Annotated in this window: 56 protein-coding genes (2 of these 56 cut by a window edge); 37 read left to right on the top strand and 19 right to left on the bottom strand. The window is 54.7% G+C overall.

The genetic code is table 11. The annotated features are described in order from the left end of the window. From C2U53_RS27520 to C2U53_RS27505, 4 genes are all read left to right on the top strand, one after another. Positions 1–574, top strand: the 3' portion of a protein-coding gene (locus tag C2U53_RS27520) for a histidine ABC transporter permease HisQ (RefSeq protein WP_043000003.1). It extends 113 nt beyond the left edge of the window; 574 of the gene's 687 nt are visible here — the last part of the coding sequence; its start codon lies beyond the left edge, outside the window; it ends in the stop codon at positions 572–574. Then, on the top strand, positions 571–1278 hold the full coding sequence (hisM, locus tag C2U53_RS27515; RefSeq protein WP_043000004.1) for a histidine ABC transporter permease HisM: 708 nt from the start codon (positions 571–573) through the stop codon (positions 1276–1278). Before C2U53_RS27520 ends, hisM begins: the two co-directional genes overlap by 4 nt. Before the next feature lie 13 nt (positions 1279–1291). Continuing rightward, positions 1292–2065, top strand: a complete 774-nt coding sequence (gene hisP, locus C2U53_RS27510) for a histidine ABC transporter ATP-binding protein HisP (RefSeq protein WP_043001873.1) — start codon at positions 1292–1294, stop codon at positions 2063–2065. A 207-nt stretch (positions 2066–2272) separates the two neighbouring features. Continuing rightward, positions 2273–3172 (top strand): Rpn family recombination-promoting nuclease/putative transposase, encoded by a 900-nt coding sequence (locus tag C2U53_RS27505; protein WP_369815256.1) that lies wholly within the window; start codon positions 2273–2275, stop codon positions 3170–3172. A 29-nt stretch (positions 3173–3201) separates the two neighbouring features. Here C2U53_RS27505 and C2U53_RS27500 read toward each other — a convergent pair whose 3' ends face one another. From C2U53_RS27500 to yfcG, 4 genes are all read right to left on the bottom strand, one after another. Next, a complete protein-coding gene (locus C2U53_RS27500) occupies positions 3202–3705 on the bottom strand; it encodes a GNAT family N-acetyltransferase (protein ID WP_043000005.1) in 504 nt (167 codons plus the stop codon). Between the two features lie 69 nt (positions 3706–3774). After that, positions 3775–4668 carry a TIGR01777 family oxidoreductase gene (locus tag C2U53_RS27495; protein WP_104446756.1) on the bottom strand — a complete coding sequence of 298 codons (894 nt, stop codon included), beginning with the start codon at positions 4666–4668 and terminating at the stop codon, positions 3775–3777. A 20-nt stretch (positions 4669–4688) separates the two neighbouring features. Beyond that, on the bottom strand, positions 4689–5051 hold the full coding sequence (gene folX, locus C2U53_RS27490) for a dihydroneopterin triphosphate 2'-epimerase (protein WP_043000007.1): 363 nt from the start codon (positions 5049–5051) through the stop codon (positions 4689–4691). 66 nt (positions 5052–5117) lie between these two features. Beyond that, the gene (gene yfcG / locus C2U53_RS27485; RefSeq protein WP_043000008.1) at positions 5118–5753 is read right to left on the bottom strand and encodes a GSH-dependent disulfide bond oxidoreductase; all 636 of its coding nucleotides are present in this window, start codon (positions 5751–5753) and stop codon (positions 5118–5120) included. Between the two features lie 138 nt (positions 5754–5891). Between yfcG and yfcF the strand changes: the two genes are divergently transcribed. Genes yfcF through yfcD form a run of 3 tightly spaced genes read left to right on the top strand, consistent with a single transcriptional unit; the run spans position 5892 to position 7766 of the window. After that, a complete protein-coding gene (yfcF, locus tag C2U53_RS27480) occupies positions 5892–6536 on the top strand; it encodes a glutathione transferase (RefSeq protein WP_043000009.1) in 645 nt (214 codons plus the stop codon). 55 nt (positions 6537–6591) lie between these two features. Next, on the top strand, positions 6592–7143 hold the full coding sequence (gene yfcE, locus C2U53_RS27475) for a phosphodiesterase (protein ID WP_044326792.1): 552 nt from the start codon (positions 6592–6594) through the stop codon (positions 7141–7143). A 56-nt stretch (positions 7144–7199) separates the two neighbouring features. Continuing rightward, complete coding sequence (gene yfcD, locus C2U53_RS27470; RefSeq protein ID WP_042317782.1) at positions 7200–7766, top strand: NUDIX hydrolase YfcD; 567 nt, start codon at positions 7200–7202, stop codon at positions 7764–7766. Between the two features lie 53 nt (positions 7767–7819). On the opposite strand, the gene yfcC is transcribed toward yfcD, so the two are convergent. The 3 genes from yfcC to ackA all read right to left on the bottom strand — a co-directional run bounded on the left by yfcC (position 7820) and on the right by ackA (position 12944). Continuing rightward, positions 7820–9340, bottom strand: a complete 1521-nt coding sequence (gene yfcC, locus C2U53_RS27465; protein WP_043000011.1) for a putative basic amino acid antiporter YfcC — start codon at positions 9338–9340, stop codon at positions 7820–7822. Positions 9341–9525: 185 nt separating this feature from the next. After that, positions 9526–11667, bottom strand: coding sequence for a phosphate acetyltransferase (pta, locus tag C2U53_RS27460; protein ID WP_043000012.1), 2142 nt, complete (start codon positions 11665–11667; stop codon positions 9526–9528). 74 nt (positions 11668–11741) lie between these two features. Beyond that, positions 11742–12944, bottom strand: a complete 1203-nt coding sequence (gene ackA / locus C2U53_RS27455) for an acetate kinase (protein ID WP_042317795.1) — start codon at positions 12942–12944, stop codon at positions 11742–11744. A 338-nt stretch (positions 12945–13282) separates the two neighbouring features. Here ackA and yfbV point away from each other — a divergent pair, with 338 nt between their 5' ends. The 4 genes from yfbV to C2U53_RS27435 all read left to right on the top strand — a co-directional run bounded on the left by yfbV (position 13283) and on the right by C2U53_RS27435 (position 16895). After that, complete coding sequence (yfbV, locus tag C2U53_RS27450; protein WP_042317796.1) at positions 13283–13738, top strand: terminus macrodomain insulation protein YfbV; 456 nt, start codon at positions 13283–13285, stop codon at positions 13736–13738. 83 nt (positions 13739–13821) lie between these two features. Continuing rightward, positions 13822–14316: a YfbU family protein gene (locus tag C2U53_RS27445; protein ID WP_042290698.1), complete on the top strand. Its 495-nt coding sequence runs from the start codon at positions 13822–13824 to the stop codon at positions 14314–14316. Continuing rightward, complete coding sequence (locus C2U53_RS27440; RefSeq protein ID WP_044326791.1) at positions 14309–14986, top strand: sugar phosphatase; 678 nt, start codon at positions 14309–14311, stop codon at positions 14984–14986. Before C2U53_RS27445 ends, C2U53_RS27440 begins: the two co-directional genes overlap by 8 nt. Before the next feature lie 76 nt (positions 14987–15062). After that, positions 15063–16895 carry an SLC13 family permease gene (locus C2U53_RS27435; protein WP_043000014.1) on the top strand — a complete coding sequence of 611 codons (1833 nt, stop codon included), beginning with the start codon at positions 15063–15065 and terminating at the stop codon, positions 16893–16895. A gap of 47 nt (positions 16896–16942) precedes the next feature. Here the strand turns inward: C2U53_RS27435 and yfbR are convergent, their stop codons facing one another. Both yfbR and alaA read right to left on the bottom strand, forming a co-directional pair. Next, positions 16943–17542, bottom strand: a complete 600-nt coding sequence (gene yfbR, locus C2U53_RS27430; RefSeq protein WP_043000015.1) for a 5'-deoxynucleotidase — start codon at positions 17540–17542, stop codon at positions 16943–16945. A gap of 129 nt (positions 17543–17671) precedes the next feature. Next, on the bottom strand, positions 17672–18889 hold the full coding sequence (alaA, locus tag C2U53_RS27425; protein WP_104446755.1) for an alanine transaminase AlaA: 1218 nt from the start codon (positions 18887–18889) through the stop codon (positions 17672–17674). A 929-nt stretch (positions 18890–19818) separates the two neighbouring features. Here alaA and lrhA point away from each other — a divergent pair. From lrhA to nuoN, 14 genes are all read left to right on the top strand, one after another. Then, a complete protein-coding gene (gene lrhA / locus C2U53_RS27420; RefSeq protein WP_043000017.1) occupies positions 19819–20757 on the top strand; it encodes a transcriptional regulator LrhA in 939 nt (312 codons plus the stop codon). A 630-nt stretch (positions 20758–21387) separates the two neighbouring features. Beyond that, positions 21388–21831, top strand: coding sequence for an NADH-quinone oxidoreductase subunit NuoA (gene nuoA / locus C2U53_RS27415; RefSeq protein ID WP_042317806.1), 444 nt, complete (start codon positions 21388–21390; stop codon positions 21829–21831). Between the two features lie 15 nt (positions 21832–21846). Further along, on the top strand, positions 21847–22509 hold the full coding sequence (nuoB, locus tag C2U53_RS27410; protein WP_003028075.1) for an NADH-quinone oxidoreductase subunit NuoB: 663 nt from the start codon (positions 21847–21849) through the stop codon (positions 22507–22509). 89 nt (positions 22510–22598) lie between these two features. Further along, positions 22599–24401 (top strand): NADH-quinone oxidoreductase subunit C/D, encoded by a 1803-nt coding sequence (nuoC, locus tag C2U53_RS27405; protein WP_080343264.1) that lies wholly within the window; start codon positions 22599–22601, stop codon positions 24399–24401. Between the two features lie 2 nt (positions 24402–24403). After that, a complete protein-coding gene (nuoE, locus tag C2U53_RS27400) occupies positions 24404–24904 on the top strand; it encodes an NADH-quinone oxidoreductase subunit NuoE (RefSeq protein ID WP_042317807.1) in 501 nt (166 codons plus the stop codon). Continuing rightward, positions 24901–26238 carry an NADH-quinone oxidoreductase subunit NuoF gene (gene nuoF, locus C2U53_RS27395; protein WP_042317808.1) on the top strand — a complete coding sequence of 446 codons (1338 nt, stop codon included), beginning with the start codon at positions 24901–24903 and terminating at the stop codon, positions 26236–26238. Before nuoE ends, nuoF begins: the two co-directional genes overlap by 4 nt. Positions 26239–26321: 83 nt before the next feature. Then, positions 26322–29048, top strand: a complete 2727-nt coding sequence (gene nuoG, locus C2U53_RS27390; protein WP_044258732.1) for an NADH-quinone oxidoreductase subunit NuoG — start codon at positions 26322–26324, stop codon at positions 29046–29048. Continuing rightward, on the top strand, positions 29045–30022 hold the full coding sequence (gene nuoH / locus C2U53_RS27385) for an NADH-quinone oxidoreductase subunit NuoH (protein WP_043000018.1): 978 nt from the start codon (positions 29045–29047) through the stop codon (positions 30020–30022). The genes nuoG and nuoH overlap by 4 nt, the downstream gene beginning before the upstream one ends. 14 nt (positions 30023–30036) lie before the next feature. Beyond that, the gene (gene nuoI / locus C2U53_RS27380) at positions 30037–30579 is read left to right on the top strand and encodes an NADH-quinone oxidoreductase subunit NuoI (RefSeq protein ID WP_005129470.1); all 543 of its coding nucleotides are present in this window, start codon (positions 30037–30039) and stop codon (positions 30577–30579) included. Between the two features lie 11 nt (positions 30580–30590). Then, entirely contained in the window at positions 30591–31145 is a 555-nt protein-coding gene (gene nuoJ, locus C2U53_RS27375; RefSeq protein ID WP_043000019.1) for an NADH-quinone oxidoreductase subunit J, read from the top strand. Then, entirely contained in the window at positions 31142–31444 is a 303-nt protein-coding gene (gene nuoK, locus C2U53_RS27370) for an NADH-quinone oxidoreductase subunit NuoK (RefSeq protein ID WP_000612644.1), read from the top strand. The genes nuoJ and nuoK overlap by 4 nt, the downstream gene beginning before the upstream one ends. Then, entirely contained in the window at positions 31441–33282 is a 1842-nt protein-coding gene (gene nuoL / locus C2U53_RS27365; protein ID WP_043000020.1) for an NADH-quinone oxidoreductase subunit L, read from the top strand. The genes nuoK and nuoL overlap by 4 nt, the downstream gene beginning before the upstream one ends. Before the next feature lie 252 nt (positions 33283–33534). Further along, complete coding sequence (gene nuoM, locus C2U53_RS27360; protein ID WP_043000021.1) at positions 33535–35064, top strand: NADH-quinone oxidoreductase subunit M; 1530 nt, start codon at positions 33535–33537, stop codon at positions 35062–35064. Between the two features lie 6 nt (positions 35065–35070). Further along, on the top strand, positions 35071–36528 hold the full coding sequence (nuoN, locus tag C2U53_RS27355; RefSeq protein ID WP_043000022.1) for an NADH-quinone oxidoreductase subunit NuoN: 1458 nt from the start codon (positions 35071–35073) through the stop codon (positions 36526–36528). A gap of 57 nt (positions 36529–36585) precedes the next feature. Here the strand turns inward: nuoN and C2U53_RS27350 are convergent, their stop codons facing one another. Beyond that, positions 36586–37590, bottom strand: coding sequence for a chemotaxis protein (locus tag C2U53_RS27350; protein WP_044258510.1), 1005 nt, complete (start codon positions 37588–37590; stop codon positions 36586–36588). Positions 37591–37653: 63 nt separating this feature from the next. After that, positions 37654–38571 carry a ribonuclease BN gene (gene rbn, locus C2U53_RS27345; protein WP_044258512.1) on the bottom strand — a complete coding sequence of 306 codons (918 nt, stop codon included), beginning with the start codon at positions 38569–38571 and terminating at the stop codon, positions 37654–37656. A gap of 65 nt (positions 38572–38636) precedes the next feature. On the opposite strand from rbn, the gene C2U53_RS27340 reads away from it, so the two are divergent. From C2U53_RS27340 to pmrD, 9 genes are all read left to right on the top strand, one after another. Beyond that, positions 38637–39104 carry a GNAT family N-acetyltransferase gene (locus C2U53_RS27340; RefSeq protein WP_044266239.1) on the top strand — a complete coding sequence of 156 codons (468 nt, stop codon included), beginning with the start codon at positions 38637–38639 and terminating at the stop codon, positions 39102–39104. Between the two features lie 47 nt (positions 39105–39151). Beyond that, positions 39152–39457, top strand: coding sequence for a stress response protein ElaB (gene elaB / locus C2U53_RS27335; protein ID WP_043000026.1), 306 nt, complete (start codon positions 39152–39154; stop codon positions 39455–39457). Between the two features lie 97 nt (positions 39458–39554). Then, positions 39555–40853: an isochorismate synthase MenF gene (menF, locus tag C2U53_RS27330; protein ID WP_104446754.1), complete on the top strand. Its 1299-nt coding sequence runs from the start codon at positions 39555–39557 to the stop codon at positions 40851–40853. Between the two features lie 84 nt (positions 40854–40937). After that, positions 40938–42608 (top strand): 2-succinyl-5-enolpyruvyl-6-hydroxy-3-cyclohexene-1-carboxylic-acid synthase, encoded by a 1671-nt coding sequence (menD, locus tag C2U53_RS27325; RefSeq protein WP_104446753.1) that lies wholly within the window; start codon positions 40938–40940, stop codon positions 42606–42608. Further along, complete coding sequence (menH, locus tag C2U53_RS27320) at positions 42605–43363, top strand: 2-succinyl-6-hydroxy-2,4-cyclohexadiene-1-carboxylate synthase (RefSeq protein WP_104446752.1); 759 nt, start codon at positions 42605–42607, stop codon at positions 43361–43363. Before menD ends, menH begins: the two co-directional genes overlap by 4 nt. A gap of 14 nt (positions 43364–43377) precedes the next feature. After that, on the top strand, positions 43378–44235 hold the full coding sequence (gene menB, locus C2U53_RS27315; RefSeq protein WP_043000030.1) for a 1,4-dihydroxy-2-naphthoyl-CoA synthase: 858 nt from the start codon (positions 43378–43380) through the stop codon (positions 44233–44235). Then, complete coding sequence (menC, locus tag C2U53_RS27310) at positions 44235–45197, top strand: o-succinylbenzoate synthase (RefSeq protein WP_104446751.1); 963 nt, start codon at positions 44235–44237, stop codon at positions 45195–45197. The genes menB and menC overlap by 1 nt, the downstream gene beginning before the upstream one ends. Next, positions 45194–46564, top strand: coding sequence for an o-succinylbenzoate--CoA ligase (gene menE, locus C2U53_RS27305; RefSeq protein ID WP_099433991.1), 1371 nt, complete (start codon positions 45194–45196; stop codon positions 46562–46564). The genes menC and menE overlap by 4 nt, the downstream gene beginning before the upstream one ends. Positions 46565–46662: 98 nt before the next feature. After that, the gene (gene pmrD, locus C2U53_RS27300) at positions 46663–46926 is read left to right on the top strand and encodes a signal transduction protein PmrD (protein ID WP_044258528.1); all 264 of its coding nucleotides are present in this window, start codon (positions 46663–46665) and stop codon (positions 46924–46926) included. A gap of 3 nt (positions 46927–46929) precedes the next feature. Here pmrD and arnF read toward each other — a convergent pair whose 3' ends face one another. The 7 genes from arnF to arnB are packed head-to-tail and all read right to left on the bottom strand — an operon-like array spanning position 46930 to position 54303. Next, complete coding sequence (gene arnF / locus C2U53_RS27295) at positions 46930–47316, bottom strand: 4-amino-4-deoxy-L-arabinose-phosphoundecaprenol flippase subunit ArnF (protein WP_043000034.1); 387 nt, start codon at positions 47314–47316, stop codon at positions 46930–46932. Next, the gene (gene arnE, locus C2U53_RS27290; protein ID WP_044266227.1) at positions 47316–47651 is read right to left on the bottom strand and encodes a 4-amino-4-deoxy-L-arabinose-phosphoundecaprenol flippase subunit ArnE; all 336 of its coding nucleotides are present in this window, start codon (positions 47649–47651) and stop codon (positions 47316–47318) included. The genes arnF and arnE overlap by 1 nt, the downstream gene beginning before the upstream one ends. Beyond that, on the bottom strand, positions 47648–49303 hold the full coding sequence (gene arnT, locus C2U53_RS27285) for a lipid IV(A) 4-amino-4-deoxy-L-arabinosyltransferase (protein WP_104446750.1): 1656 nt from the start codon (positions 49301–49303) through the stop codon (positions 47648–47650). Before arnT ends, arnE begins: the two co-directional genes overlap by 4 nt. Then, a complete protein-coding gene (gene arnD / locus C2U53_RS27280; protein ID WP_104446749.1) occupies positions 49300–50202 on the bottom strand; it encodes a 4-deoxy-4-formamido-L-arabinose-phosphoundecaprenol deformylase in 903 nt (300 codons plus the stop codon). The genes arnT and arnD overlap by 4 nt, the downstream gene beginning before the upstream one ends. Further along, positions 50199–52181 (bottom strand): bifunctional UDP-4-amino-4-deoxy-L-arabinose formyltransferase/UDP-glucuronic acid oxidase ArnA, encoded by a 1983-nt coding sequence (arnA, locus tag C2U53_RS27275; RefSeq protein ID WP_104446748.1) that lies wholly within the window; start codon positions 52179–52181, stop codon positions 50199–50201. Before arnA ends, arnD begins: the two co-directional genes overlap by 4 nt. Beyond that, complete coding sequence (arnC, locus tag C2U53_RS27270) at positions 52181–53161, bottom strand: undecaprenyl-phosphate 4-deoxy-4-formamido-L-arabinose transferase (RefSeq protein ID WP_104446747.1); 981 nt, start codon at positions 53159–53161, stop codon at positions 52181–52183. Before arnC ends, arnA begins: the two co-directional genes overlap by 1 nt. Positions 53162–53163: 2 nt before the next feature. Then, on the bottom strand, positions 53164–54303 hold the full coding sequence (gene arnB, locus C2U53_RS27265) for a UDP-4-amino-4-deoxy-L-arabinose aminotransferase (RefSeq protein ID WP_172740603.1): 1140 nt from the start codon (positions 54301–54303) through the stop codon (positions 53164–53166). A gap of 280 nt (positions 54304–54583) precedes the next feature. On the opposite strand from arnB, the gene C2U53_RS27260 reads away from it, so the two are divergent. Next, entirely contained in the window at positions 54584–55189 is a 606-nt protein-coding gene (locus C2U53_RS27260; RefSeq protein WP_043000041.1) for a histidine phosphatase family protein, read from the top strand. 48 nt (positions 55190–55237) lie between these two features. On the opposite strand, the gene nudI is transcribed toward C2U53_RS27260, so the two are convergent. Beyond that, a complete protein-coding gene (gene nudI / locus C2U53_RS27255; protein ID WP_043000042.1) occupies positions 55238–55663 on the bottom strand; it encodes a nucleoside triphosphatase NudI in 426 nt (141 codons plus the stop codon). 311 nt (positions 55664–55974) lie between these two features. On the opposite strand from nudI, the gene C2U53_RS27250 reads away from it, so the two are divergent. Both C2U53_RS27250 and C2U53_RS27245 read left to right on the top strand, forming a co-directional pair. Further along, positions 55975–56517: a YfaZ family outer membrane protein gene (locus C2U53_RS27250; protein ID WP_043000043.1), complete on the top strand. Its 543-nt coding sequence runs from the start codon at positions 55975–55977 to the stop codon at positions 56515–56517. A gap of 114 nt (positions 56518–56631) precedes the next feature. After that, a protein-coding gene (locus C2U53_RS27245; RefSeq protein ID WP_104446745.1) for a nicotinamide mononucleotide deamidase-related protein YfaY crosses the window boundary here: on the top strand, positions 56632–56651 show its 5' portion. The gene runs 1177 nt beyond the window's last position; only the first 20 of its 1197 coding nucleotides appear in the window; its start codon is at positions 56632–56634; the stop codon falls past the right edge of the window.

Raw genomic sequence — 56651 nt, 5'->3', positions numbered from 1 at the left:
ACTCTCGCAAAACCGGGTGACGGGGCTTATTTTCGAAGCTTATACCACCCTCATTCGCGGGGTGCCAGATCTGGTGCTGATGCTGCTGATTTTTTATGGCCTGCAGATAGCACTCAACACGTTAACCGATGCGATAGGCATCAGTCAGATTGATATCGACCCGATGGTCGCTGGTATTATTACGCTTGGCTTTATCTATGGCGCGTATTTTACAGAAACCTTTCGTGGCGCTTTTATGGCGGTACCAATAGGTCATATTGAAGCCGCTACCGCTTTCGGTTTTACCTCTTCACAAATTTTCCGCCGTATTATGTTTCCGGCAATGATGCGCTATGCGCTGCCGGGGATTGGGAATAACTGGCAGGTGATCCTCAAAGCGACGGCGCTGGTCTCGCTGCTCGGTCTGGAAGATGTGGTCAAAGCCACGCAACTGGCCGGAAAGAGCACCTGGGAGCCATTCTATTTCGCCATCGTCTGCGGGCTTATCTATCTGGTATTTACTACGGTTTCCAATGGTGTGCTGCTGTTCCTTGAGCGCCGTTACTCCGTCGGTGTGAAGAGGGCTGACCTGTGATTGAGATAATTCAGGAGTACTGGAAATCCCTGTTGTGGACGGATGGCTACCGGTTTACGGGGGTGGCGATTACGCTGTGGCTGCTGATTTCCTCCGTGGTGATGGGCGGCATTCTGGCCGTTTTTCTGGCCATTGGTCGTGTTTCCAGCAACAAATTCATCCAGTTTCCCATCTGGCTGTTTACCTATATTTTTCGCGGGACGCCATTGTACGTTCAGCTACTGGTGTTCTATTCAGGGATGTACACGCTGGAGATAGTCAAAGGCACCGATTTTCTGAACGCTTTCTTCCGCAGCGGTCTGAACTGTACCGTTCTGGCGCTGACGCTGAACACGTGCGCCTATACCACAGAGATTTTCGCCGGGGCCATTCGCTCGGTTCCGCACGGTGAAATTGAAGCCGCGCGCGCGTATGGCTTCTCCTCATTCAAAATGTATCGTTGCATTATTCTGCCTTCGGCGTTGCGTATCGCGTTACCCGCGTACAGCAACGAGGTCATTTTAATGCTGCACTCCACGGCGCTGGCGTTCACGGCAACGGTTCCGGATCTGCTGAAAATCGCCCGTGATATTAACTCGGCGACCTATCAGCCCTTTACCGCTTTCGGTATTGCCGCCGTGCTGTACTTAATCATATCGTATGTCCTGATAAGCCTGTTCCGCCGTGCGGAAAGGCGCTGGTTGCAGCATGTTTCCTCTAAATAATTCGGGTAACACGATGTCTGAGAATAAATTAAACGTTATCGATTTGCACAAACGCTACGGCGAACACGAAGTGCTGAAAGGGGTTTCACTGCAGGCCAACGCCGGAGATGTGATCAGTATTATTGGCTCATCCGGCTCCGGGAAAAGTACATTTTTGCGCTGCATAAACTTCCTCGAAAAACCGAGCGAAGGGTCGATTGTGGTCAACGGCCAGAACATCAACCTGGTGCGTGACAAAGACGGTCAGCTTAAGGTGGCGGATAAAAATCAGCTTCGTTTACTGCGTACCCGCCTGACGATGGTGTTTCAGCACTTTAACCTGTGGAGCCACATGACGGTGCTGGAAAACGTCATGGAAGCGCCAATTCAGGTGTTGGGTCTGAGCAAACAGGAAGCCCGTGAACGGGCGACCAAATACCTGGCGAAAGTCGGCATTGATGAGCGTGCACAGGGGAAATACCCGGTGCATCTTTCCGGTGGTCAGCAGCAGCGAGTGTCGATTGCACGCGCCCTGGCGATGGAGCCGGAAGTGTTGCTCTTTGATGAACCAACCTCGGCGCTGGATCCTGAACTGGTCGGCGAGGTGCTGCGTATCATGCAGCAACTGGCCGAAGAGGGGAAAACGATGGTGGTGGTGACGCACGAAATGGGCTTTGCCCGCCATGTCTCCAGCCACGTGATTTTCTTGCATCAGGGGAAAATCGAAGAAGAAGGCAATCCAGAGCAACTCTTCGGTAACCCCCAAAGTCCACGCCTGCAACAGTTCCTGAAAGGATCGCTGAAGTAACGGGTTCAGGCGTATCGTTAAGGTAAGCCGGGAAAGGCAACAGCCTCCCGGCTTTTTTTGCGAGTGACTTTCCGTAAGCCCTGAAAATATTGCAGACCAGCGCATTTACCCTGGATTCATCACCGCAAAGCGCAACGTCTGTTGGTGTCGCAGACGATTAATGCGCGTAACGTCATGTCATCGACTCACAGGGATGATGGTATGGCCATGACAACAGCTAAGGTTACAGCGCATGATGCGGTGTTTAAAACGTTCATGTGCCACCCGGACACTGCCAGAGATTTCCTGGAATTCCATCTGCCTGCTTCATTGCGGCAACTTTGCGATCTGGACTCGCTGAAACTCGAGTCAGGTAGCTTTATTGAAGAGAATCTCCGTGCGTATTATTCCGATGTTCTTTGGTCGTTAAAGACGGCGGAAGGAGAGGGCTTTATCTATGTGGTGATTGAACATCAAAGTTCACCCGATGCTCATATGGCATTCCGACTGATGCGCTATGCCATGGGGGCAATGCAACGTCATCTCGATGCCGGACATAAAAAACTGCCATTGGTGATCCCGATGTTATTTTATCACGGCGCGGTGACGCCCTATCCCTTTTCCTTGTGTTGGCTGGATGAATTTGCCGATCCCTCTACGGCAAGACAACTCTATACCGCCGCCTTTCCTCTGGTTGATATTACGGTTGTGGCGGATGATGACATTATGCAGCATCGACGGATAGCGCTCCTGGAGTTAATGCAAAAGCATATCCGCAAGCGTGATTTAATGGGCTTGATGGAGCAATTAGTTGCCCTGTTGATTAAGGGTTACGCTAATGACAGCCAGTTGAAAACGCTGTTTAATTATATGATGCAAACCGGTGACGCCGCGCATTTTAGTGAGTTTCTTGCCGAGGTTGCCCAGCGTTCACCCCACCACAAGGAGAGACTAATGACTATCGCCGACAGATTGCGTCAGCAGGGGTTAGATCAGGGGATTCAACAGGGCAAACGCGATGAAGCCCAGCGGATTGCACGTATGATGCTGGCAGATGGGATTGATGCCCACACCGTCGCCAGGATAACCGGTCTTCCCGTTGACGAGCTTACCGCTACGCGCGCCTGAGACTTTCTTGCGTCGATGAACGGTTAACCTCACGCCATCTCCAGACGGTATCCCCAGTCGTCATAGTGGATACCGTTGATCTCAAACGCTTTCTCCAGCACCTGCGTACGCACAAATCCCAGTTTTTCCAGCAGGCGGACTGAACCCCGGTTCTCGGCAAGCACCCAGGCGTTGATGGCTTTCACGCCAGCTTCGCGGAAGGCATAGTCGCAGACGGCACGAACGGCCTCACTGGCGATACCGCGTCCCTGGACAGCGGGGATAACGCAATAACCGATGTCAGCTTCCTGCGGAAAATGATGGCTGATTTGTAAGCCAATGTCTCCCAGCGGTGTGGCATCGTGATGCTGGCGGATCACGAAGGTGTGTTTTGAGGTAAGACGACGCGCAAACAGCAAACGCGTTTCGCGTTCCGGGCAGAGGTTGCCCATAAAACGCATGATGTCCGGATTTTCACGAAGCGCGAGGAAAAAGGGCCAGTCTGTGGGTTGAAACGGGGAAAGCGTCAGTCGTTCGGTTGTGAGTCGTGCCATAAAATCGCCATTCCGGGAGCCAGTGAGACTACCTTACCACCGGAACGGCGAGAGTGAACAGGGAAGACGTTAGCGAACGACATCCGACAGCGCTTCTTCAAGGTCATACCAACGGAAGGGAAATCCGGCGGCTTCCAGTCGTTTGGGCAGGGCGCGTTGCCCGCCCAGCACCAGTACCGATGATTCGCCCATCAGCAGGCGAATCACGGTGGCTGGTACGCGAAGAATGGCTGGCCGTTGCAGGGCATGTCCCAGCGCATGAGCAAACTGCTCATTGCGTACCGGATAGGGCGAGACCATGTTGAACGGCCCACGCAGGTCGTTATCCAGCAGCCAGAGAATCGCATTGACCATATCATCAATGTGGATCCAGGCCAGATACTGGCGGCCGTTGCCAATGGGGCCACCGAGGCCCAGGCGAAACGGTGGAACCATTTTGCCGAGGATACCGCCCTTTGGTGCCAGCACCACGCCGGTACGCAGCAGGCAAACACGCGTTTTGTCGCTTTGCGCTTTGCAGGCAATTTGCTCCCAGCGTGCGCAAAGTTTATGGGTGAATTCGTTATGCGGCGGTTCTTCCTCAGTGACGACCACTTCGCCCAGATCGCCATAATAACCTGTGGCAGAACCTGAAATCAGGACTGACGGCGGGGTTTCACTGGCATTAATGAGGTCCGCCAGTTTCTGGGTGATGCGCCAGCGGCTCTGACACAAGCGATCTTTTTGCTCCGTCGTCCAGCGCTTGTCAGCAATGGGCTCACCGGCCAGGTTAATCACCGCGTCAAAACCGTCGAGATTTTGCTTATCTTCCAGCGTGTCCCACAGTGTCACCCGGTCATTGAGCTTTTCCCGGGCGGTATCGCGGCGGCGAGTCAGTACGGTCACCTGATGACCCAGTTCCTGCAGGCGCGGGACCAGGTGTCCTCCAATAAGGCCAGTCCCTCCAGTTACCAGTATCTTCATGCAGCCTCCCGTGATGGCGGTTAGCGCTGCCAGCTCAACGTCATGGAGACGGAATCGGCATAACGCAACGCGTGTAGTTTGTCGACTTCCACTTCAGCATAAGTGACCCAGTGGTGTTCGCGTGCGATATCGAGCACATCCTGGGTTAATTTTTCTAACAATGAGAAGCGATTGTTCTCAACGTGCAGGATGATATTTTTGGTGATCGTGCGGTAATTCAACGCATCATTGATATCTTCGCTGACGCGAGCCTTGTCCGCCGGATAGTGAATCGCAACGTTGATGACAATATCCTGTCGGTTATTGATCTCTTCCTCTTTGATGCCAATGAAAGTGCGTAAGCGAAGGTTTTTTATACGAATTATAGCGTCATGATGTGACATTGCAGGTCTCCTCCATGTATGAACTCTCGCATGATACACGAGAACCCGGTCGCGTTATCCTTTTGCTCATGCAGGATCCTGGTGCGCCAGCATCATTGCGCGTTCTGTGGCGGGCCGACTGCGAATGCGCTCAAACCAATTCTTCACGGCGGGAAACATGTCCAGGTCGACGCGCTGACGCTGCCAGGCGTTCACCCACGGCCAGCAGGCGATATCGGCAATGCTGTAATGCTCGCCGCCCAGCCACGGCGACATCTCCAGCCGTTTATTGAGAACGTTATACAGCCGTTGTGTTTCAACCTGATAGCGCTCAATAGCGTAGGGGATGGACTGTGGAGCAAAATGGTTGAAATGATGGTTTTGACCAAGCATTGGGCCCAGCCCGCCCACCTGCCAGAACAGCCATTGCAGCGTGCTATGGCGCTCGCGTAATTCACCGCTAAGCAACAGGCCGCTCTTTTCCGCCAGATAGAGCAAAATGGCACCGGACTCAAACAGGCTCAGCGATGGGCCGCCATCGAGCGGGTTATGATCGACGATGGCGGGAATTTTATTGTTGGGTGAAATGGCGAGGAAATCGGGGCGAAACTGATTACCCTTACTGATATCCACTTTAATTAATCGGTAGTCCAGCGCGGCTTCCTCAAGGAAGAGGGTAATCTTGTGCCCATTGGGTGTCGGGGCGTAATAGAGGTCGATCATTTCTGCTCCACAACGTGTTTATCGGATAAGCCAACCACAAGTATAGAAAGCCTGTCGTGCTGTGTGAGTTTTCATCAGGTGACAGCGAGCGAAAGACCCTCTATGTTGGGAGAAAAGCCTAATAACGACGAGGACGCTATGAGTAAACCCACTATCACGCTTTGGTCAGACGCGAATTATTTTTCTCCTTATGTACTCTCTGCGTATGTCGCGTTACAGGAAAAGGGGCTGCCGTTTAGCCTGAAAACCATTGACCTGGGCAGCGGCGAACATCTACAACCCGGCTGGCAGGGGTATGCACTGACGCGTCGGGTACCGTTGCTGGACATTGATGGTTTTGAGTTGAGCGAGTCCTCCGCGATTGCTGAATACCTGGAAGACCGCTTTTCGCCGCCCACCTGGGAGCGAATCTATCCTCACGACCTGCAAAAACGCGCGCGTGCGCGACAGATACAGGCATGGCTGCGCAGTGATTTACTGCCCATTCGAGAAGAACGTCCGACGGATGTCGTTTTCGGTGGGATAAAAAAAGGACCGCTGAGCGAGGCGGGGAAAATCAGCGCAGACAAACTGTTCTCCATAGCGGGGAATCTGCTGGCACACGACATGCCAAATCTTTTCGGTGAATGGTGTCTGGCCGATACTGATTTAGCCCTGATGCTCAACCGTCTGGTTCTCAACGGCGACGACGTCCCGGAGCGACTGGCGGAATATGCAGCATTTCAGTGGCAACGCGCCTCTGTCCAGCGTTATATTGCGCTTTCCGCGAAGCGTTCAGGCTGATAAAACGTTTGTAATCCAGTATCATAATGCGGTTTTTGATGACACGGAGCATGTGATGAAACTGATGTTTGCATCCGACATTCATGGGTCCTTGCCTGCTACAGAACGCGTGCTGACCCTGTTTTCACAGAGCGGCGCGCAGTGGCTGGTGATACTGGGCGATATCCTTAACCACGGGCCGCGAAATGCGTTACCCGAAGGCTACGCACCCGCTCAGGTCGCTGAGCGGCTCAATGAACAGGCGTCGCAGATTGTCGCGGTGCGGGGAAATTGTGATAGTGAAGTGGATCAAATGCTGCTGCAGTTTCCAATAACCGCGCCCTGGCAGCAGGTGCTACTGGAAAATCAGCGACTGTTTCTGACTCACGGTCATCTCTTTGGGCCGGATAACCTGCCGGCACTGCGGGCCGGTGATGTCCTGGTATACGGGCATACGCATCTGCCGGTGGCAGAAAAAAGAGGCGATATTTATCACTTCAACCCGGGTTCAGTAAGCATTCCGAAAGGTGGCTACCAGGCAAGTTATGGCCTGCTGGACGATAATGTTTTGAGCGTTATCGCACTCAATGATCAAAGTATCATTGCGCAGGTGGCGATTAATTCGTAATTTACCCCCACATATGTAAATGCGCCGTAAGAGCGCCAGAAAAAGAAGGTTTCCTGATGGTGGAACAGCGTCGTTTGGCAAGTACGGAATGGGTGGATATTGTGAATGAAGACAACGAAGTCATTGCACAATCCAGCCGGGAACAGATGCGAGCGCAGGGCCTGCGTCATCGTGCGACCTATATTGTTGTACACGACGGAATGGGCAAAATACTGGTGCAACGTCGTACCGAGACAAAAGACTTTTTACCCGGAATGTTAGATGCCACTGCCGGTGGCGTTGTGCAGGCTGACGAACAGTTGCTGGATTCTGCCCGCCGTGAAGCGGAAGAAGAGTTAGGCATCGCCGGTGTGCCATTCGCCGAACATGGTCAGTTCTACTTTGAAGATAAGAACTGTCGCGTCTGGGGTGCGCTGTTCAGCTGTGTGTCGCACGGCCCGTTCGCCTTGCAGGAAGAAGAGGTCAGCGAAGTTTGCTGGCTGACGCCGGAAGAAATTACCGCCCGCTGTGATGAATTCACGCCCGACTCGCTGAAAGCGCTGGCGCTGTGGATGACCCGTAACGCTAAAAATGAAGCGGCAAGGTCAGAGTCGCAACAGGAGAAGCAGGAAGAGGCGGAGTAGCGTCCTTTCTGAACTAACCGTAAAAAGGAGCCATAAGCGGCTCCTTTTGTCTTTTAGTGGTATCCCATGATTTGAGCGCCAATCACCACCACGCTGGACATAATGAACAGCAGCCCCAGCAGCGTCGCACCCACTTTCAGCCAGTTACGGAAATCCACCCGACAGACGCCTAATGTCGCCATCAGTGATGCAGAGGTCGGATAGATGATGTGGCTAAAGCCATCGCCAAACTGGAACGCCAGTACGGTGACCTGACGGTTAACCCCCACCAGATCGCCGAGCGGTGCTAACAGCGGCATGGTCAGCGCCGCCTGGCCCGATCCCGACGTTACAAAGAAATTAAATACTGCCTGGAAGAGCAGCATAAACCACGCGGCAACGGCGTTGTCCAGCCCGCTGATGCCGTTGGCGATGCTGTGTAACAGCGTATTGAGCACGCTGGCGTCACCCGCTTCGCCGTTGCCTACCAACAGTAAAATGCCTTTGGCAAAACCTACCAGCAGGGCGGGGGCAATCATCATGCGTGCGCCTTCGGTGAATGAGGACGCCATAATGTTGACCGTCATGCCGTTAAGACGGAAGACAACGGCGATAATGCCAATGACCAGGCCCATGGTGAAGAACTGGCTGGCTATCTCCGGAATAAACCATGCGTTGACGATAACGCCCCAGACCACCCAAACCATCACCCCGGTCAGCACCAGCAGCACCAGCCAGTCGCCGATTGTGAAGCGGCGCTCGACAACATCATCCTGCTGTTCGCGAAAGAAACGGTCAGATTCATGCACGCGTGACAGAAGCGGGTTCTTTTTCACCCGCGAGGCATAGACCAGGGTAAACGTCAGACCGATCAGTGTCGAAATAACCCATACCACGATACGCAGACCGGAACCGGAGAGGACCGGTACGCCGGCAATGCCCTGCGCGACCACCACGCAGAAAGGGTTCATCCACGAACTGGCAAAGCCAATTTGTGTCGCAATATAGGTCACTAACACCGTGGTGATACTGTCATACCCCAGTCGCACCATCAGCGGCGCGATGATGATCGCGAAGGCAACCGCCTCTTCTCCCATGCCGAACACCGCACCGCCCAGCGAGAAGAGAATAAACAGTACCGGGATAAACAGAACCTCGTTGCCTTTGGTATGACGGATGAGCGCAAGGATGCCGTTATCAATAGTTCCCGTGCGCATAACGATGCCAAACGCACCGCCAATTACCAGCATAAACATGATGATACCGACGGCGGTACCGAATTTAGAGCCGGAGGTCAGCCCTTCGAACGGGAAGTTCATCAGTCCCGGGCTTTCATCGCCGGTAGTGAAGAATTTAACCGGATGATACTGCGCTTCACCGGCCTCGTTGGTCAGAATACGGAAAGAGTGGGGGTCAACCACTTTACGGGTTTTTGTCTGACCATCCACCTGGTATTGCACCTCCTGGCTGTCGAACATCCCGACGGGGACAACCCAGGTCGCAAGGCTGGTTAAAATGGCGACAAAGAAAATAATGACCAGCGTATCGGGCATGGCCCATTTTCTGGCTGGCTGTGTTTCGGTTACTGCAGACATGAAAGACTATCCCTGTTGCAAAGCAAAGAGGCTAAGTATGCAAACAGGCGAATGGTTATTCATTGATGCAGCGCAGTTAAGCAAATAAATCCGTTTTTGCATTGCCAGAAACGGCAATAAAAAAGCCGGAAATCAGGGTGATTTCCGGCTTTTGACCGGGCCCGTCTGGACCCAGCGGAGACAACTTACTGCTGTTGTGAAGACTGAATCGCGGTCAGAGCGATGGTGTAGACGATATCGTCAACCAGCGCGCCACGGGACAGATCGTTCACCGGCTTGCGCATACCCTGCAGCATCGGCCCGATGGAGATCAGGTCGGCAGAACGCTGTACCGCTTTGTAAGTGGTGTTACCGGTGTTCAGATCCGGGAAGATGAACACGGTAGCGCGACCCGCAACCGGAGAGTTCGGCGCTTTGGATTTTGCCACGTCAGCCATCACGGCGGCATCGTACTGCAGCGGACCGTCGATCATCAGGTCAGGACGTTTTTCCTGTGCAAGACGAGTTGCTTCACGCACTTTCTCAACGTCGCTACCCGCACCAGAGGTGCCGGTGGAGTAGGAGAGCATTGCGACGCGCGGTTCGATACCAAAGGCAATGGCAGAGTCAGCAGACTGGATAGCGATTTCAGCCAGCTGTTCAGCGGTCGGATCCGGGTTGATCGCGCAGTCGCCGTAAACGTAAACCTGTTCTGGCAGCAGCATGAAGAAGACGGAGGAAACCAGTGAACTGCCTGGCGCAGTTTTGATAAGCTGCAGCGGCGGACGAATGGTGTTAGCCGTGGTGTGAACAGCGCCTGATACCAGACCGTCAACTTCGTCTTGTTCCAGCATCAGCGTACCGAGCACCACGTTGTCTTCCAGCTGTTCGCGGGCAACGGTTTCGGTCATGCCTTTGCTCTTACGCAGTTCAACCAGACGCGCGACATAGCTTTCGCGAACCACTTCCGGGTCCACGATTTCGATGCCAGCGCCGAGCTCAACGCCCTGAGAGGCCGCAACGCGGTTGATCTCTTCCGGGTTACCCAGCAGTACGCAGGTTGCGATACCACGTTCAGCACAGATGGCTGCCGCTTTCACGGTACGCGGTTCGTCGCCTTCTGGCAGCACAACGCGTTTACCGGCTTTACGCGCCAGTTCGGTCAGCTGATAGCGGAAGGCTGGAGGAGACAGACGACGGCTACGCTCAGAGGTCGCGGTCAGGGACTCGATCCAGTCAGCGTTGATGTAGTTCGCCACGTATTCCTGAACTTTCTCGATGCGTGCGTGATCGTCAACCGGCACTTCCAGGTTGAAGCTCTGCAGGCTCAGAGAAGTTTGCCAGGTGTTGGTGTTCACCATGAATACCGGCAGGCCGGTAGCGAAAGCGCGTTCACACAGTTTAGAGATGCGCGCATCCATTTCGTAGCCACCGGTCAGCAGCAGGGCGCCGATTTCAACGCCATTCATCGCGGCCAGACACGCGGCAACCAGCACGTCCGGACGGTCAGCGGAGGTGACCAGCAGGGAACCGGCGCGGAAGTGTTCCAGCATGTGCGGAATGCTACGCGCACAGAAAGTGACAGACTTCACGCGACGCGTATTGATGTCGCCTTCGTTGACGATGGTGGCATTCAGGTGGCGCGCCATGTCGATCGCACGGGTCGCGATCAGCTCAAAGCTCCACGGCACTGCGCCGAGAACCGGCAGCGGGCTGCTCGCGGTGAGCTGTGCCGGATCGACTTTTACGACCTGCGCTTTGGAAGAGTCGTCGAAAATCTCAGACAGATCCGGACGGGTACGACCTTGTTCATCAACCGGAGCGTTCAGTTTGTTCACGATAACGCCGGTGATGTTGGTGTTTTTTGCGCCGCCGAAGCTGCTGCGAGTCAGTTCAATACGCTCGTTCAACTGTTCCGGCGTATCGGTGCCCTGAGACATGACGAAGACGATTTCCGCGTTCAGCGTTTTGGCGATTTCGTAGTTCAGAGACTGCGCGAACTGGTGTTTACGGGTTGGGACCAGGCCTTCAACCAGTACCACTTCTGCGTCTTTGGTGTTCGCATGGTAGTTTGCGATGATCTCTTCCATCAGCACATCTTTCTGATTGCTGGACAGCAGGGACTCTACGTGGCTCATCTTCAGCGGTTCAGCCGCGGTGACAGAAGAGTTTGCACGAACGATAGCGGTGGTCTGGTCTGGCGCATCGCCACCGGCGCGTGGCTGGGCGATGGGCTTAAAGACACTCAGACGAACGCCTTTGCGTTCCATAGCACGGATGACGCCGAGGCTGACGCTGGTCAGGCCGACGCTGGTTCCGGTAGGGATCAGCATAATAATACGGGACACGGTTTATCCTCTTTCGTTACCGCCCGTTGGGCGGGTTACAAAACAGCACCGCCAGCTTAGCTGGCGGTGTGATATCAGGCAGTCAGACGGCTCGCGTCTTGCGCGATAACCAGTTCTTCGTTGGTTGGGATCACCACCGCAGGACGGGTACCTTCTTTGTTGATGAAACCAGATTTGCCGAAACGGGCAGCCAGGTTACGTTCATGATCAACTTCAAAGCCCAGCACGCCCAGTTTACCCAAGGACAGCTCGCGAACCATGGCCGCGTTCTCACCGATACCGCCGGTGAAGACAACGGCGTCCAGACGACCGTCCATCAGCGCCGTGTAGGAACCGATGTACTTCGCCAGACGGTGGCAGTAAACGTCCATTGCACGTTTCGCGTCTTCTTTGGTGGTGTAGTTGTCTTCAACATAACGGCAGTCGCTGGTCACTTCGGTCAGACCCAGCAGGCCGGATTCTTTGGTCAGCATCTTGTTGATCTGATCAACGCTCATGCCCAGCGTGTCGTGCAGGTGGAAAATGATTGCCGGGTCGATGTCACCAGAGCGGGTACCCATCACCAGGCCTTCCAGCGGGGTCAGGCCCATAGAGGTATCAACACATTTACCATTGCGGATAGCAGAAACAGAACCCCCGTTGCCCAGGTGGCACGTGATGATGTTCAGCTCTTCTACCGGTTTGTTCAGCATTTTTGCCGCTTCCTGGGTAACGAAGAAGTGGCTGGTACCGTGCGCGCCATAACGACGAACGCCGTGTTCTTTGTACAGGCTGTACGGCAGGGCATAGAGGTAAGACTCTTCCGGCATGGTCTGATGGAACGCGGTGTCAAACACAGCCACGTTTTTGTCTTTCAACTGCGGGAAGGATTTCAGTGCTTCTGCAATCCCGATCAGGTGAGCCGGGTTATGCAGCGGTGCGAAAGAGGCAGAATCTTTGATGCCCTGAATAACAGAGTCATCGATAACCACGGAGCTGGTATACTTCTCGCCGCCGTGTACGATACGGTGACCGATTGCAGTCAACTGCGCAGACAGTTCTGGTTTTTGTGCCAGAATAGTATTAACGATAAAGTTCAGCGCTTCACTGTGAGCGGCGCCTGCACCTAAAGCCGCTTCTTGTTTACCGCCGTCCATTTTCCATTTGATACGTGCTTCAGGGAGATGGAAACATTCGGCTAAACCAGAAAGGTACTCTTCACCGTTAACTGCATCGATGATTGCAAATTTCAGTGAGGAGCTACCGCAGTTCAGAACCAGTACTAACTTACTCGACATGGAAGTACCTATTATTGATACGTGGCTAAAAAAACGTCAGGGAGCCATAGAGCGTAGCGCAGTGTGACGCTGACATTTATGATTAACATCATGCCAGTTGTCTTTTTTGGCATGATGGAAGAAATACCTTTGAGTCTATGCCATTTTGCGTATTTTTCAGCCAATGGCATACTATATGTAAATTTGACGACTCAATGATTTTGGACTACAGGCCTTTTACAGGCCGCTACAGGATACCCGATAGTGGGTATCAATGACAAAATGTTTTGAACGTTGTCCCGTATAGTTGTTGTTTTGCACAAATATTTGAAATTTTATATGTGAAGTTGAGGTAAGCCATGTCGACGCCGGATCATCGCTCCGTAAATTTTTTTAGCCTTTTTCGTCGGGGGCAACATTACTCAAAGACGTGGCCAATGGAAAAGCGCCTTGCACCCGTCTTTGTTGAGAACCGCGTGATTCGGATGACACGTTACGCTATTCGCTTTATGCCGCCGATCGCTATCTTTACCCTGTGCTGGCAGATAGCACTGGGCGGCCAGTTAGGGCCTGCCGTCGCCACCGCGTTGTTCGCGCTCAGCCTGCCGATGCAGGGGCTGTGGTGGTTAGGGAAGCGTTCCGTCACGCCGCTGCCGCCCTCGATCCTGAACTGGTTTTATGAAGTCAGAGGCAAATTACAGGAGGCGGGGCAAGCGCTCTCCCCGGTTGAAGGGAAGCCGGATTACCAGGCGTTAGCTGACACGCTTAAGCGTGCCTTCAAACAACTGGATAAAACTTTCCTTGATGATTTGTAATTGCCCCCTGATTACGCATATAAAAGAAGGCATATTAATGCCTTCTTTTTTTTCACCGTTGTAGAGTGATACAGGAGTCCCAAATGGAAATGACCAACGCTCAACGTCTTATTTTGTCTAATCAATACAAAATGATGACTATGCTCGATCCAACTAACGCCGAGCGTTATCGTCGTCTGCAGACGATCATTGAACGCGGTTACGGTCTGCAGATGCGCGAACTGGATCGGGAATTTGGCGAGCTGAAAGAGGAAACCTGTCGTACGGTTATCGACATCATGGAGATGTATCACGCTCTGCATGTCTCTTGGGCCAACCTGAAAGATGCGCAAAGTATTGATGAACGTCGGGTAACCTTCCTGGGCTTTGATGCCGCAACGGAAGCGCGCTATCTCGGTTATGTTCGCTTTATGGTGAATGTGGAAGGACGTTACACCCATTTTGATGCCGGCACGCACGGTTTCAACGCGCAGACCCCAATGTGGGAAAAATACCAGCGGATGTTAAGCGCGTGGCATGCCTGCCCGCGTCAGTATCATTTGAGCGCCAACGAAATCAACCAAATCATCAATGCCTGAGGAGGTGAACGTGCAATGCAAGGGCTTTCTGTTTGACCTGGATGGAACGCTGGTTGACTCGTTACCTGCTGTGGAACGTGCATGGTGTAACTGGGCCGATCGTTTTGGGCTGACGCATGACGAAGTGTTAAGTTTTGTTCATGGCAAGCAGGCGATTACCTCTTTGCGCCATTTCATGGTGGGCAAACCTGAGGCGGAAATCGCTGCGGAGTTTACGCGTCTGGAGCAAATAGAAGCGACAGAAACGGCGGGCATCACCGCGCTGCCAGGTGCGGTTGCGCTGCTTAACCATCTGAACAAGGCCGGGATCCCGTGGGCAATTGTAACATCAGGGTCGATGCCGGTTGCGCGCGCACGTCACCAGGTGGCCAACCTGCCAGCCCCGGAGGTTTTCGTGACCGCTGAGCGGGTCAAACGTGGTAAGCCGGAGCCGGATGCTTATCTGCTCGGCGCGCAACTGCTTGGTTTAGCGCCGCACGAATGTGCGGTGGTGGAGGATGCCCCTGCGGGCGTGCTCTCGGGACTCGCCGCAGGCTGCCATGTTATCGCAGTAAATGCCCCGGCGGATACGCCGCGTCTGGATGAGGTCGATTTCACCCTGACCAGCCTGGAGCAGCTTTCGGTGACCAAACAACCGAATGGTGATGTGGTTGTATTAAGAAATACCTGATCATGATTTAGCCCCGGCTTGTCGGGGCTTTTTTATGGCAGAATCATTCCATCTTCTCATCTGACAAGGATAGGTTGTGAACGGTGAATTGATCTGGGTTCTCTCGCTGTTGGCGATTGCTGTGATTTTGTTTGCGACGGGCAGAGTGCGTATGGACGCGGTAGCTCTGTTTGTCATCGTAGCCTTTGTTCTCAGTGGCACACTGACCCTTACTGAGGCTTTTTCGGGATTCAGCGACCCTAATGTGGTGTTGATTGCCGCGCTGTTTATCATCGGTGACGGGCTGGTACGCACCGGCGTGGCGACCGTCATGGGCACCTGGCTGGTGAAAATGGCGGGCAGTAGCGAAATCAAAATGCTGGTCCTGCTGATGCTGACCGTTGCCGGGCTGGGCGCGTTTATGAGTTCAACCGGCGTCGTTGCTATCTTTATTCCCGTGGTACTCAGCGTCTCGATGCGTATGCAAACGTCGCCGTCGCGCCTGATGATGCCGCTCAGTTTCGCCGGGCTTATCAGCGGCATGATGACGCTGGTGGCCACCCCGCCCAACCTGGTCGTTAACAGTGAATTGTTGCGCGAAGGCTATGCCGGTTTCAGCTTCTTCAGCGTCACGCCTATCGGCCTCGTCGTGCTGGTGCTGGGCATTATCTATATGCTGCTGATGCGCTTTATGCTCAAAGGCGACAATCCACAACAGCAGCGAGATAGCTGGAAACGTCGCACCTTTCGCGATCTGATCAAAGAATATCGCCTGACAGGGCGCGCGCGTCGACTGGCGATTCGTCCGGGGTCACCGATGATCGGTCAACGCCTCGACGATCTTAAACTGCGTGAGCGCTATGGCGCCAACGTGATCGGCGTCGAACGCTGGCGGCGTTTTCGGCGGGTGATCGTAAACGTGAATGGGGTATCGGAGTTTCGCGCCCGTGACGTGTTACTGATTGACATGTCCGCCGCTGATGTCGATCTCCGTGAATTTTGTAGCGAGCAATTGCTGGAGCCAATGGTGCTGCGTGGGGAGTATTTCTCTGACCAGGCGCTGGATGTGGGAATGGCGGAAATCTCGCTGATCCCGGAATCGGAGTTGATTGGCAAGTCGGTGCGGGAAATCGGTTTTCGTACCCGCTATGGGCTGAATGTGGTTGGCCTGAAACGTGACGGCGTGGCGATCGAAGGTTCGCTTGCCGATGAGCCGCTGCTGATGGGCGATATTATCCTGGTCGTCGGTAACTGGAAACTGATCGGGATGCTGGCAAAGCAGGGGCGAGATTTTGTCGCGCTGAACCTGCCAGAAGAGGTAAGCGAGGCTTCCCCGGCGCACAGCCAGGCCCCGCACGCGATTTTTTGTCTGGTGCTGATGGTCGCGCTGATGCTGACTGACGAAATTCCTAATCCCATCGCGGCGATTATTGCCTGTCTGTTGATGGGAAAATTTCGCTGTATTGATGCCGAAAGCGCCTACAAAGCCATTCACTGGCCCAGTATCATTTTGATCGTCGGCATGATGCCTTTTGCGCTGGCGCTGCAAAAAACCGGTGGTGTGGATCTGGTCGTGAAAGGATTGATGGACGTGGGCGGCGGTTATGGCCCGTACATGATGCTGGGCTGTCTGTTTGCGCTGTGCGCGACCATTGGTCTGTTTATCTCGAATACCGCGACGGCGGTATTAATGGCGCCGATTGCGTTGGCGGCGGCGAAGTCGATGGGCGTTTCTCCCTATCCCTTTGCGATGGTGATCGCGATGGCGGCCTCGGCGGCCTTTATGACGCCGGTTTCATCACCGGTCAACACGCTGGTGTTAGGACCAGGGAATTACAGCTTTAGCGATTTTATTAAGTTGGGCGTACCGTTCACCATTATCGTTATGGCGGTATGCGTGGTGATGATCCCGATGTTGTTTCCGTTTTAATGTTGTATCGCATTGCCGGATGGTGCTGACACGCATCCGGCAAACCGTTACAGCGGAGAGTCCTGGCTAATTTCATCGAGAGACAGGTGAAAACTGGGGACGAAGACTTCCATAAAGTAATCCATCTCTGGGCTGCGGCGTGACTCCAGCGTTTTTTCCAGTCGCGTCTTTGCCAGCAGGAATTCATTATTCCCTGCCGACAACTCTTCCAGACACTTCAGATACGCACACAGCGCATCGGCCTGTTTCACAATCGACTTTTCATCTTCGCTATATGCATGCTCATCAATCAGCGGGGCAAAAATATCCCGCAGCTCATCGGGCACCATATCGACCAGTTTCTGCTGAGCGATTTTCTCAATAGCCTTATATTCCTGGGCGATTTGCGAATTGAAATATTTTACCGGCGTGGGCAGATCCCCGGTCAGCACTTCTGACGCATCGTGATACATCGCCAACAGCGCAATGCGTTCGGCATTAACCTGACCGGCAAACTTACGGTTTTTGATCGCCGCCAGCGCGTGGGCCACCATCGCGACCTGGAGACTGTGCTCAGAGACGTTTTCTGTGCGCACATTGCGCATTAAAGGCCAACGGTTAATGAGTTTGAGGCGGGAGAGGTGGGCAAAAAAATGGCTCTGCTTCATAGTGACCTTTTCATGATGACAACCTGGAGGTCATTGTGCGCAGAGAAGGCCGCCGGATGCAAATGCTCGTCATACTTCACGTTGCAGGACAAAACACCCTGGGTGTTTTGTCCTGCAACGCATTTTGGATTAAAGCTGGTGATATCCCGACAAGAAACGTGCAAATTTGCTCAGCGACATCTCTATGTCGTCGATGCGGGGCAGGGTGACGATGCGCACGTGATCCGGCCACGGCCAGTTAAATGCCGTCCCCTGAACCAGCAGGACTTTTTCCTGTAACAGAAAATCGAGCACCATTTTCTGGTCGTCATGAATATTGAAGCGCTTCGCGTCAATTTTCGGGAACATATACAGCGCACCGCGCGGCTTCACGCAGGAGACGCCCGGAATATCGTTGATCAATTCCCAGGCGCGATTGCGCTGCTCATACAGACGACCGCCGGGCATGATGAATTCACTGATACTCTGGTAACCGCCCAGCGCCGTCTGAATGGCATGCTGTGCCGGCACGTTGGCGCAAAGACGCATCGATGCCAGCATTTCCAGCCCTTCGATATAACCTTTCGCATGCTTCTTCGGCCCGTTGAGAACCATCCAGCCCTGACGGAAACCGGCCACGCGATAGGTTTTGGACAGGCCGTTAAAGGTCACGGTCAGTAGATCCGGTGCCATCGCGGCGATGGAATGGTGCTCGGCGTCGTCATACAGGATCTTATCGTAGATCTCATCGGCAAAAATAATGAGATCATTCTGCCGCGCGATCTCGACGATCTCCATCAACAGCTCTTTGGAATAAACCGCGCCGGTCGGGTTGTTCGGGTTAATGATGACGATCCCACGGGTACGCGGCGTGATTTTGGCGCGGATGTCATCAAGGTCCGGGAACCAGTCGGATGATTCATCGCACAGGTAATGCACCGCATTGCCGCCGGAAAGCGCGACCGCCGCCGTCCACAGCGGATAATCCGGCGCGGGCACCAGCATTTCGTCCCCACTGTTCAGTAATGCATGCATCGCCTGCACGATCAGTTCTGAAACGCCATTACCGATGTAGATATCTTCGACGGTGACGTCACGCATGCCACGCGCCTGATAGTGCTGCATGATGGCTTTACGCGCGGAATAGAGGCCTTTGGAATCGGAATAACCTTGTGCAGTAGGCAGATTACGGATGACATCCACCAGAATTTCATCGGGGGCGTCAAAGCCAAAAGGGGCGGGGTTACCAATGTTCAGTTTCAGAACCTTATTGCCTTCTTCTTCAAGGCGTTTCGCTTCCTTCAGAACAGGACCGCGGATGTCATAACAGACGTTATCTAATTTGCTGGATTTCTCAATGGGGGACATGAACCTTGACCTTTATGCTGTTATCACCACTTCCTGCCGTGGAAGTCAGTTTGGAACAATGTACTCCCCCAGCGGGGCGTTTTGAAGGCTTTGCAGAAGAAGATTTTGCTGAATGGTGACGTGCTATTGTGCTGTCATTAACTGATTTTTACGTAATATATAGAGATAAAAATAGGTTATTCCGATTTTTATAGCATGATATTGCGATTTTTGCGTTCGCGGGTGGCCGATTCTCTTGCTTACAAAAAGGTTCAGCGCCCGTGAAATTTCGGGGAGAATTCTGACGTCATTTAATAATTCGTAAATACTGAAAGATTAATCACTGCCCGTGTTACCGGGATGTACGGGAACCCTGGCGGTGTAAATCTAATGTTAAGCAGGATTTATGAATGACCTGGAATCTCATTAATTATTATTTAATAATTAAAAAGGCTTTACGCAAGGCGCGAATAATAGCGAGTTGATTTGAGAAACATAACAAAACTTTGCATCAGATTATTCGCATTAATGCTTATAAATAAAAAGGTTTTAGGTTAAGATACGCATGATGAAATGACATGTGGCCGCATGATTTGTTAATATCCCGAATGGGTTTTTGTGGCTAACTTACTGCCATGTATGCTTATTTCTCGTTGATGTATGCCCGGTTCCATTCTTTACATTTACACTTTTTACATCCAGAAAATGGCAGAAATCTACATAGGCTTTAATAGGTCAGCCCGTTCTTAACGAAATAACCTGAGAGTTCGCGTAAGGTATTATTACGTAAGAAAGAGGGTAGCATTTCGCCAGTCACATGATATACCTATTTACTTTCACCTGCTGTCAGCGGGTGACTCTGCTAAGGAAGCGCATTACAAACGGAATTGCTTGATTTTGTATGCACAGCATTAACAAGCTCAGTATGAGCCGCCAGTAAGTGAAAAATTATGATAAATGCAAATCGTCCGATAATTAACCTCGACCTCGATCTGCTGAGAACATTTGTTGCTGTTGCCGATCTGAACACATTTGCAGCAGCAGCTGCAGCGGTGTGTCGTACTCAGTCTGCGGTGAGCCAACAGATGCAGCGCCTCGAACAGCTCGTGGGAAAAGAACTCTTCGCTCGTCACGGTCGTAACAAACTGTTGACTGAACACGGCATTCAGCTTTTGGGTTACGCCAGAAAAATCCTACGTTTCAATGATGAGGCCTGCTCATCATTGATGTTCAGCAATCTTCAGGGAGTATTAACTATCGGGGCTTCGGATGAATCCGCCGATACGATACTGCCTTTCCTCCTGAATCGCATTAGCTCGGTTTATCCGAAGCTTGCGCTGGATGTCAGAGTGAAGCGAAATGCCTTCATGCTCGATATGCTGAAATCGCAAGAGGTGGATCTGATCGTCACCACTAACCGTCCCGGACCGTTTGAGAGCCTGACGCTGCGTACCTCGCCGACACACTGGTACTGTGCCGCAGAGTATGTGCTGCAAAAGGGCGAACCGGTTCCGCTGGTGTTGTTGGATGATCCCAGTCCGTTCCGTGATGTGGTTCTTGCCACCCTGAATGCGGCGAACATCCCCTGGCGACTGGCCTATGTGGCGTCGACATTGCCGGCCGTGCGCGCGGCGGTGAAAGCTGGTCTTGGCGTGACGGCGCGTCCGGTAGAAATGATGAGCCCGGATCTACGCGTGCTGGGGGCTGTTGACGGATTACCGCCGTTGCCGGACACCGAATACCTGCTGTGCCGTGACCCGGCCTCGAAGAACGATCTGGCGCAGGTTATCTATCAGGCGATGGATACCTGGCAGAATCCGTGGCAGTACAGCCCGATTACCCCAGAAGGGGGAGATGATTCCGTGCTGGTCCAGGGAGACTATGAGTAACGGGTCACAAAAAAAGCATTAAAAAGGGCAAGTGTAAAAAAGAGCCACTGGAGATTAAAAAACATCCAGTGGTTCTTTTTTTGTACTAATATCCTTAACGGGCAGGAGGAAAAAGGTAAAAATCCTCATAAATCAGCGAGTAGACGTTGCGATTAAAAAATGCGTAAAAAAGAAGCGAAATTCGCAGGTCAACCCTCTCATGTTAAAAAACGAGAGAAATTGTTGCTGTTTTTTGAGGTGGATTAACAAAAGCGTGTCACAGATCAAGAAAATACTCCCTTTTAGGGGAAGGCTTTTGGATCAATTCCTGTCAAAATAGGCGCGTTTTTTTCTACTTACTTCACAACGGACACGATTCAACAACATCCCCATTTAGCCTGTGAATCGATCGACACGGTGCTAAAGCGCATTAAATGTTAAGGGTGTTGTTATCATGTAAATTAATGTGAGGAAACTTTTGTTAAAGTTGACAAAAGGTTATAGAAAGGAGTAAAAAAACCCCATCAATTGGCTGTCTAAAACATTTTCTGCAGCGATTGTAAGGTTTTTTTTATTCCTCCCCATGAATCGATGTGGCGTTCATCTGCCGAAAAGAGCAGAGAATTTGGCGCTACTTTTGATGAGTAAGCAATGAGTATGTCAACATCCACTGAAGTCATCGCTCATCACTGGGCATTCGCTATCTTTCTTATTGTTGCCATTGGCCTGTGCTGCCTGATGCTTATCGGCGGTTGGTTTTTAGGCGGTCGCGCACGCGCGAGGTCAAAAAACACCCCGTTTGAATCAGGTATCGACTCGGTCGGCACCGCCCGCTTACGCCTGTCTGCCAAGTTTTATCTGGTAGCCATGTTCTTCGTTATCTTCGACGTTGAAGCGCTGTATCTGTTCGCATGGTCGACCTCTATCCGCGAAAGCGGTTGGGTAGGCTTTGTGGAAGCTGCAATTTTTATTTTTGTGTTACTGGCAGGTCTGGTTTATCTGGTGCGTATTGGCGCGCTGGACTGGACGCCCGCGCGTTCACGCCGCGAGCGTATGAACCCGGAAACGAACAGTATCGCTAATCGTCAACGCTAACCGCGAGGCATTAAGATGGATTATACGCTCACCCGCATAGATCCTAACGGTGAGAATGACCGTTACCCCCTGCAAAAACAGGAGATCGTAACCGACCCCCTGGAACAGGAAGTTAACAAGAACGTGTTCATGGGCAAACTGCATGACATGGTTAACTGGGGTCGCAAAAACTCAATCTGGCCTTATAACTTCGGCCTTTCCTGCTGCTACGTAGAGATGGTGACCTCGTTCACCGCCGTACATGACGTGGCGCGCTTTGGCGCGGAAGTCCTGCGTGCTTCACCACGTCAGGCTGACTTGATGGTGGTAGCGGGGACCTGCTTTACCAAAATGGCGCCGGTCATTCAGCGTCTTTACGATCAGATGCTGGAGCCGAAATGGGTCATTTCCATGGGCGCATGTGCCAACTCCGGCGGTATGTACGATATTTATTCGGTAGTGCAGGGCGTTGATAAGTTTATCCCTGTGGATGTTTACATCCCGGGTTGCCCGCCGCGTCCGGAAGCGTACATGCAGGCGTTAATGCTGTTGCAGGATTCCATTGGCAAAGAACGTCGTCCGCTCTCCTGGGTGGTTGGCGATCAGGGCGTTTATCGCGCCAACATGCAGTCAGAGCGCGAGCGTAAACGCGGCGAACGCATTGCAGTAACGAATCTGCGTACACCAGACGAGATTTAATTTGCGCCTGTCGGCAGCAGCATTTTACTTCGCCTATCACTACATAAATCGCGCGAAGCTCTGTCGACAGTCACCACGGACCATTTGCAATGGTGAACAATATGACCGACTTAACCGCGCAAGAAGCCGCATGGCAGACCCGGGATCACCTTGATGACCCGGTCATCGGCGAACTGCGCAACCGTTTTGGGCCGGATGCCTTTACCGTTCAGGCGACTCGCACCGGGGTACCCGTTGTTTGGGTCAAGCGTGAACAATTACTGGAAGTGGGCGATTTCTTAAAGAGGTTGCCGAAACCTTACGTCATGCTGTTTGACTTACACGGCATGGACGAACGTCTGCGCACACACCGCGAAGGGTTACCCGCCGCGGATTTTTCCGTTTTCTACCACCTGATTTCCATTGAACGCAATCGCGATATCATGCTCAAGGTGGCCTTGTCTGAAAACGACCTGCGTGTACCGACCTTCACCAAACTGTTCCCGAACGCTAACTGGTATGAGCGTGAAACCTGGGACATGTTTGGTATTGAATTTGACGGACACCCGCACCTGACGCGTCTGTTGATGCCGCCAACCTGGAAAGGCCATCCGCTGCGTAAAGACTACCCGGCGCGTGCTACCGAATTCGATCCGTTTGAGCTGACCAAAGCGAAGCAGGATCTGGAAATGGAAGCGCTGACCTTCAAACCGGAAGACTGGGGCATGCAGCGTGGTACCGAAAACGAGGACTTTATGTTCCTCAACCTCGGCCCGAACCACCCGTCTTCACACGGTGCATTCCGTATTGTTCTTCAGCTTGATGGTGAAGAGATTGTCGACTGTGTGCCTGACATCGGTTACCACCACCGTGGTGCTGAAAAGATGGGCGAACGTCAGTCCTGGCATAGCTACATTCCGTATACCGACCGTATCGAATACCTCGGCGGCTGCGTCAACGAGATGCCGTACGTGCTGGCAGTGGAAAAACTGGCGGGCATTACCGTACCGGATCGCGTTAACGTTATCCGCGTGATGCTCTCCGAGCTGTTCCGCATTAACAGCCATCTGCTGTATATCTCGACGTTTATCCAGGACGTCGGCGCCATGACGCCGGTCTTCTTTGCCTTTACCGACCGTCAGAAAATCTACGACATCGTAGAAGCGGTCACCGGCTACCGTATGCACCCGGCCTGGTTCCGTATTGGCGGCGTGGCGCATGACCTGCCGCGCGGCTGGGACAAACTGCTGCGTGAATTCCTCGACTGGATGCCGAAGCGTCTGGCGTCTTACGAGAAAGCCGCACTGCAAAACACCATTCTGAAAGGGCGTTCGCAGGGCGTTGCCGCTTACGGTAAGAAAGAAGCGCTGGACTGGGGCTGCACCGGCGCGGCGCTGCGTGCGACCGGTATTGATTTCGACGTGCGTAAAGCGCGCCCTTACTCTGGCTACGAAAACTTTGACTTTGAAGTGCCGGTTGGCGGCGGGGTTTCCGACTGCTACACCCGCGTAATGCTGAAAGTGGAAGAGCTGCGCCAGAGTCTGCGCATCCTTGAGCAGTGCCTCAACAACATGCCGGAAGGCCCGTTCAAAGCGGATCACCCGTTGACGACGCCGCCGCCGAAAGAGCGCACGCTGCAACATATCGAAACCCTGATCACCCACTTCCTGCAAGTGTCGTGGGGCCCGGTTATGCCGGCGAATGAGTCCTTCCAGATGGTGGAAGCGACTAAGGGTATCAACAGTTACTACCTGACCAGCGATGGCAGCACCATGAGTTATCGTACCCGTATTCGTACCCCGAGCTACGCGCATTTGCAGCAGATCCCGGTGGCAGTACGTGGCAGCCTGGTGTCCGACCTGATCGTCCATCTGGGTAGTATCGATTTTGTTATGTCAGATGTGGACCGCTAATTATGCACGAGAATCAACAACCACAAACCGAGGCTTTTGAGCTGAGTGCGGCAGAGCGTGAAGCCATTGAGCACGAGAAGCACCACTACGAAGACCCGCGTGCGGCGTCCATTGAAGCGCTGAAAATCGTTCAGAAGCAGCGTGGCTGGGTGCCGGACGGTGCGATCCACGCGATCGCCGATGTGCTGGGGATCCCGGCAAGCGATGTCGAAGGTGTTGCGACGTTTTACAGTCAGATCTTCCGCCAGCCGGTGGGTCGCCACGTGATCCGCTATTGCGACAGCGTGGTGTGCCATATCAACGGTTACCAGGGGATTCAGGCTGCGCTGGAGAAAAAGCTCAACATCAAGCCGGGGCAGACGACCTTCGACGGTCGCTTTACGCTGCTGCCGACCTGTTGCCTTGGGAACTGCGACAAAGGGCCGAACATGATGATCGATGAGGATACTCACGCTCACCTGACCCCGGAAGGCATTCCTGAACTGCTGGAGCGGTATAAATGAAAGACATTATCCGTACTCCCGAAACGCATCCGCTGACCTGGCGTCTGCGTGATGATAAACAGCCCGTGTGGCTGGACGAATACCGTAGCAAGAACGGCTACGAAGGTGCGCGTAAGGCGCTGACTGGTCTGTCCCCGGACGAAATCGTCAACCAGGTCAAAGACGCTGGCCTGAAAGGGCGCGGCGGCGCAGGCTTTTCCACCGGTCTGAAGTGGAGCCTGATGCCAAAAGACGAATCCATGAACATCCGCTACCTGCTGTGTAACGCGGATGAAATGGAGCCGGGCACCTATAAAGACCGTTTGCTGATGGAACAGCTGCCGCATCTGCTGGTGGAAGGCATGCTGATCTCCGCGTTTGCGCTAAAAGCGTACCGGGGCTACATCTTCCTGCGCGGTGAATACATTGAAGCCGCCGTGCATCTGCGCCGTGCGATTGCGGAAGCGACCGAAGCCGGTCTGCTCGGCAAAAACATCATGGGCACCGGTTTTGATTTCGAACTGTTTGTTCACACCGGGGCAGGGCGCTACATCTGCGGTGAAGAAACGGCGCTGATCAACTCCCTTGAAGGCCGTCGCGCTAACCCGCGTTCGAAGCCGCCGTTCCCGGCGACCTCCGGCGCATGGGGTAAACCGACCTGCGTCAACAACGTGGAAACGCTGTGTAACGTTCCGGCGATCCTCGCCAACGGCGTGGAGTGGTACCAGAACATTTCGAAGAGCAAAGATGCTGGCACCAAGCTGATGGGCTTCTCGGGTCGCGTGAAGAATCCGGGACTGTGGGAATTGCCGTTCGGTACCACCGCACGTGAGATCCTCGAAGATTACGCGGGCGGCATGCGCGATGGACTGAAGTTCAAAGCCTGGCAGCCTGGCGGCGCGGGAACTGACTTCCTGACCGAAGCGCACCTCGATCTGCCAATGGAATTTGAGAGCATTGGTAAAGCCGGAAGCCGTCTGGGTACCGCGCTGGCAATGGCAGTTGACCATGAGATAGGCATGGTGCCTCTGGTGCGTAACCTGGAAGAGTTCTTTGCTCGTGAATCCTGCGGATGGTGTACGCCATGTCGTGACGGCCTGCCGTGGAGCGTCAAAATTCTGCGTGCGCTGGAGCGTGGCGAAGGCCAGCCTGGGGATATCGAGACACTTGAGCAACTGTGTCGTTTCCTCGGCCCGGGTAAAACCTTCTGTGCACACGCACCGGGCGCGGTTGAGCCGCTACAGAGCGCCATTAAATATTTCCGCGAAGAATTCGAAGCTGGCATTAAGCAGTCGTTCAGCAATACCCACGCGATTGGTGGTATTCAGCCGAACCTGCTGAAAGAGCGCTGGTGATTACAGGCCTCTGAGCCTGTATCGCGATATGAATTTCGATTAACGCTTAGTCTCTGACTAAGCCAACTGGAAGCATGCTGACTATGGCTACGATTCATGTAGACGGCAAAGAATATGAGGTCAACGGAGCGGACAACCTGCTGGAAGCTTGTCTGTCTCTCGGCCTTGATATTCCGTACTTTTGCTGGCATCCGGCGCTGGGAAGCGTTGGTGCTTGCCGCCAGTGTGCGGTGAAGCAATACCAAAACGCGGAAGACACGCGTGGTCGCCTGGTGATGTCTTGTATGACACCGGCAACCGAAGGCACGTTTATTTCGATTGACGACGAAGAAGCGAAACAGTTCCGCGAAAGCGTGGTGGAGTGGTTGATGACCAACCACCCGCACGACTGTCCGGTCTGTGAAGAGGGCGGTAACTGCCACCTTCAGGATATGACCGTGATGACCGGCCACAGTTTCCGTCGCTATCGTTTCACCAAACGTACTCACCGCAACCAGGACCTGGGGCCGTTCATCTCTCATGAAATGAACCGCTGCATCGCCTGTTATCGCTGTGTGCGTTACTACAAAGATTATGCAGACGGTCAGGATCTGGGCGTGTATGGCGCGCACGATAACGTCTACTTCGGACGTCCGGAAGACGGTACCCTGGAGAGTGAATTCTCCGGTAACCTGGTGGAAATCTGCCCGACCGGCGTATTCACCGATAAAACGCATTCCGAACGCTATAACCGTAAATGGGACATGCAGTTTGCGCCGAGCATCTGCCAACAATGTTCCATCGGCTGTAACATCAGCCCGGGTGAGCGTTACGGCGAACTGCGTCGTATCGAAAACCGTTATAACGGGACCGTTAACCACTACTTCCTCTGCGACCGCGGTCGTTTTGGCTATGGTTACGTGAACCTGAAAGACCGTCCGCGTCAGCCAGTACAGCGTCGTGGCGATGACCTGATCACCCTCAACGCCGAACAGGCAATGCAGGGCGCGGCAGATATTCTGCGTCAGTCGAAGAAAGTGATTGGCATCGGCTCACCGCGCGCCAGCGTTGAGAGCAACTTCGCGTTGCGTGAACTGGTCGGGGCGGAAAACTTCTATACCGGGATTGCACAATCCGAGCAGGAACGTCTGCAACTGGCACTGAAGGTGCTGCGTGAAGGCGGTGTGCATACCCCTGCGCTGCGTGATATTGAATCTTACGATGCGGTACTGGTGCTGGGCGAAGACATCACTCAGACCGGCGCTCGCGTTGCACTGGCCGTGCGTCAGGCGGTGAAAGGCAAGGCACGCGAAATGGCGGCAGCCCAGAAAGTGGCTGACTGGCAGATTGCGGCGATCCTCAACATCGGCCAACGCGCGAAGCACCCGCTGTTCGTGACCAATGTGGATAACACCCGTCTGGATGATATCGCGGCCTGGACCTACCGTGCGCCGGTTGAAGATCAGGCGCGTTTAGGCTTCGCGATTGCCCATGCGCTGGACAACAATGCGCCAGCCGTTGACGGCATCAGCAGTGACCTGCAAAACAAAATCGACGTGATCGTCCAGGCGCTGGCGGGGGCGAAAAAACCGCTGATCATTTCCGGTACCAACGCCGGTAGCGCAGAAGTGATTCAGGCGGCTGCCAACGTGGCGAAAGCGCTGAAAGGTCGCGGTGCGGACGTCGGCATCACGATGATTACCCGTTCGGTTAACAGTATGGGTCTGGGCATTATGGGCGGTGGTTCGCTCGACGATGCGCTGACCGAACTGGAAACCGGTCGTGCTGACGCGGTGGTCGTGCTGGAAAACGATCTGCATCGTCATGCGTCGGCAACGCGCGTGAATGCTGCGCTGGCAAAAGCGCCGCTGGTGATGGTGGTTGACCATCAGCGTACGGCGATCATGGAAAACGCCCATCTGGTGCTTTCCGCCGCCAGCTTTGCCGAAAGCGACGGCACGGTCATCAACAACGAAGGCCGTGCTCAGCGTTTCTTCCAGGTTTACGATCCGGCGTACTACGACAGCAATACCATCATGCTGGAAAGCTGGCGCTGGTTGCATTCACTGCACAGCACCGTACAGAACCGCGAAGTGGACTGGACGCAGCTTGACCACGTGATCGACGCGGTCGTCGCCGCGATGCCTGAACTGGCCGGTATTAAAGATGCTGCGCCGGATGCCACCTTCCGCATTCGTGGACAAAAACTGGCGCGTGAGCCGCACCGTTACAGTGGTCGTACGGCGATGCGCGCGAACATCAGCGTTCATGAACCGCGTCAGCCGCAGGACAAAGACACGATGTTTGCCTTCTCAATGGAAGGGAACAACCAGCCGTCTGCGCCGCGTTCACAGATTCCATTTGCCTGGGCGCCGGGCTGGAACTCTCCACAGGCGTGGAACAAGTTCCAGGATGAAGTGGGCGGGAAACTGCGCCATGGCGATCCGGGTGTGCGTCTGATTGAAGCCTCGGAGGGCAGTCTGGATTACTTCACGACGGTTCCTGCAAGCTTCCAGGCCCAGGACGGTCAGTGGCGTATCGCGCCGTACTACCATCTGTTTGGTAGCGATGAACTGTCTCAGCGTGCGCCGGTCTTCCAGAGCCGCATGCCGCAACCGTACATCAAACTCAACCCGGCCGATGCCGCGAAGTTGGGAGTGAATGCCGGTACCCGCGTCTCCTTTAGCTACGATGGCAATACGGTCACGCTGCCGGTTGAAATCGCCGAAGGGCTGACGGCAGGGCAGGTTGGCTTGCCGATGGGCATGCCGGGCATTGCCCCTGTTCTGGCGGGTGCGCGTCTTGAGGATCTGCAGGAGGCACAACAATGAGTTGGATTACACCGGATCTGATCGAAATCCTGCTGACCATCCTCAAAGCGGTGGTGATTCTGCTGGTGGTGGTCACCTGCGGGGCATTCATGAGCTTTGGCGAACGTCGTCTGCTGGGTCTGTTCCAGAACCGTTACGGACCGAACCGTGTAGGCTGGGGTGGTTCGCTCCAGCTGGTTGCGGACATGATCAAGATGTTCTTTAAAGAAGACTGGATCCCGAAATTTTCGGATCGCGTCATCTTTACCCTTGCGCCAATGATCGCCTTTACCTCGCTGCTGCTGGCGTTTGCCATCGTGCCGGTGAGTCCGGGTTGGGTGGTCGCGGATCTGAACATCGGGATCTTGTTCTTCCTGATGATGGCGGGTCTGGCGGTGTATGCGGTGCTGTTCGCCGGTTGGTCGAGCAACAACAAATACTCGCTGTTGGGTGCGATGCGTGCGTCTGCGCAGACGCTCAGCTACGAAGTGTTCCTCGGGCTTTCCCTGATGGGCGTGGTGGCGCAGGCCGGTTCCTTTAACATGACCGACATCGTCAACAGCCAGGCTGATATCTGGAACGTTATTCCGCAGTTCTTTGGTTTTGTCACCTTCGCTATCGCGGGCGTGGCGGTGTGTCACCGTCATCCGTTTGACCAGCCGGAAGCCGAGCAGGAACTGGCCGATGGTTACCACATTGAATACTCCGGGATGAAATTCGGTCTGTTCTTTGTGGGCGAGTACATCGGTATCGTCACCATTTCTGCGCTGATGGTTACCCTGTTCTTCGGTGGCTGGCAGGGCCCGTTCTTACCGCCATTCATCTGGTTCGCGATTAAAACCGCGTTCTTCATGATGATGTTCATTTTGATTCGTGCGTCGTTACCGCGTCCTCGTTATGACCAGGTAATGTCCTTCGGCTGGAAAATCTGCCTGCCGCTGACGCTCATCAACTTGCTGGTAACGGCGGCTGTCATTCTCTGGCAGGCGCAATAAGGGGCACAAAGACCATGACCTTAAAAGAATTGTTAGTAGGCTTCGGCACCCAGGTACGCAGTATCTGGATGATCGGCCTGCATGCGTTCGCCAAACGCGAAACGCAGATGTACCCGGAAGAGCCGGTCTATCTACCGCCCCGTTTTCGTGGTCGCATTGTTCTGACGCGCGACCCGGACGGTGAGGAGCGCTGCGTTGCCTGTAACCTGTGTGCGGTAGCGTGTCCGGTAGGCTGTATCTCTCTGCAAAAAGCAGAGACCAAAGATGGTCGCTGGTATCCGGAGTTTTTCCGCATTAACTTCTCACGCTGCATTTTCTGCGGTCTGTGCGAAGAAGCCTGTCCAACAACCGCGATTCAGCTTACGCCAGATTTCGAACTGGGTGAGTACAAGCGCCAGGATCTGGTTTACGAGAAAGAGGATCTGCTGATCTCCGGTCCGGGCAAATACCCGGAATATAACTTCTACCGGATGGCAGGTATGGCAATCGACGGCAAAGATAAGGGCGAAGCAGAGAACGAAGCCAAGCCTATCGACGTCAAGAGCCTGTTACCGTAAGGAGAGGGGCAATGGAGTTCGCTTTTTATATCTGTGGCCTGGTCGCCATTCTCGCAACCTTGCGGGTGATCACCCATACCAATCCGGTGCACGCGCTGCTGTACCTGATTATTTCGCTGCTGGCGATTTCCGGGGTGTTCTTCTCGCTGGGCGCTTATTTCGCGGGTGCGCTGGAAATCATCGTTTACGCGGGCGCCATTATGGTGCTGTTCGTGTTTGTGGTGATGATGCTCAACCTGGGCGGTTCTGAAATCGAACAGGAACGTCAGTGGCTGAAGCCGCAGGTGTGGATTGGCCCGGCAATTCTGTCGGCTATCATGCTGGTGGTGATTGTTTACGCCATTCTGGGGGTTAACGATCAGGGTATCGACGGTACGCCAATCAGCGCGAAAGCGGTAGGTATTACCCTGTTCGGGCCTTACGTACTGGCGGTTGAACTGGCATCCATGCTGCTGCTGGCAGGTCTGGTTGTTGCCTTCCACGTTGGACGCGAAGAGCGTTCAGGTGAAGTGCTGAGCAACCGTAAAGACGATAGCGCGAAAAGAAAAACGGAGGAGCACGCATGATCCCCTTACAACATGGACTGATCCTCGCTGCGATTTTATTCGTTCTGGGTTTAACCGGTCTGGTTATCCGCCGCAATCTGCTGTTTATGCTGATTGGCCTGGAAATCATGATCAACGCTTCCGCGCTGGCCTTTGTGGTTGCCGGTAGCTACTGGGGCCAGACCGATGGTCAGGTGATGTATATTCTCGCCATCAGCCTTGCGGCTGCCGAAGCGAGTATAGGGCTTGCGCTGTTGCTGCAACTTCATCGCCGTCGCCAGAACCTGAACATCGATTCAGTAAGTGAGATGCGTGGATGAACATGCTTGCCTTAACCATCATTCTGCCATTGATTGGCTTTGTCCTGCTGGCGTTCTCTCGCGGACGCTGGTCAGAAAATCTCTCCGCAACCGTGGGCGTAGGCTCCATTGGTCTGGCGGCGCTGGTCACTGCCTTTGTCGGGATGGACTTCTTCGCCAACGGCAAGCAGGCGTTCAGCCAGCCGCTGTGGACGTGGATGTCTGTCGGTAACTTCAACATTGGTTTCAACCTGGTACTGGACGGCCTGTCGCTGACCATGCTGTCGGTTGTCACTGGTGTCGGTTTCCTGATCCACATGTTCGCCTCCTGGTACATGCGCGGTGAAGAGGGCTACTCCCGCTTCTTCGCTTACACGAACCTGTTTATCGCCAGCATGGTTGTTCTGGTGCTGTCCGATAACCTGCTGTTGATGTACCTCGGCTGGGAAGGCGTGGGCCTGTGCTCTTACCTGCTGATCGGTTTCTATTACACCGATCCAAAGAATGGCGCTGCGGCGATGAAAGCGTTCGTCGTGACCCGTGTGGGTGACGTGTTCCTCGCGTTCGCACTGTTCATTCTGTACAACGAGCTGGGTACCCTGAACTTCCGTGAAATGGTTGAACTGGCGCCAGCACACTTCGCCGCAGGCAACAATATGTTGACGTGGGCGACGCTAATGCTGCTGGGTGGTGCTGTGGGTAAATCGGCACAGTTGCCGTTGCAGACATGGCTGGCTGACGCGATGGCGGGCCCGACGCCTGTCTCCGCGCTGATCCACGCCGCAACAATGGTGACCGCCGGTGTTTACCTGATTGCCCGTACGCATGGCCTGTTCCTGATGACCCCGGAAGTTCTGCATCTGGTCGGTATCGTGGGTGCGGTGACGCTGGTGATGGCAGGTTTTGCCGCACTGGTGCAAACCGACATCAAGCGCGTACTCGCTTATTCCACCATGAGCCAGATCGGCTACATGTTCCTGGCGCTGGGCGTTCAGGCATGGGATGCGGCGATTTTCCACCTGATGACGCACGCCTTCTTTAAAGCGCTGCTGTTCCTGGCGTCCGGTTCCGTCATTCTGGCCTGCCATCACGAACAGAACATCTTCAAGATGGGTGGCCTGCGTAAGTCCATTCCGCTGGTTTATCTCTGCTTCCTGGTGGGCGGTGCGGCGCTGTCGGCGCTGCCGCTGATTACCGCAGGCTTCTTCAGTAAGGATGAGATTCTGGCAGGCGCGATGGCGAATGGTCATATCAATCTGATGGTGGCAGGACTGGTCGGTGCGTTCATGACCTCCCTGTATACCTTCCGTATGATTTTCATCGTGTTCCACGGTAAAGAACAAATTCATGCTCATGCAGGGAAGGGGATTACTCACCACCTGCCGTTGATTGTCCTGATGATCCTGTCCACCTTCGTAGGCGCGCTGATTGTGCCGCCGCTGCAGGGTGTACTGCCACAGACAACTGAACTTGAGCATGGCCGCGTGATGACCCTGGAAATGACTTCTGGCGTGGTAGCGATTGCGGGCATCCTGATTGCCGCATGGTTGTGGCTGGGTAAACGTACTCTGGTGACCTCGATTGCCAACAGTGCGCCGGGTCGTCTGCTGGGCACCTGGTGGTATAACGCCTGGGGCTTCGACTGGCTGTACGACAAAGTGTTCGTTAAGCCGTTCCTTGGCGTCGCCTGGCTGCTTAAACGCGATCCGCTCAATGCCCTGATGAACGTGCCAGCTATCCTTTCCCGCTTTGCAGGTAAAGGCCTGCTGTTCAGCGAGAACGGTTATCTGCGCTGGTATGTCGCATCAATGAGCATTGGCGCCGTAGTGGTGCTGGCACTGCTGATGGTACTGCGTTGAGTTTGCGGGCTGGATGAACGACTGCCGGATGGCGCTACGCTTATCCGGCCTACACGCTCAAAGAGAATTTTTAGAAAATTCGTTGAAAATCAGGTCCAACTGGACAGGCGTTATCGGCGAAGTCAGAGTGAGCACCGCCTGTGCACCGCAACCGGAGCGTACTGAGGTATGTGAGGATTGCGAGCACTGTCGGGGTTCGCTATGACGAGTGAGATAGCCTGAACCGGACTTAAACAAGGAACAAAGATCACCATGTTATTACCTTGGTTGATATTAATCCCCTTTATCGGTGGCTTCCTGTGCTGGCAGACCGAACGCTTTGGCGTGAAGGTGCCGCGCTGGATCGCGCTGATCACCATGGGACTGACGCTCGCGCTTGGCCTGCAACTGTGGCTACAGGGCGGTTATTCGCTGACGCAGTCTGCTGGCATTCCGCAGTGGCAGTCTGAATTTGTCCTGCCGTGGATCCCGCGCTTTGGCATCTCGATTCACCTGGCAATCGACGGTTTGTCGCTGCTGATGGTGGTGCTGACCGGTCTGCTTGGCGTTCTGGCGGTGTTGTGTTCCTGGCGAGAAATCGAAAAATACCAGGGCTTCTTCCACCTGAACCTGATGTGGATCCTGGGCGGCGTGATCGGTGTGTTCCTTGCCATCGACATGTTCCTGTTCTTCTTCTTCTGGGAAATGATGCTGGTGCCGATGTACTTCCTGATCGCGCTGTGGGGCCACAAGGCGTCCGACGGTAAAACGCGTATCACGGCGGCAACCAAGTTCTTCATTTACACCCAGGCGAGCGGTCTGGTGATGCTGATTGCCATCCTGGCGCTGGTGTTCGTTCACCATAATGCGACCGGCGTGTGGACCTTCAACTATGAAGACCTGCTGAAAACGCCGATGTCGCATGGCGTCGAATATCTGCTGATGCTGGGCTTCTTCATCGCGTTTGCGGTGAAAATGCCGGTGGTTCCACTGCACGGCTGGCTGCCAGATGCGCACTCCCAGGCACCGACCGCGGGTTCTGTTGACCTCGCCGGTATTTTGCTGAAAACCGCCGCTTACGGTCTGCTGCGTTTCTCTCTGCCGCTGTTCCCGAACGCGTCAGCGGAGTTCGCGCCTATCGCGATGTGGCTGGGCGTTATCGGTATCTTCTACGGTGCATGGATGGCGTTCACGCAGTACGACATTAAACGTCTGATCGCCTACACCTCGGTTTCACACATGGGTTTCGTGCTGATTGCCATCTACACCGGCAGCCAACTGGCGTACCAGGGGGCGGTGATTCAGATGATTGCGCACGGCCTGTCCGCTGCGGGTCTGTTCATTCTGTGTGGTCAACTGTACGAACGTCTGCACACCCGCGACATGCGTATGATGGGCGGCCTGTGGGGCAAAATGAAATGGTTACCGGCGCTGTCGATGTTCTTCGCCGTGGCGACGCTGGGTATGCCTGGCACCGGTAACTTCGTTGGCGAATTCATGATCCTGTTTGGCAGCTACCAGGTGGTTCCGGTCATCACCGTGATTTCGACCTTTGGTCTGGTGTTTGCCTCTGTTTACTCGCTGGCGATGCTACATCGCGCTTACTTCGGTAAAGCGAAGAGCCAGATTGCACAACAAGAACTGCCAGGGATGTCGCTGCGTGAGCTGTTTATCATCCTGTTGCTGGTCGTGCTTCTGGTACTGCTTGGCTTCTATCCGCAGCCGATTCTGGATACCTCGCATTCTGCGATGAGCAACATCCAGCAGTGGTTTGTTAATTCCGTTACTACTACAAGGCCGTAAATCGCCATGACAATAACTCCACAACACCTGATTGCGCTGCTACCGCTGCTGATCGTCGGCTTGACGGTGGTGGTTGTGATGCTCTCCATTGCGTGGCGACGCAATCACTTCCTCAATGCCACGCTGTCGGTCATTGGGCTTAACGCCGCGCTGGTTTCGCTCTGGTTTGTTGGCCAGGCTGGCGCGATGGACGTGACCCCGCTGATGCGGGTTGACGGTTTCGCAATGCTCTACACCGGACTGGTTCTGCTGGCGAGTCTGGCGACCTGTACTTTTGCCTACCCGTGGCTGGAAGGCTATGACGATAACCGGGAAGAGTTCTACCTGCTGGTGTTGATTGCCGCGCTGGGTGGCATTCTGCTGGCGAACGCCAATCATCTGGCGGCGCTGTTCCTTGGTATCGAACTGATCTCCCTGCCGCTGTTTGGTCTGGTGGGCTATGCCTTCCGTCAGAAACGTTCGCTGGAAGCCAGTATCAAATACACCATCCTGTCTGCTGCCGCCTCGTCATTCCTGCTGTTTGGTATGGCGCTGGTGTACGCGCAGTCTGGCAACCTGTCGTTTGTCGCGCTCGGTAAGAGCCTCGGCGACGGTATGTTGAACGAGCCGCTGCTGCTGGCGGGCTTCGGGATGATGATTGTTGGTCTGGGCTTTAAACTCTCTCTGGTTCCGTTCCACCTGTGGACGCCAGACGTATACCAGGGTGCACCGGCTCCGGTTTCCACCTTCCTGGCGACGGCGAGCAAAATCGCTATCTTCGGCGTGGTGATGCGTCTGTTCCTGTACGCGCCGGTTGGCGACAGTGAAGCGGTTCGCGTGGTGCTTGGCGTGATCGCCTTTGCTTCCATCATCTTCGGTAACCTGATGGCGCTGAGCCAGACTAACATCAAGCGTCTGCTGGGTTATTCGTCTATCTCTCACCTCGGCTACCTGTTAGTGGCGCTGATTGCTCTGCAGAGCGGCGAGATGTCCATGGAAGCGGTCGGCGTTTACCTTGCCGGTTACCTGTTCAGCAGCCTCGGCGCGTTCGGCGTGGTCAGCCTGATGTCCAGTCCGTACCGTGGTCCGGATGCCGATTCTCTGTTCTCCTACCGTGGGCTGTTCTGGCATCGTCCGATCCTCGCGGCAGTGATGACGGTAATGATGCTGTCTCTGGCGGGTATCCCGATGACGCTGGGCTTTATCGGTAAATTCTACGTGCTGGCAGTCGGTGTGCAGGCGAACCTATGGTGGCTGGTTGCTGCTGTGGTGGTTGGTTCCGCGATTGGTTTGTATTACTACCTGCGTGTTGCCGTGAGTCTGTACCTGAGCGCACCGCAGCAGCTTAACCGCGATGCGCCGTCTAACTGGCAGTACAGCGCAGGCGGTATTGTGGTACTGATCTCCGCACTGCTGGTGCTGGTGCTGGGTATTTACCCGCAGCCGCTGATCAGTATTGTGCAGTTAGCCGCACCGCTGATGTAAGCGACAAGCAAAAACGAAAAACCCGCCGAGGCGGGTTTTTTTATGGATGAAGAATCTTCAGGCAATCAACTGACGACTGACCAGCGGGCCGCTGATGTTTTGCGCCGCGCGGTCCATCACTTCCTGAATAACGGATGACAGTTCATTCACTTCAAACTTCGCCACGTAGCCATCGGCTTTCACTTTGCGGACGTGATCTTCATTGGCACTACCGGAAAGAGAAGAGTGGATCACCACCGGAATTTTCTTCAGCCGCTCGTCGGTTTTGATTTTTCGGGTCAGGGTGAAACCATCCATCTCCGGCATTTCCAGATCGGTTAACACCAGTGCGATCTTCTCGCTAATCGCTTTACCTTCCGCTTCCGCTTCCTGCGCCAGTTGCTGAATTTTGTCCCAGGCATCTTTACCGGTGACGTGCATTTGATGGGGAATGTCCATGGCCGTCAGACCTTTCTCCAGCATCGCACGGGCTACGCGGGAGTCTTCCGCGACAATAGCCACGGCACCGGGAGTGATGTTGAACTTATTGGTTTTCAGTTCCGTTGCGCGCAGGTCGTGATTCGATGGCACGATGTCATACAGAATCTGTTCTACGTCGAGCACCAGCGCCAGGTTGTTGGTCTCTTTGTCTTCATCCAGACAGGCGATACTGGTGATGTAGCGGCCGTTCACCGCTTTCTCTGCGGTGTGTACCTGCTTCCAGTCCAGGCGCATGATGTTTTCGACCGACTCGACGGCGAAGGCCTGCACGCTACGGGCATATTCGGTGATTAACAGAATGTTGAGTCCATTCTCCGGCTTGCAGCCGGCTACGGCGGGGAGGTCAATAACCGGAATCACCTGATCGCGAATATTGACCATTCCCAGCAATGGCGCCTTCATCCCTGCCGGACGAGTAAAGGCAGGCATAGGTACAATTTCGCGCAACTTGAACACGTTAATGCCAAACAGCTCAGATTTCTGTTCGTGCAGGGAGTTTCCCAGACGAAACAGCAGCAGTTCAAAGCGGTTGGACAGGGTCAGATTCGCCCTGTCATCGATATCTTTCTGGAAATTGTCCATGCTGTCCTCAGTGTGAATACTGCGTTTTTACTGTTATCGGCACTGAGAGCAAAAAATGGAGCCCTAAACCGTGAAAATGGCGAAATCGTCGGCAAGTTCAGTGGAAGGGAAGATAGCCTGACACTCTGCCAGCAGTCGCTGGCAACCTGCGGCGTCATAGCGCGAACTGACGTGCGTTATGATGAGCTTTCCGACTGCAGCCTCCCGTGCCAGCAGTGCCGCCTGGCGGGTGGAACTGTGTCCACGGCTGTTGGCCTTTTCTTCCATTGACGTATCCAGCGTGGTTTCGTGAATCATCACGTCGACCCCTTTCGCCAGATCAAGCGCGGATGCGCAGGGCGCGGTATCGCCAAAAATCGCGACCGTTTTACCGGGCGTCGCTGGGGCAAGAAAATCGGCCCCGCGTATCACGCTGCCGTCTTCCAGGGTGACCGTTTTGCCTGCTTTCAGATCCTGAAACCAGGGACCGGCCTTCACCCCAGCGGCTTTCAGCGCTTTGGCGTTGAGCGCGCCGGGTTTATCATGCTCCTCAACGCGGTAACCGTAACATTCCAGCGGGTGTTCAAGCGGGTAAGCCGTTACTTTTCGCAGCCCGTCATCAAGAATTTCCCCGGCGGTGATTTCGACGATTTCCAGCGGATAGTCAGTCCATGAGCCGCTCAGACGCAGCGCGGTTTCAGTAAACTCACGCAGCCCCTTCGGCCCGTAAAGCGTTAGCGGATGAGCATTGCCCGCCATCGAACGACTGCACAGTAAACCCGGCAAACCGAACAGATGATCGCCGTGCAGATGGCTGATGAAAATCCGTTCAATTTTGCCGGGATGATATGCCGTGCTCAACATCTGATGTTGCGTACCTTCACCACAGTCAAACAGCCATAGCGCGGGCTGCGTCGGGTGTTGATGATGTAGCAAAATGGCTGTCACGTTGCGCGTACGCGTGGGCACGCCAGCTGAGGTACCCAGAAAGAGAAATTCCATTATTTCATTACACTTTTGAAAAATAATCTGGCTAGTATAAATCGTTTACGGAAAAGGAGCGCACGATGATTACCTGGCAAGACCTGCATCATTCGGAATTAACCGTCCCACAGCTCTATGCGCTGTTAAAACTGCGCTGTGCGGTGTTTGTTGTGGAGCAGAACTGTCCCTATCTCGACGTAGACGGTGACGATCTGGTGGGTGAGAACCGCCATATCCTGGGCTGGCATGACGGCGAGCTGGTGGCGTATGCGAGGATTCTTAAAAGCACTGAAGATCTGGAGCCCGTCGTGATTGGACGGGTGATCGTCAGTGAAGCGTTACGCGGTGAAAAGCTGGGCCAAAATTTGATGGCGCAGACGCTGGCGTCTTGTCAGCGACACTGGCCGGAGAAGGCGCTGTATCTGGGCGCACAGGCGCATTTGCAGGCATTCTATGCACGATTTGGTTTTGCTCCGGTCACCGAAGTCTATGAGGAAGATGGCATCCCACATGTGGGGATGGCGCGCGAAGCGATTCGGGCGGGATCCTGAGTCGTTGTCTATAGTTAGGGGCAGGTTTACTAACATGGAGAACGAGAATGTCTTATCAATTTGGTGATTCGCGTATTGATGACGACCTGACGTTGCTGAGTGAAACGCTGGAAGAGGTGCTGCGTTCCTCAGGGGATCCCGCCGATCAGAAATACATTGAGCTGAAAGCGCGGGCTGAAAAGGCGCTGGATGAGGTCAAAAATCGCGTAAGTCAGGCTTCAGATAGCTATTATTATCGTGCCAGACAGGCCGTTTATCGTGCAGATGACTATGTACACGAAAAGCCCTGGCAGGGGATTGGCGTTGGCGCGGCGGTCGGACTGGTGCTCGGCTTACTGCTGGCACGACGCTAATCTGCAAGCGAGATCGCATTGACTCCCTAAACTGGGGTACTGCTTTTTTTGTGCAGTACCCCGTATAATGTGAGGTTTTTAACAGGGAGAGGTCCGCGTGCATTCACTCACTACTGCGCTGGAAGGTCTGACGCGTCTTTTGTCGCAGGCAATCCCGGCGGCACCAGGCATTCGGGTTCTCGATGTTCCTTTTCCCCTTAATGACGCTTTCGATGCGTTAAGCTGGCTGGCAAGTCAGTCCATTTATCCGCAATTTTACTGGCAGCAGCGCAACGGTGATGAAGAGGCCGCCGTGCTGGGCGTCGTTGCGCCATTTTCTTCTCTCGATGAGGCGCAATGCTTTCTTCGCCAACATCCGCAGCAAACCGACCTGCGTATCTGGGGACTGAATGCGTTTGATCCAGAGCAGGGTAACCTGGTGTTACCGCGTCTTGAGTGGCGGCGCTGTGCGGGCGTGGCTGTGCTGCGTCTGCATTTGTGGAGTGATGTTTCTCTGCGCGAGGATGCTGACCGGGCGCTGATCTTTCTCGCCTCGCTGGCGAGTGTAAAACCGCTGCCGACATTGCGTCTGAGCAAAACCGCTGAACAGCACTGGCCCGAAAAAGCAGGCTGGATCACCCTGATTGAGCAGGCCACGCAGACGATTGCCGAAGGTGAACTGGATAAAGTGGTGCTGGCGCGCGCCAGCGATCTGCACTTTTCTCGCCCGGTGAATGCCGCTGCTGTGATGGCTTCAAGTCGCCGTTTGAACCTGAACTGCTACCATTTTTATATGGCTTTTTCTGCGCAGAGTGCATTCCTGGGTTCGTCTCCGGAACGTCTCTGGCGACGTCGCAATACCGCGCTCCGTACCGAGGCGCTCGCCGGGACGGTAGCGAATCACCCGGATGATTATAAGGCCTGGCAACTGGGCGAATGGCTGATGAAGGACGACAAAAATCAGCGCGAAAATATGCTGGTGGTCGAGGATATCTGTCAGCGCCTGCAGGACTACACGCATACACTGGATGTTTTGCCGCCGCAGGTGCTGCGGTTGCGAAAAGTGCAGCATTTGCGACGCTGCATCTGGACGGCGCTGAATCAGGCGGATGACACGCTCTGTTTACTGCAGTTGCAGCCCACGGCAGCCGTGGCCGGGATCCCACGCGAACGGGCACGGGCATTTATTCAGCAGCGTGAACCTTTTGCGCGGGAATGGTACGCCGGGTCGGCGGGCTATCTGTCATTACAGCAAAGCGAATTTTGTGTTTCGCTGCGGTCGGCGAAAATCAGCGGTAACGTGGTTCGGCTGTATGCCGGTGCGGGTATTGTTCGTGGGTCAGACCCTGAGCAGGAGTGGCAGGAAATCGATAATAAAGCCGCTGGTCTGCGATCTTTGTTACAGATGGATGGATAATGAGTTACATATTCCCGACTCATATCAATAATCCCTTTTTTCCGTTCTTTATACTGAGTCGCAATATTGATACCGGACAATCTCATGTCAGTAAGCGCATTTAACCGACGCTGGGCGGCGGTCATTCTGGAAGCATTAACTCGCCATGGCGTCAGGCATGTTTGCATTGCCCCTGGCTCTCGTTCCACGCCGCTCACTCTGGCGGCGGCGGAAAATTCGGCTTTTATTCACCACACGCATTTTGATGAGCGTGGTCTTGGTCATCTGGCGCTGGGACTGGCGAAGGTGAGTAAACAGCCTGTTGCCGTGATCGTGACCTCCGGTACGGCGGTCGCTAACCTCTATCCGGCGCTGATTGAAGCGGGGCTGACCGGTGAAAAACTGATCCTTCTGACGGCCGATCGTCCTCCTGAACTGATTGACTGCGGCGCGAATCAGGCGATTCGTCAGGCGGGCATGTTTGCGTCACACCCGTCACAAACGCTTTCGCTTCCGCGCCCGACGCAGGACATTCCGGCCCGTTGGCTGGTGTCGACTATCGATAATGCGCTGGCCTCGCTGCATGCCGGCGCGGTCCATATCAACTGTCCGTTTGCCGAGCCGTTATATGGCGAGATGGACGAAACCGGTCTGGCCTGGCAACAGCGTCTCGGTGACTGGTGGCAGGATGACAAACCTTGGCTGCGCGAAGCGCGTCGGCTGGAGAGCGACAAACAGCGCGACTGGTTCTTCTGGCGGCAAAAACGCGGCGTTGTTGTTGCCGGGCGAATGGGTGCAGAAGAGGGCAAGAAAGTTGCGCAATGGGCGCAGACGTTGGGCTGGCCGCTGATTGGCGATGTGCTGTCGCAAACCGGACAGCCGCTTCCCTGTGCCGACCTCTGGCTCGGCAATCCGAAGGCGGTGACGGAACTGCAGCAGGCACAGATTGTGGTGCAGCTGGGCAGCAGTCTGACCGGAAAACGTTTACTGCAATGGCAGGCGACCTGCGAGCCGGAGGAGTACTGGATTGTCGATAATATCGAAGGGCGGCTGGATCCGGCGCATCATCGCGGTCGTCGTCTGGTGGCAAAAATCGGCGACTGGCTGGAACTGCATCCTGCGGAAAAACGGCAACCGTGGTGTGTAGACATTCCGCGTCTGGCGGAGCAGGCCTGGCAGGCCGTGGCGGCGCGGCGTGATACTTTTGGCGAGGCGCAACTGGCGCATCGCATTCGCGACTATCTGCCCGAGCAGGGACAGCTTTTTGTCGGCAACAGCCTGGTGGTGCGCCTGATTGACGCGCTGTCGCAGCTTCCGGCAGGTTACCCGGTATACAGCAATCGCGGCGCAAGTGGTATTGATGGTCTGTTATCGACCGCTGCGGGCGTGCAGCGCGCCAGCGCGAAATCAACGCTGGCGATCGTGGGCGATTTATCGGTGTTGTACGATCTCAATGCGTTAGCCCTGTTACGGCAGGTCTCCGCGCCGTTCGTACTGATTGTGGTGAACAATAACGGCGGGCAGATTTTCTCGCTGCTGCCCACGCCGCAGAGCGAACGTGAACGCTTCTACCTGATGCCGCAAAATGTCCATTTTGAACACGCGGCTGCAATGTTTAACCTCAAGTATCATCGTCCGGAAAGCTGGGATGAACTGGAGGCGGCGCTGGCTGGCGCGTGGCGTATGCCTGCGACCACGGTGATTGAACTGGTGGTCAACGACACCGACGGCGCGCAGACGCTACAACAGCTGCTGGCGCAGGTGAGCCAATTATGATCCTGCACGCGCAGGCAAAAGCCGCGCAGTCAGACTCACCCTGGCTGGTTTTCCTGCACGGTTTTTCCGGCGATAGCCAGGAATGGCAACCGATCGGCGAGCGGCTTTCCGGCTTTTCACGCTTGTACATCGATCTGCCTGGTCACGGTGGATCGGCGGAGATCCGCGTCAGCGGATTTACCGATGTGATCAGCTTGCTGCGTGATACCCTCATTAGTTACAACATACTGAAATACTGGCTGGTGGGATATTCCCTCGGCGGCAGAGTGGCGATGATCGCGGCCTGTCAGGAAATGCCGGGGCTTTGCGGCCTGGTGGTTGAAGGCGGGCATCCGGGACTGCAAAGCGACGCCGAACGCGACACGCGCCGGGATTCTGACCATCACTGGGCGGAACGTTTTCGCCATGACGCGCTGACTGAGGTGTTTACTGACTGGTATCAGCAGCCGGTTTTTGCTTCGCTGAACGCGCGGCAACGAGAAGCGCTGGTCGCGCTGCGTAGCCAGAATAACGGCGAAACGCTGGCGGCAATGCTGGAAGCCACTTCGCTGGCGGTCCAGCCTGATTTACGCGCTGCGCTCACCGCGCGCGCCTTTCCGTTTTATTATTTATGTGGTGAACGTGACAGCAAATTCTGCGCCCTGGCGACGGAATTAGCGGCGACCCGCCATGTGATTCGTAACGCCGGACACAATGCGCACCGGGAAAATCCCGCAGGCGTGGTGGACTGTCTGGCTCAGATTCTGCGTCTCTGACTAAAGGACACACTATGATCTATCCTGATGAAACAATGCTTTACGCACCGGTAGAATGGCACGATTGCTCGGAAGGCTACACCGACATTCGCTATGAGAAATCGACCGACGGTATCGCAAAAATCACCATTAATCGTCCGCAGGTGCGCAACGCATTCCGTCCTCTGACCGTCAAAGAGATGATTCAGGCGATGGCGGATGCCCGTTACGACGATAACGTGGGCGTGATTATTCTGACTGGCGCAGGCGATAAAGCCTTTTGTTCTGGCGGCGACCAGAAGGTTCGCGGCGACTACGGCGGCTATCAGGATGACTCTGGTGTGCATCACCTGAACGTGCTGGATTTCCAGCGCCAGATCCGTACCTGTCCGAAGCCGGTCGTGGCGATGGTGGCGGGTTATTCCATTGGCGGTGGTCACGTGCTGCATATGATGTGCGACCTGACGATTGCGGCGGAAAATGCCATCTTCGGGCAGACCGGCCCGAAAGTCGGCTCCTTTGACGGCGGCTGGGGGGCGTCTTACATGGCGCGGATCGTGGGGCAGAAGAAAGCGCGTGAAATCTGGTTCCTGTGCCGTCAGTACGATGCCAAACAGGCGCTGGATATGGGGCTGGTGAACACCGTTGTCCCATTGGCTGAACTCGAAAAAGAGACCGTGCGCTGGTGTCGTGAAATGCTGCAAAACAGCCCGATGGCGCTGCGTTGCCTGAAAGCGGCGCTGAACGCCGACTGTGATGGTCAGGCCGGTTTGCAGGAGCTGGCGGGTAACGCCACCATGCTGTTCTACATGACGGAAGAAGGTCAGGAAGGCCGTAACGCCTTCAACCAGAAACGTCAGCCTGATTTCAGCAAATTCAAACGGAATCCGTAATGCGTAGCGCGCAGGTATACCGCTGGCAGATCCCCATGGACGCGGGGGTGGTTCTGCGCGACAGGCGGTTAAAAACGCGTGACGGGCTGTATGTTCGCCTGCACGACGGCGAGCGTCAGGGATGGGGAGAGATCTCCCCACTGCCGGGATTCAGTCAGGAAACCCAGGAAGAGGCGCAGGTTGCGCTGCTGGCCTGGGTTGACGGCTGGCTGCAGGGAGAAGATGCATTGCCTGACATGCCTTCTGTGGCCTTTGGCGTCAGTTGTGCGCTGGCGGAAATAGCCGGAACGCTGCCTGAAGCCGCAGACTATCGGGCGGCGCCGCTGTGTACCGGGGACCCGGACGATCTGGTGCTGCAACTGGCGGATATGCCCGGCGAAAAAGTCGCGAAGGTGAAGGTCGGACTGTACGAAGCGGTTCGCGACGGCATGGTGGTCAACCTGCTGCTGGAGGCGATACCGGAACTGCGGCTGCGGCTGGATGCCAACCGCGCCTGGACGCCGTTGAAGGCGCAGCAGTTCGCGAAGTACGTGAACCCGGACTACCGTAACCGCATCGCCTTCCTCGAAGAACCGTGCAAAACGCGCGACGACTCGCGAGCCTTTGCCCGTGAAACCGGGATTGCTATCGCCTGGGACGAAAGCCTGCGTGAGGCGGATTTTGTCTTTGAAGCAGAAGAGGGCGTACGTGCAGTGGTGATCAAACCGACGCTGACCGGGTCGCTGGAAAAAGTGCGTGAGCAGGTACAGGCCGCGCATGCACTGGGGCTGACGGCGGTGATCAGTTCATCCATCGAGTCGAGCCTGGGTCTGACCCAACTGGCGCGCATTGCCGCGTGGCTGACGCCGGACACCATTCCGGGACTGGATACGCTGAGCCTGATGCAGGCGCAGCAGATTCGCCACTGGCCGGGAAGTCCATTACCACTGATTGACGAATCAGCCCTGGAACGCCTGCGATGACCTTTCCTGACTGGCCGTGGCGATACTGGCGGCAGGTTCAGGGAGAAGCGCCAGCCTTACGCCTGAATGATGAGGTGCTAAGCTGGCGCACGCTCTGTACGCGTATTGATGCCCTGGCGAGCGGTTTTGCCGCACAGGGGGTTACCGAAGGCTGCGGCGTTATGCTGCGCGCCTGGAATCATCCGCAGACACTGCTGGCATGGCTGGCGCTGTTGCAGTGTGGGGCACGGATCCTGCCGGTCAACCCGCAGCTTCCTCACGCCTTACTGGCAACATTGCTGCCCGATCTCACGCTGCAGTTTGCGCTGGACCTGGAGGGAGAAAACCGCTTTCCCTTTCTGATCCCGCTGAACTGCCTGAACGCGAACGGGCAGCATGCCGTCGACTGGCAGCCGCAGCGTCTGTGTTCCATGACGCTGACCTCCGGTTCGACCGGTCTACCGAAAGCGGCAGTTCATACCTGTCAGGCGCATATTGCCAGTGCTGAAGGTGTGCTGTCGCTGATGCCGCTGGCAACAGAGGACGACTGGCTGCTCTCTCTGCCGTTGTTTCATGTCTCCGGACAGGGGATTCTGTGGCGCTGGTTAGTGGCCGGGGCGCGGATGACGGTACGGGAAAAACAGCCGCTGGAACAGATGCTGGCCGGATGCACCCATGCTTCGCTGGTGCCAACGCAACTCTGGCGACTGCTGGTGAACCAGACGCCGGTGGCGCTGAAAGCCGTTTTGCTGGGTGGCGCGGCGATTCCGGTGGCGTTAACCGAGCAGGCGCGCGCGCAGGGCATTCGCTGCTGGTGCGGATACGGCCTGACGGAATTTGCCTCAACGGTATGTGCAAAAGAGGCGGACGGTCTGGCTGATGTCGGTATGCCTTTACCGGGACGAGAAGTCAGAATCGTAAATGATGAAGTCTGGCTGCGGGCGGCCAGTATGGCGGAAGGCTACTGGCGAGACGGTAAACTGGTTTCGCTGGTTAACGATGAAGGCTGGTTTGCCACACGCGATCGCGGCGTGCTGAATGACGGAAAACTGACCATCGCCGGACGTCTGGATAATCTCTTTTTTAGCGGCGGAGAGGGGATACAACCCGAAGAGGTGGAACGGGTCATTGTTACGCATCCTCACGTGCTGCAGGCGTTTATCGTGCCGATCGAGGACGCCGAATTTGGTCATCGACCGGTGGCGGTGGTGGAATGTGACGCAGACGTCGCAGAGACAGAACTTAACGAATGGGTGAAAGACAAACTGGCACGTTTCCAGCAGCCGGTACATTGGCTTTCTCTGCCTGCCGAACTGAAAAATGGGGGGATCAAGATATCCCGGCGTGCCGTCGTTGATTGGGTGAATGAAACATTAGGAAAACATTAATTTCACTTCGCAGTTTTACCAATTGATGCCCATTGCCACTTTGTTTATCTGCTACTGTGTAACGTAATGTAAAAGTTCCCGATACGTAAAGGTATGCAATGGAGTGGCAGGTGAAGAAGTCGTGCTATGACAAAAGGTCAGGGAAGCATGCATTAGTGTTAAGTGATGCCGGCGGTTCACTGAAAATGATCGCTGAAGTCCAGTCTGACATTGTGGTGAATGCCGGTGATATCCTTTCCCCGCAGAAGGATGCGCTGTATTCCGTCAACCGTGACAGCGGGCGGACGGTGAAGATTCTGGATGCCAGAAATTATACCTGCGACGAGTGGGAGCGCCTGAAGACGTTGTTGGGGAACAAATAAACGTCAGCGCGTTTTCCGCGGTGCGGGCAGAAAAATGAACATCAGTCCGGCCATGATACACAGTACGCCCAGCAGTGCTTTCAGAGAAAACGTGCCCTGCCAGCCGGGTAAGATTATCGACGCCACCCACACCAGCACATAACTCAGGCTGAGCAGCGCGTAAGCCTTGCTCAGCGCGAGGTGATGCAGCGCGTTATGCCAGCAGAAAACCGACAGCAGATAGCCCACTAAACTGGTGAATAGCACGAGCGTACCGGTATGGAGGGAGAACAGCACCGGGATAAACGTCTGCCACTGTGTCATCGGCGGCAGGTTTGCCATCGCAAAGCTCAGGCCCAGTTGCGCGACGGATGTGATGATCACGCTGCACAGTCCCCAGAGTAATCCCATTACGCCGCACTCCCCAGAATAAAAATACCGCTGATGATCAAGACGATGCCCAGCCAGTGACGAAGCGCCACCGGTTCACGCCAGATTTTCCATGCCAGCAATGTGACCCAGACAAAGTTCAGACTGAGCATCGGGTAAGCGATACCCACGGGAATGTTCTGCAATACCAACAACCACAGGATCATCGCCAGGCCAAGGCAGGCGAGCGCCAGCCCCAGCCACAGGGCAACATGGCGTCTTCGCGCGCGGGTCGGCACGGGGAGCGTTGCCTGTTTCTGGCATAATTGCCCTGCAACGCTGAGCAGGCTGGCGAGTACTAATACCAGCCAGATCATTTGGGACGATACTGAATCAGCACCAGACGCCCCTGATTATCGATACTGTCAGCAGGGGGAATGGCAAGGCGGTTGATGTCTTCATCCTTCGCGATAGTGAGCACGAGCGTAATGATCCCCTCCTGGCGGTGCTGGCTGAGCCAGTCCGCAAAATCGCCGTAGCGAATGAACCGGCCTTTAGCATCGGGATAGTTAAGGCCATATTTCAACTCGCCGGTTTGCCCGTACATTAAAATGTCGTCGCGCTTCAGGCTCCAGGCCAGCCCGGCGGCGACGCCTACGCTGTCGGTAAGAATGTAGCGGCTTGGCGCCAGGTTTTCCCGGGTCATCTCGACAAAAAACTGTGGCTGTTTGGATTCCATGACCCGATCGGGCACGGAAAAACCAAACAACAGCGCCAGCGCCACGGGACACAGCGCGGCATAAATCCAGCTCTTTTCGGTGTTAGTCAGCGTATACCAGCCGAAAAAAGTCCACAGAGCAAACATCCCCAGCGTGCAGAAAACCTTATACACCTCAATGTGCATCCAGACCGGCGATTTCAGCGGTCCCCACGGCGAGACAACCAGCGTAGCGATAATCCCGATGACGCCGAACAGAATATTGATCCAGCCGTTGATGCGCAGCGCGGCAAAGCCCTTTTCCGCTGCGTTCAATCCGTATCTCGCCATCAGTATGGCGAGCGGGGCGAAACAGGACAGAATATAGGTCGGTAATTTGCCTTTCGCGATGCTGAAAAACACCAGCGGCATTACGATCCAACCGAGCAGATAGAATGCGCTGCGCGATTCATCTCGCGTCTGCCAGCCGGTCTTTAAGGCTCCGGGAAGCAGCGCAAGCCACGGCAGGCTTCCGGCGATCAGCACCGGCAGATAGTACCAAAACGGCGCTTTGTGCTGGGCGTCATCCATCGCGAAACGCTGGATGTGTTCGACCCAGAAAAAGTAGTGCCAGAAATCGGGTTCACGTTGGGCGATTGCCAGTCCCCACGGCAGAATGACGACGACACAACTGATGACCGCTAATCCGCCAAAGAGGAACAGATCTTTCCAGCGTTTCTGCGCGGCGACCCACGGCAGAACGCTGAGCACCGGTACCGCAAGCGCCAGAAAACCCTTGGTCATCACGCCCATCCCGCAGGTGACGCCCAGCAGCAGGAATCCTGCACTTTTCCCTTGCCAGGTGGTGGCCTGCATCGCCTGCCAGAAGCAGCACAGTCCCGCCATTAGCCAGAGCGCAATCAGCGGATCGAGCACTGCATAGGTGCCAATCCCGTAGACAATAAACAACGACAGGAAGATGATGGCCGACAGCAGGGCGGTACGCGTATCGCGCCATAGGCGCATGGCAAGCCATGCCACCAGCACGGCGGTGACCAGCGTCGCAAAAATGGCGCCCGCACGAACGCCGAAATTGTTCGTACCAAACAATCCCTGCCCGATGCTGTTGATCCAGTACCCGGCAATGGGTTTTTCAAAGTAACGGACGCCAAGAAAATGAGGAACAAGCCAGTCGCCGGAGGCCAGCATTTCACGACTGATCTCGGCATAGCGTGTTTCATCAGGTTGCCACAACAGACGCAGGTTGATGGGGATGATGTACCAGAACGCGATTAGCGCGGCCAGTATCTGATAATAACGGGTGTTTTTCATCGTATGACACTCATTGCTTGCTGGCAGCCTAACCATCCTTCTCTTCCCGCGATGTGACCGCGAATAATCTCTCCCGGCGGCAAGGTGTTGTGATCCTCAGGCAGGAGATCGCCAAGTGGGCAGAAGGTGATGCCCGCATCGGCCGCACGCTGGAGCAGTTCCTCAAACTGGCTGTGCCAGGCACCACCTTCGACTTCGGCATGAATGGTATACACCGGCGTACCGGTATCCCGCTGTATTCGGGAGAGGATCCAGTCGTTGAAATCCTCTGCCTGAACCTCACGACCCACCGCTTCATCCCACGTGGGCAACGTGACCGGAATTTGTGGCGTAGCGAACGCATCAGCCCCGAGAACCGGACGGAACGGCGCCCAGCCGCGGCAGTCGCTGTTGTATCGCAGAGGAAATGCCTCTTTGGCGAGCACCACACGCTGGTCAGCGCGCCAGCCCGCGACGGCTGAACAGGTCACGGGCTGGCCGGTGATCGCCTCCAGGGCGGTGATTCCGTGTGAAATATCGGCGATCAGTTGCTGTTCGCTCCACTGAGGACTCCGGGACTGCCAGGCGTGGTGATCCCAGGCGTGCAGACCCGTTTCATGCTGGCGTGCCGCTTCACGGATAATCTCGGCGTTTGCGCGACCGATTTCTTTTCCCGGCCAGGCGGTACCGGCCAGCAAAATATCCCAGCCGTAAAGAGACGCGGCGTTTGAGCGCAGCATTTTCCACAGAAACTGCGGTTTAATCAGGCGCCAGAGATGGCGCCCCATGTTGTCAGGCCCAACGCTAAAGAAAAAACTTGCCCGAATGTGGTATCGGCTCAATGACGCTAACAGGCGCGGCACACCTTCGCGGGTGCCGCGGAAGGTATCGACATCAATACGCAAGCCGACTTTTGTCATGATGAATGTTCCGTGAGATCTACACTGCGCAGGAAGAAATCCAGCGTCTCGTCAACCGTTTCGCGCATATCGATGGTAGGCTCCCAGTCCAGGCAACGTTTTGCATTACGGATGTTGGGCTTACGGTGCTCCACATCCTGATAGCCTTTGCCATAATAGCTGCTGCTTTCAACCACCCGTAACCCGGCAAACGGTGGAAAATGATGGCGCAGTGGATGTTTGTCGAAACTCTCCAGCAGCATTTCCGCCAGTTCCTTGATGCTGGCTTCGTTTTCTGGGTTGCCGATGTTGATGATTTCACCGTCGCAGCGACCCCCCGCATTTTCAATGATCCGGTACAGCGCTTCGATGCCGTCGCGGATATCCGTAAAGCAGCGTTTCTGTTTTCCGCCTTCGATAAGCTTAATCGGCGAGCCTTCCACCAGGTTAAGGATCAACTGTGTGATGGCGCGTGAGCTGCCAATTCGCGCAGAATTCAGGCTGTCGAGTCGCGGCCCCATCCAGTTGAAGGGGCGAAAGAGGGTAAAGCGGAGCCCGTCTTTTTCGCCATAGGCCCAAATGACACGGTCGAGAAGCTGTTTGGACACCGAGTAAATCCAGCGGGGTTTATTGACCGGCCCGACAATCAGATTCGAGCTGTCTTCATCAAACACTTTGTCGGTACACATCCCGTACACTTCAGAAGTCGAGGGGAAAATGATCCGCTTACGGTATTTCACGCAGTAGCGAATGATTTTCAGGTTTTCTTCAAAATCCAGTTCAAAGACGCGCAGTGGGTTGCGGGTATATTCAATTGGCGTGGCAATGGCCACCAGCGGCAGCACCACGTCGCATTTCTTAACGTGATATTCGATCCATTCAGAGTGAATGCTGATGTCGCCTTCCACAAAATGAAAACGCGGGTGGTTGAGGAAGCGGCCAATCGCATCGCTGCCGATATCCAGACCATAGATTTCGTAGTGGTCTTCGCGCAGCAGGCGTTCGGTAAGATGGTTGCCAATAAAACCATTCACGCCGAGGATCAGCACGCGGGTACGGCGCTTGCTGGCAGCCAGCGATGGGCTGTTTAGACGGGAGCCTGCAACCAGGCCGAGTACCTGCGCTAACTGTTCACCCTGCATGGTGATGCCGTTACCCGCCTGTCCGGTCATTACCTCCAGTGCGCCTTCGGAACAGGCGATCAGCAGGGGCGCGACGGAAATCACGGTACCCGGTTGCGCGGTCTGGGGCTGTGAGTGGATGCGGGATGACCAGATGGTGAATTTTTGCGTGCCGGAATAGCTGAACGCGCCCGGCCAAGGGGCCGCGACCGCCCGCACCATGTTATGCAGCGTCGTTGCCGGTCGGTTCCACGTCAGGAAACTGTCTTCAGGCGTGCGACGACCAAAGTACGTTGCGTCGCTCTCGTTTTGCAAAACGTCACGCGTCTCTCTGCGTTTGATAGCGGGTAGTGCCTGTTCCAGCACCTGTCGGGCGGTCTGGCAAAGCTTATGATGTAGCGTAAGGGCCGTATCGTCAGGCGAAATAGCGACACGCTGTTGCCCGATAATGGCGCCTGCATCGGCGCGGTTGACCATGCGATGCAGCGTCACGCCGGTTTCGCTTTCGCCATTCACCAACACCCAGTTCAACGGGGCGCGACCGCGATACTTTGGCAGGAGTGAACCGTGCAGGTTGAATGCACCAGCCGGAGCCTGTTCCAGAATTGCATCGCTGAGCAGATGACGGTAATAGAAAGAGAAAATAACGTCAGGAGCGAGTTGGCTGATACGCTCAGCCCAGATTGGATGGTTCACGTCATCCGGGGCGTAGACCGGGATCCCCGCCTCAGCGGCCAGGCGAGAAACGGAGCCAAAAAACGTGTTTTCTCCTGGATTATCCGCATGTGTAAAAATGGCGGCAATGTCATAGCCGGCGTCGAGCACGGCCTGAACGCCCAGACAGCCCATATCGTGATACGCGAAGACAACGGCTTTCATTATTGATTTTCCTTTGTAGAGAGCGGGCTTTCCGGACGAATAACTTGCTGGACGAAATAGCGGGGGCGGGCGCGAACATCGTTGTAAATTCGACCGATATATTCACCGAGTAATCCCATGCCGATGAACTGCGCGCCGATAAAGGTAAACAGAACGGCAAACAGCATGAATACCCCTTCAGCCGCCCATTGTGGCCCCAGCGTCAGGCGGAGAATGACGAGGAGTATCGACAGAGTAAATCCGGTAACGGCAATGACGCTGCCGAGCAGGCTCAACATGCGCAAAGGCGTCGTCGTCAGGCAGGTCACCAGGTCGTACATCAGGTTAATCAGCCGCATAAAGCTGTATTTGGAATCACCAAATTCACGTTCCGCGTGATGAACGGGGATCTCCGTGGCGCGCCGGGCAAAAATATTCGCCAGAATCGGGATAAATGTGCTGCGCTCATGACAATGCAACATGGCATCGATAATGTGCCGGCGATAGGCGCGAAGCATGCAGCCGTAGTCGCCCATGGCTTTGCCCGTGGTGCGCTGAATCAGATGGTTGATCATCTTCGAGGCGGTTTTACGGAACAGACTGTCCTGACGATTCTGGCGTACGGTGCCAACGACGTCATACCCTTCATCGGCTTTTGCCACCAGACGCGGGATCTCTTCCGGCGGGTTTTGCAGATCGGCATCGAGCGTAATGATCAGGTCGCCAGTAACGTGACTGAATCCCGCCATGATGGCGGAATGCTGCCCGTAGTTGCGATTGAGTAAAATCGAAACGATGTGGCTGCCTTCAGCTTCTGATGCGTCGATCAACAACCGGGCAGAATGGTCGCTGCTACCGTCATCAATCAACAGGATTTCATAGTCTTTTCCCAGACTCTCGCAGGCCGCAGTGGTTCGTCTGAACAGTTCCGGCAGGCTTTCCTGTTCGTTATAGACAGGGATCACCACCGACACTTTCGTAATCGGAAGAGCTTCAAACATGGTTATTTACCTGCAATCTGGCGAAGTGCGGTGATGACACGATCGGTATCCGCCGGGGTCATATCAGGAAACAGCGGTAGCGAGCAAATACGTGCGCTGTTCCATTCGGTATGGGGGAGCGACAGGGTGTTAAAGCGCTCGCGGTAATATTTCTGCGTGTGTGCCGCGCGAAAATGCAAACCGGTCCCGATTCCCTGGGCTTTGAGCGCCTCCATCAGCGCGTCACGACTGATGCCACAGCGCTCTTCGTCGGTACGAATAATAAACAGATGCCATGCATGGACGTGGGGCCATGACGGCAGGCTCAGCGGTTGAAACGGCAGATCGGCCAGCGCTTGTTGGTACGCGTGGGCGATAGTTGCCCGGCGACGGTTTAGTGTCTCTAGTTTGTTTAACTGAACCAGCGCCATCGCTGCGTTAATATCGGTTAGATTGTATTTGTAACCTGGTGTCAGTACCTCGGCCTGAGGCGCGCGACCCCAGGTCTGGCGATCGTAGGCATCCACGCCGAGTCCGTGGAATTTCAGGGCGCGTAACTGCCGGGCGAGTGGCTCATCATCGGTGACGATCAGTCCTCCCTCTGCGCAGGTGACATTCTTGATGGCGTGAAAGGAGAAAATCGCGGTACCTCGTGCGCCGACGTGACGACCCTGATAAAAAGTCCCGACCGCGTGGGCGGCATCCTCGATAACCGCAATGCCGTGACGTTCTGCAAGGGCGTAAATGGCATCCAGATCGGCCGGTGCGCCGGCGTAATGGACGGGAATAATGGCTTTCGTGCGCGGCGTTATGGCGGCTTCAATGTGCTCAGCGGTGACCATCAGCGTGTCGCGGTCGACATCCACCAACACTGGGGTGGCGCCCAATAGCACAATCATGTTCAGGGTGGAAACCCAGGTCATTGACGGGGTGATGACTTCATCACCGGCACCGATTCCCAGCGCCATGAGGGCGATATGCATACCTGCCGTGGCGGAGCTGACAGCAATAGCGTGGTGGTTTCCCGTCAGCTGGCAGAAGGCCTCTTCCAGTTGCTGATTTTTCGGGCCGGTCGTAATCCATCCGGAATCAAGAACCGCTTTGATTGCGGCAAGTTCTTCCGTACCTATCGCCGGGCGAGAGAAAGGCAGAAAATCAGACATTATATTTCCTTTAGCCATTTGGATACTGCGATCCTCTTATTTATTAAGTCATAAACAGGAGGCTAAATGAGGATTATCCAGTTAAAGCCAAATAATAGTGGCTGAATATTAATTTAACCTTAAGAACTTAACGTTAAGAAAATATATCCTTTTTTCTCTATATTGCATTTGCATTGGCCAGGGTTTTCGGGCATTTTGCCCACTTAAATGATCATGCCTTTGATTAAGCGGTATGCCGTAAAGTGATATTTCTGTTCGCCGGTAACGGGTGGAGTTTATTGTGTTTATCGTGTCCCAGTATTTCATTAAATCCAAAAAATATACGGTTATCCTGTTATCAGCGCTGGTGATAATGGTAGGGCTGGGCAGTCATTTCGCCTGGAGTAGTAACGGATTGCCGCGAATCGATTCCCGTACCCTGGCGGTACTGGCAAAACAGCATCCGGTGGTGGTGTTGTTTCGTCATGCCGAGCGCTGCGACAGGTCAGACAATCTCTGCCTGTCGGATAAAACCGGCATTACCGAGCATGGCGCGAAGCAAGCCCGTGCGTTGGGTGCCGCGTTTGGTAAAGAGATAAAAGACTACGATTTGTATGCCAGCGATACGGTACGCACCATTCAGTCAGCGACCTGGTTTTCTGCGGATAAAAAACTGACGGTAGATAAAGGCATGCATGCCTGTGGGCGGGGGACTTATCAGGCCATTGAGCGTTTAGCCAATAAGTCGGAAAATAAAGATGTGGTAATTTTTACCCACAATCATTGTTTGACATATCTGGCAAAAAATATGCGGGGTGTAAAATTGACCCCGGATTATCTGGACGGCCTGGTGATGCATGTCGATAAGGGAAAATTATTCCTTGATGGTAAACTGGTCTCACTCTAACCCCTATTATGAAAAAAGAATGACAGCCGTAATGGCTGTCATCAAATATTACAATAACCCTTTCAGTGTTAAGGTTTTCACCGTCGCAACGTTCAGATCGTATTTCGCTAAATCTTCCGGCTTGACCCAGGCAAACGCCTGAAACTCGTCATTGATATGCACCTCACGATTGGCAGCGATGCAGTCGAAAATCAGGTAAATCATATAAATCTCTTCCTGACGGCCATCGGGGTAGGTTTTGGTACGGATATCATCGCTGAAGGTCCAGGGTTTGATATCAGTCAGAACCAACTCAGTACCCAGTTCTTCGCGAATCTCACGGCGCAGGGCCTCTTCAATGCGTTCCCCTGGTTCAACGCCACCACCAGACAGTGCCCATTGGCCCGGGAAAACGCCCCGGTCGTCGGCCATCTGGCACAGGAGATAACTTCCAGCATTCTGTATTAAGGGGCAAACAATAGTCCTTTGACGCACGGTAATGTTCCTTGAAGCAGAGGGAGTGTTAGCAGGGAAAAGTTTATCCCCTGGCAACAGGGGAGAAAATGTTTATTTTCTATTCATATGAGAAATGTACTTTGATGGATTGCTATGAATAAAAAATAGTATCCTGGCGCTTTTCCGGACGGTAAAGAGGGTTAATGAGACTCTTCTTGCCTCTGAACAGTATTATTTAGTTACAAAATGCTGCACGATCGCTTTTTTAGCTCATTGATTCCTTTAGCGCTGGCAGTACAATCCTGCGGCTTTGGGGAACTTTACGTATTTGCTTGCTGGAAAGGGTAAAAATGAAAAAAAGCGTATTATTTGGCATAGCGGGAATGCTGTTCGTTTCCGCCTCTGCGAGTGCAATGAGCATCAGCGGACAGGCGGGTAAGGAATATACCAACGTTGGCGTCGGCTTTGGCACCGAGTCTACGGGACTGGCGCTGAGCGGTAACTGGATGCATAGCGATGACGACGGTGACGTCGCGGGTCTGGGGCTGGGGCTAAATCTACCGCTCGGCCCGCTGATGGCGACGGTGGGCGGCAAAGGGGTCTATACCAACCCGAACGACAGTGATGAAGGCTATGCTGCTGCGGTTGGCGGTGGATTACAGTGGCCAATAGGCGACAGTTTCCGCCTGTTCGGCGAGTACTACTACTCACCGGACTCGTTATCCAGCGGGATCCAGAGCTATGAAGAGGCGAATGCCGGCGCGCGTCTGACGATCATGCGTCCGCTCAGCATCGAAGCGGGTTATCGCTACCTCAACCTGGCGGGTAAAGACGGCAATCGTGATAACGCCATTGCGGACGGCCCGTATGTTGGGGTCAATGCCAGCTTCTAATTTTGGTGGCGCGGTCTTCTGCCGCGCCACTTTTGTTACCTTCCTGATATTTCTCTACCACGCCACTTCCCCCTTTGCGTTATAGTGTTTTCATCATAAAAGCAGGAGAACACGATGTTAAACGTGGAGATGTT

It is taken from the genome of Citrobacter sp. CFNIH10, from assembly GCF_002934585.1.
GTDB lineage: Bacteria > Pseudomonadota > Gammaproteobacteria > Enterobacterales > Enterobacteriaceae > Citrobacter_A > Citrobacter_A amalonaticus.
This window is presented reverse-complemented; position numbering and strand designations above follow the sequence as displayed.

What these genes read in the sequence shown, in the direction of transcription:
- alaA (WP_104446755.1), bottom strand. Translation starts at nt 18,889, where the DNA reads ATGTCCCCCATTGAGAAATCCAGCAAATTAGATAACGTCTGTTATGAC.
- nuoN (WP_043000022.1), top strand. Translation starts at nt 35,071, where the DNA reads ATGACAATAACTCCACAACACCTGATTGCGCTGCTACCGCTGCTGATC.
- menH (WP_104446752.1), top strand. Translation starts at nt 42,605, where the DNA reads ATGATCCTGCACGCGCAGGCAAAAGCCGCGCAGTCAGACTCACCCTGG.
- menE (WP_099433991.1), top strand. Translation starts at nt 45,194, where the DNA reads ATGACCTTTCCTGACTGGCCGTGGCGATACTGGCGGCAGGTTCAGGGA.
- hisP (WP_043001873.1), top strand. Translation starts at nt 1,292, where the DNA reads ATGTCTGAGAATAAATTAAACGTTATCGATTTGCACAAACGCTACGGC.
- nuoC (WP_080343264.1), top strand. Translation starts at nt 22,599, where the DNA reads ATGGTGAACAATATGACCGACTTAACCGCGCAAGAAGCCGCATGGCAG.
- arnB (WP_172740603.1), bottom strand. Translation starts at nt 54,303, where the DNA reads ATGTCTGATTTTCTGCCTTTCTCTCGCCCGGCGATAGGTACGGAAGAA.
- nuoI (WP_005129470.1), top strand. Translation starts at nt 30,037, where the DNA reads ATGACCTTAAAAGAATTGTTAGTAGGCTTCGGCACCCAGGTACGCAGT.
- ackA (WP_042317795.1), bottom strand. Translation starts at nt 12,944, where the DNA reads ATGTCGAGTAAGTTAGTACTGGTTCTGAACTGCGGTAGCTCCTCACTG.
- arnF (WP_043000034.1), bottom strand. Translation starts at nt 47,316, where the DNA reads ATGGGATTACTCTGGGGACTGTGCAGCGTGATCATCACATCCGTCGCG.
- C2U53_RS27500 (WP_043000005.1), bottom strand. Translation starts at nt 3,705, where the DNA reads ATGGCACGACTCACAACCGAACGACTGACGCTTTCCCCGTTTCAACCC.
- nuoK (WP_000612644.1), top strand. Translation starts at nt 31,142, where the DNA reads ATGATCCCCTTACAACATGGACTGATCCTCGCTGCGATTTTATTCGTT.
- yfcE (WP_044326792.1), top strand. Translation starts at nt 6,592, where the DNA reads ATGAAACTGATGTTTGCATCCGACATTCATGGGTCCTTGCCTGCTACA.
- yfcC (WP_043000011.1), bottom strand. Translation starts at nt 9,340, where the DNA reads ATGTCTGCAGTAACCGAAACACAGCCAGCCAGAAAATGGGCCATGCCC.
- C2U53_RS27495 (WP_104446756.1), bottom strand. Translation starts at nt 4,668, where the DNA reads ATGAAGATACTGGTAACTGGAGGGACTGGCCTTATTGGAGGACACCTG.
- C2U53_RS27445 (WP_042290698.1), top strand. Translation starts at nt 13,822, where the DNA reads ATGGAAATGACCAACGCTCAACGTCTTATTTTGTCTAATCAATACAAA.
- yfbV (WP_042317796.1), top strand. Translation starts at nt 13,283, where the DNA reads ATGTCGACGCCGGATCATCGCTCCGTAAATTTTTTTAGCCTTTTTCGT.
- arnC (WP_104446747.1), bottom strand. Translation starts at nt 53,161, where the DNA reads ATGTTTGAAGCTCTTCCGATTACGAAAGTGTCGGTGGTGATCCCTGTC.
- C2U53_RS27440 (WP_044326791.1), top strand. Translation starts at nt 14,309, where the DNA reads ATGCCTGAGGAGGTGAACGTGCAATGCAAGGGCTTTCTGTTTGACCTG.
- rbn (WP_044258512.1), bottom strand. Translation starts at nt 38,571, where the DNA reads ATGGAATTTCTCTTTCTGGGTACCTCAGCTGGCGTGCCCACGCGTACG.
- arnA (WP_104446748.1), bottom strand. Translation starts at nt 52,181, where the DNA reads ATGAAAGCCGTTGTCTTCGCGTATCACGATATGGGCTGTCTGGGCGTT.
- yfcF (WP_043000009.1), top strand. Translation starts at nt 5,892, where the DNA reads ATGAGTAAACCCACTATCACGCTTTGGTCAGACGCGAATTATTTTTCT.
- pmrD (WP_044258528.1), top strand. Translation starts at nt 46,663, where the DNA reads ATGGAGTGGCAGGTGAAGAAGTCGTGCTATGACAAAAGGTCAGGGAAG.
- menD (WP_104446753.1), top strand. Translation starts at nt 40,938, where the DNA reads ATGTCAGTAAGCGCATTTAACCGACGCTGGGCGGCGGTCATTCTGGAA.
- yfcG (WP_043000008.1), bottom strand. Translation starts at nt 5,753, where the DNA reads ATGATCGACCTCTATTACGCCCCGACACCCAATGGGCACAAGATTACC.
- C2U53_RS27505 (WP_369815256.1), top strand. Translation starts at nt 2,273, where the DNA reads ATGACAACAGCTAAGGTTACAGCGCATGATGCGGTGTTTAAAACGTTC.
- arnE (WP_044266227.1), bottom strand. Translation starts at nt 47,651, where the DNA reads ATGATCTGGCTGGTATTAGTACTCGCCAGCCTGCTCAGCGTTGCAGGG.
- nuoM (WP_043000021.1), top strand. Translation starts at nt 33,535, where the DNA reads ATGTTATTACCTTGGTTGATATTAATCCCCTTTATCGGTGGCTTCCTG.
- folX (WP_043000007.1), bottom strand. Translation starts at nt 5,051, where the DNA reads ATGTCACATCATGACGCTATAATTCGTATAAAAAACCTTCGCTTACGC.
- yfbR (WP_043000015.1), bottom strand. Translation starts at nt 17,542, where the DNA reads ATGAAGCAGAGCCATTTTTTTGCCCACCTCTCCCGCCTCAAACTCATT.
- nuoF (WP_042317808.1), top strand. Translation starts at nt 24,901, where the DNA reads ATGAAAGACATTATCCGTACTCCCGAAACGCATCCGCTGACCTGGCGT.
- yfcD (WP_042317782.1), top strand. Translation starts at nt 7,200, where the DNA reads ATGGTGGAACAGCGTCGTTTGGCAAGTACGGAATGGGTGGATATTGTG.
- nuoB (WP_003028075.1), top strand. Translation starts at nt 21,847, where the DNA reads ATGGATTATACGCTCACCCGCATAGATCCTAACGGTGAGAATGACCGT.
- C2U53_RS27340 (WP_044266239.1), top strand. Translation starts at nt 38,637, where the DNA reads ATGATTACCTGGCAAGACCTGCATCATTCGGAATTAACCGTCCCACAG.
- menC (WP_104446751.1), top strand. Translation starts at nt 44,235, where the DNA reads ATGCGTAGCGCGCAGGTATACCGCTGGCAGATCCCCATGGACGCGGGG.
- nuoL (WP_043000020.1), top strand. Translation starts at nt 31,441, where the DNA reads ATGAACATGCTTGCCTTAACCATCATTCTGCCATTGATTGGCTTTGTC.
- nuoG (WP_044258732.1), top strand. Translation starts at nt 26,322, where the DNA reads ATGGCTACGATTCATGTAGACGGCAAAGAATATGAGGTCAACGGAGCG.
- menB (WP_043000030.1), top strand. Translation starts at nt 43,378, where the DNA reads ATGATCTATCCTGATGAAACAATGCTTTACGCACCGGTAGAATGGCAC.
- elaB (WP_043000026.1), top strand. Translation starts at nt 39,152, where the DNA reads ATGTCTTATCAATTTGGTGATTCGCGTATTGATGACGACCTGACGTTG.
- nuoA (WP_042317806.1), top strand. Translation starts at nt 21,388, where the DNA reads ATGAGTATGTCAACATCCACTGAAGTCATCGCTCATCACTGGGCATTC.
- lrhA (WP_043000017.1), top strand. Translation starts at nt 19,819, where the DNA reads ATGATAAATGCAAATCGTCCGATAATTAACCTCGACCTCGATCTGCTG.
- arnD (WP_104446749.1), bottom strand. Translation starts at nt 50,202, where the DNA reads ATGACAAAAGTCGGCTTGCGTATTGATGTCGATACCTTCCGCGGCACC.
- nuoH (WP_043000018.1), top strand. Translation starts at nt 29,045, where the DNA reads ATGAGTTGGATTACACCGGATCTGATCGAAATCCTGCTGACCATCCTC.
- arnT (WP_104446750.1), bottom strand. Translation starts at nt 49,303, where the DNA reads ATGAAAAACACCCGTTATTATCAGATACTGGCCGCGCTAATCGCGTTC.
- nuoE (WP_042317807.1), top strand. Translation starts at nt 24,404, where the DNA reads ATGCACGAGAATCAACAACCACAAACCGAGGCTTTTGAGCTGAGTGCG.
- nuoJ (WP_043000019.1), top strand. Translation starts at nt 30,591, where the DNA reads ATGGAGTTCGCTTTTTATATCTGTGGCCTGGTCGCCATTCTCGCAACC.
- C2U53_RS27350 (WP_044258510.1), bottom strand. Translation starts at nt 37,590, where the DNA reads ATGGACAATTTCCAGAAAGATATCGATGACAGGGCGAATCTGACCCTG.
- C2U53_RS27250 (WP_043000043.1), top strand. Translation starts at nt 55,975, where the DNA reads ATGAAAAAAAGCGTATTATTTGGCATAGCGGGAATGCTGTTCGTTTCC.